This window comes from Polyangium sorediatum, from assembly GCF_029946465.1.
Classification (GTDB): domain Bacteria; phylum Myxococcota_A; class Polyangia; order Polyangiales; family Polyangiaceae; genus Polyangium; species Polyangium fumosum.
On sequence record NZ_JARZHI010000058.1, the window covers coordinates 1 to 57,671 of the forward strand.

Annotated in this window: 32 protein-coding genes (1 of these 32 running past the window's edge); 14 read left to right on the top strand and 18 right to left on the bottom strand. The window is 67.3% G+C overall.

What is annotated here, in order from left to right:
* From QHF89_RS38195 to QHF89_RS38205, 3 genes are all read left to right on the top strand, one after another.
* A partial coding sequence (locus QHF89_RS38195) for an MYXO-CTERM sorting domain-containing protein (RefSeq protein ID WP_284721459.1) occupies positions 1 to 201 on the top strand: 201 nt, incomplete at its 5' end.
* Between the two features lie 180 nt (positions 202 to 381).
* Positions 382 to 2,568, top strand: coding sequence for an MASE1 domain-containing protein (locus QHF89_RS38200; protein WP_136972958.1), 2,187 nt, complete (start codon positions 382 to 384; stop codon positions 2,566 to 2,568).
* 134 nt (positions 2,569 to 2,702) lie between these two features.
* Complete coding sequence (locus QHF89_RS38205; protein WP_136972957.1) at positions 2,703 to 8,663, top strand: AAA family ATPase; 5,961 nt, start codon at positions 2,703 to 2,705, stop codon at positions 8,661 to 8,663.
* A 42-nt stretch (positions 8,664 to 8,705) separates the two neighbouring features.
* Here the strand turns inward: QHF89_RS38205 and QHF89_RS38210 are convergent, their stop codons facing one another.
* A complete protein-coding gene (locus QHF89_RS38210) occupies positions 8,706 to 10,880 on the bottom strand; it encodes a response regulator (protein ID WP_136972956.1) in 2,175 nt (724 codons plus the stop codon).
* Between the two features lie 443 nt (positions 10,881 to 11,323).
* Between QHF89_RS38210 and QHF89_RS38215 the strand changes: the two genes are divergently transcribed.
* From QHF89_RS38215 to QHF89_RS50050, 6 genes are all read left to right on the top strand, one after another.
* Positions 11,324 to 12,628, top strand: a complete 1,305-nt coding sequence (locus QHF89_RS38215) for a sigma 54-interacting transcriptional regulator (RefSeq protein WP_342763982.1) — start codon at positions 11,324 to 11,326, stop codon at positions 12,626 to 12,628.
* Positions 12,629 to 12,638: 10 nt separating this feature from the next.
* Positions 12,639 to 17,312, top strand: coding sequence for an nSTAND1 domain-containing NTPase (locus QHF89_RS38220; RefSeq protein ID WP_284721461.1), 4,674 nt, complete (start codon positions 12,639 to 12,641; stop codon positions 17,310 to 17,312).
* A 147-nt stretch (positions 17,313 to 17,459) separates the two neighbouring features.
* Entirely contained in the window at positions 17,460 to 19,634 is a 2,175-nt protein-coding gene (locus tag QHF89_RS38225; RefSeq protein WP_136972954.1) for a DUF4139 domain-containing protein, read from the top strand.
* Positions 19,635 to 20,788: 1,154 nt separating this feature from the next.
* Positions 20,789 to 30,100, top strand: a complete 9,312-nt coding sequence (locus tag QHF89_RS38230; protein ID WP_136972953.1) for a Tc toxin subunit A-related protein — start codon at positions 20,789 to 20,791, stop codon at positions 30,098 to 30,100.
* Positions 30,101 to 30,137: 37 nt separating this feature from the next.
* On the top strand, positions 30,138 to 37,295 hold the full coding sequence (locus tag QHF89_RS38235) for a SpvB/TcaC N-terminal domain-containing protein (RefSeq protein ID WP_284721462.1): 7,158 nt from the start codon (positions 30,138 to 30,140) through the stop codon (positions 37,293 to 37,295).
* Complete coding sequence (locus tag QHF89_RS50050) at positions 37,285 to 37,506, top strand: CPCC family cysteine-rich protein (protein ID WP_136972983.1); 222 nt, start codon at positions 37,285 to 37,287, stop codon at positions 37,504 to 37,506. The genes QHF89_RS38235 and QHF89_RS50050 overlap by 11 nt, the downstream gene beginning before the upstream one ends.
* A 633-nt stretch (positions 37,507 to 38,139) precedes the next feature.
* On the opposite strand, the gene QHF89_RS38240 is transcribed toward QHF89_RS50050, so the two are convergent.
* The 4 genes from QHF89_RS38240 to QHF89_RS38255 form a co-directional block, all read right to left on the bottom strand.
* Positions 38,140 to 38,631 (bottom strand): AgmX/PglI C-terminal domain-containing protein, encoded by a 492-nt coding sequence (locus tag QHF89_RS38240; protein ID WP_136932109.1) that lies wholly within the window; start codon positions 38,629 to 38,631, stop codon positions 38,140 to 38,142.
* A gap of 67 nt (positions 38,632 to 38,698) precedes the next feature.
* Positions 38,699 to 39,748: a glycosyltransferase family 4 protein gene (locus tag QHF89_RS38245; RefSeq protein ID WP_136972982.1), complete on the bottom strand. Its 1,050-nt coding sequence runs from the start codon at positions 39,746 to 39,748 to the stop codon at positions 38,699 to 38,701.
* Between the two features lie 140 nt (positions 39,749 to 39,888).
* A complete protein-coding gene (locus QHF89_RS38250; protein ID WP_136932111.1) occupies positions 39,889 to 40,722 on the bottom strand; it encodes an SDR family NAD(P)-dependent oxidoreductase in 834 nt (277 codons plus the stop codon).
* A gap of 37 nt (positions 40,723 to 40,759) precedes the next feature.
* Entirely contained in the window at positions 40,760 to 41,941 is a 1,182-nt protein-coding gene (locus QHF89_RS38255; RefSeq protein WP_136972981.1) for a tetratricopeptide repeat protein, read from the bottom strand.
* A gap of 142 nt (positions 41,942 to 42,083) precedes the next feature.
* Here QHF89_RS38255 and QHF89_RS38260 point away from each other — a divergent pair, with 142 nt between their 5' ends.
* The gene (locus QHF89_RS38260) at positions 42,084 to 43,742 is read left to right on the top strand and encodes a tetratricopeptide repeat protein (RefSeq protein ID WP_136972980.1); all 1,659 of its coding nucleotides are present in this window, start codon (positions 42,084 to 42,086) and stop codon (positions 43,740 to 43,742) included.
* A 388-nt stretch (positions 43,743 to 44,130) separates the two neighbouring features.
* On the opposite strand, the gene QHF89_RS38265 is transcribed toward QHF89_RS38260, so the two are convergent.
* The gene (locus QHF89_RS38265; protein ID WP_136972979.1) at positions 44,131 to 44,418 is read right to left on the bottom strand and encodes an antibiotic biosynthesis monooxygenase family protein; all 288 of its coding nucleotides are present in this window, start codon (positions 44,416 to 44,418) and stop codon (positions 44,131 to 44,133) included.
* A gap of 108 nt (positions 44,419 to 44,526) precedes the next feature.
* Between QHF89_RS38265 and QHF89_RS38270 the strand changes: the two genes are divergently transcribed.
* Positions 44,527 to 45,201 carry a YdeI/OmpD-associated family protein gene (locus QHF89_RS38270; protein ID WP_136972978.1) on the top strand — a complete coding sequence of 225 codons (675 nt, stop codon included), beginning with the start codon at positions 44,527 to 44,529 and terminating at the stop codon, positions 45,199 to 45,201.
* Between the two features lie 12 nt (positions 45,202 to 45,213).
* Here the strand turns inward: QHF89_RS38270 and QHF89_RS38275 are convergent, their stop codons facing one another.
* From QHF89_RS38275 to prs, 4 genes are read right to left on the bottom strand one after another with little or no spacing between them, the layout of a single operon-like run.
* Entirely contained in the window at positions 45,214 to 45,990 is a 777-nt protein-coding gene (locus tag QHF89_RS38275; protein ID WP_136972977.1) for an ABC transporter permease, read from the bottom strand.
* Positions 45,987 to 46,793 carry an ABC transporter ATP-binding protein gene (locus QHF89_RS38280; protein ID WP_136972976.1) on the bottom strand — a complete coding sequence of 269 codons (807 nt, stop codon included), beginning with the start codon at positions 46,791 to 46,793 and terminating at the stop codon, positions 45,987 to 45,989. Before QHF89_RS38280 ends, QHF89_RS38275 begins: the two co-directional genes overlap by 4 nt.
* On the bottom strand, positions 46,790 to 48,502 hold the full coding sequence (locus tag QHF89_RS38285) for an ArnT family glycosyltransferase (RefSeq protein WP_136972975.1): 1,713 nt from the start codon (positions 48,500 to 48,502) through the stop codon (positions 46,790 to 46,792). The genes QHF89_RS38280 and QHF89_RS38285 overlap by 4 nt, the downstream gene beginning before the upstream one ends.
* Positions 48,503 to 48,558: 56 nt before the next feature.
* Complete coding sequence (gene prs / locus QHF89_RS38290; RefSeq protein WP_136972974.1) at positions 48,559 to 49,485, bottom strand: ribose-phosphate diphosphokinase; 927 nt, start codon at positions 49,483 to 49,485, stop codon at positions 48,559 to 48,561.
* Positions 49,486 to 49,580: 95 nt separating this feature from the next.
* Between prs and QHF89_RS38295 the strand changes: the two genes are divergently transcribed.
* Complete coding sequence (locus QHF89_RS38295; protein ID WP_136972973.1) at positions 49,581 to 50,621, top strand: tetratricopeptide repeat protein; 1,041 nt, start codon at positions 49,581 to 49,583, stop codon at positions 50,619 to 50,621.
* Positions 50,622 to 50,677: 56 nt separating this feature from the next.
* On the top strand, positions 50,678 to 51,145 hold the full coding sequence (locus QHF89_RS38300; protein ID WP_136972972.1) for a hypothetical protein: 468 nt from the start codon (positions 50,678 to 50,680) through the stop codon (positions 51,143 to 51,145).
* A gap of 4 nt (positions 51,146 to 51,149) precedes the next feature.
* On the opposite strand, the gene QHF89_RS38305 is transcribed toward QHF89_RS38300, so the two are convergent.
* The 5 genes from QHF89_RS38305 to QHF89_RS38325 all read right to left on the bottom strand — a co-directional run bounded on the left by QHF89_RS38305 (position 51,150) and on the right by QHF89_RS38325 (position 54,720).
* Positions 51,150 to 51,533 (bottom strand): hypothetical protein, encoded by a 384-nt coding sequence (locus tag QHF89_RS38305; RefSeq protein WP_136972971.1) that lies wholly within the window; start codon positions 51,531 to 51,533, stop codon positions 51,150 to 51,152.
* Positions 51,534 to 51,556: 23 nt separating this feature from the next.
* Entirely contained in the window at positions 51,557 to 51,937 is a 381-nt protein-coding gene (locus tag QHF89_RS38310; protein WP_136972970.1) for a hypothetical protein, read from the bottom strand.
* A 568-nt stretch (positions 51,938 to 52,505) separates the two neighbouring features.
* Positions 52,506 to 53,192, bottom strand: coding sequence for a hypothetical protein (locus tag QHF89_RS38315; RefSeq protein WP_136972969.1), 687 nt, complete (start codon positions 53,190 to 53,192; stop codon positions 52,506 to 52,508).
* 33 nt (positions 53,193 to 53,225) lie between these two features.
* Positions 53,226 to 53,654 (bottom strand): hypothetical protein, encoded by a 429-nt coding sequence (locus QHF89_RS38320; protein WP_136972968.1) that lies wholly within the window; start codon positions 53,652 to 53,654, stop codon positions 53,226 to 53,228.
* A 16-nt stretch (positions 53,655 to 53,670) separates the two neighbouring features.
* Complete coding sequence (locus QHF89_RS38325) at positions 53,671 to 54,720, bottom strand: RNA polymerase sigma factor (protein WP_136972967.1); 1,050 nt, start codon at positions 54,718 to 54,720, stop codon at positions 53,671 to 53,673.
* 86 nt (positions 54,721 to 54,806) lie between these two features.
* On the opposite strand from QHF89_RS38325, the gene QHF89_RS38330 reads away from it, so the two are divergent.
* Positions 54,807 to 55,826 (top strand): hypothetical protein, encoded by a 1,020-nt coding sequence (locus QHF89_RS38330; RefSeq protein ID WP_136972966.1) that lies wholly within the window; start codon positions 54,807 to 54,809, stop codon positions 55,824 to 55,826.
* Positions 55,827 to 55,829: 3 nt separating this feature from the next.
* On the opposite strand, the gene QHF89_RS38335 is transcribed toward QHF89_RS38330, so the two are convergent.
* The 3 genes in view from QHF89_RS38335 to QHF89_RS38345 are tightly spaced (at most 10 nt apart) and all read right to left on the bottom strand, a layout consistent with a single transcriptional unit that may run on beyond the window.
* Positions 55,830 to 57,059 carry a hypothetical protein gene (locus tag QHF89_RS38335; RefSeq protein ID WP_136972965.1) on the bottom strand — a complete coding sequence of 410 codons (1,230 nt, stop codon included), beginning with the start codon at positions 57,057 to 57,059 and terminating at the stop codon, positions 55,830 to 55,832.
* Positions 57,060 to 57,069: 10 nt separating this feature from the next.
* Positions 57,070 to 57,627, bottom strand: coding sequence for a hypothetical protein (locus QHF89_RS38340; RefSeq protein ID WP_136972964.1), 558 nt, complete (start codon positions 57,625 to 57,627; stop codon positions 57,070 to 57,072).
* A gap of 10 nt (positions 57,628 to 57,637) precedes the next feature.
* Positions 57,638 to 57,671: the 3' portion of a hypothetical protein gene (locus tag QHF89_RS38345; RefSeq protein ID WP_136972963.1), read on the bottom strand. 227 nt of this gene lie beyond the right edge of the window; only the last 34 of its 261 coding nucleotides appear in the window; its start codon lies off the right edge, out of view; the stop codon is at positions 57,638 to 57,640.

Consider the following 57,671-nt stretch of genomic DNA (forward strand, 5'->3'; position numbering starts at 1 on the left):
GGCGGTGCTGGCGGCGACGGCGGCCTCGGCGGCGCGGGTGGTGCCGGCGGCGGCGGGACCGGCGGTGGCGAGGTGGGCGGGGACGGCGGCGCCTGCGGCTGCCGGACCGTCGGCTCGACCGGCGACACGCAGAGCGGCCTCGTGCTCGTCTTCGGCGCCGCGCTGATCGCCCTGCGTCGTCGTCCGCGGCGCGCGGCCTGAAGCGCCGGCGAGCGCACACAACTCGCGTGGCTGCGCACAGACCGCGCAGCCACGCGGGCGCGTGCGGAGCGGCGGCGGATCGTGAAGGTGACGCGTAGTCGCGCGGACCTACGATCGCAGCATGGGCCAGAAGGTTTCTTCGTCCGGATGGGAACCTTTTCCCTCGTTTAGAAAAGCGGCGTGGTCGCGGTCGGGCTGCGCCGCCGGCTCGTGAGCGAGAAGCCGGCGCGGACGTTCCTCGGCTGCGTCGTGCTCTTTCTGGCCTTCCTGGGTCTCTCGGAAGCGAGCTACCTTTTCGTCTTTCCACCCGCCAGCAATGCCGTTTTCTGGCTGCCCAGCGGCCTGACCATGGCCTGGTTTCTTCGCACGACGCCGGCCCACTGGCCCGCGTGGCTCCTCGTCGTGTTTCTGGCCGAGGTGCTGGTCGTCTTGCAGCACGGGCAACCGCCCGCCCTGGCCATGGCCTGGGGCGCCGCGGGGGGTCTCTTGCCCTTCACGGGCGCCTCGCTTTTGCGCCGGCGCACGCGCGCGGGGTTCGTGTTCCGGCGCCCCTGGGACGTCGCGCGTCTGGTGTGGCTCGGCGCCGCGGTCGGGGCGATCCCCGGCACGCTCGTCGCGGCGGCTGCGAGCGTCGTGTGGCTGGGCGATCCCTCGTTTTGGCACGTGGCGATCGGGTGGTGGAGCAGCGATGCCCTCGGGGTCCTCCTGCTGTGTCCGCTGTTTTTGACCTGGACCGAGCCGGAGCCGCCGCGCTCCGGCCGCGCCGTCGAAGCCTTGAGCCTGCTCGTGATCCTGACGGGCGGGGCATGGTGGGTGTTCGGAAGCGTGCGGCCGCGGGGGATCGAATCGGCGCTCCCGGCCCTCCTGTTTCCCCTGACAGCATGGGCGGCCATTCGTTTTGGACCCCGCGGCGCGACGGCGGCCACGGTCCTCGTCGATTTCATGGCGGCATTGCACACGAGCCGTGGCCGCGGCCCCTTCGCCATGGGGAGCACGTCCGTGGCTGCGCGCGTCTTGACCGTGCAGACGTATGTCGCGGTCCTCAATGGGCTCGTCCTGCTCCTCGCCATGGTCGTCGTCGAGGAACAGAAGGCGCGCGCCGCCGCCGAGCGGGCGGAGCAGCGCATGAAGTTTCTCGCCATGGCCTCCGAGATCCTTTCGGAGTCGCTCGACTTCACGACCCGGTTCGCCGCGCTGGCGCGGCTCTGCGTGCAGTCGATGGCGGACTGGTGCGTGATCGACGTCGTGGGCGAGGGGGGCGTGGTCCAGCGCCTCGGCGGCGCACACCGTGAGCCCGGGAGCGAGGCGCTTCTCCGTCAGCTCGAGGAGCAATACGCGCCCGACGCGACCTCCCCCCACCCGGCCGCCGAGGTCCTCCGCACGGGGAAGCCCATGCTGCTGCCTCTCCTCACCGACGAGCTTCTTCAAGCGCACGCCGTCGATGCCGAGCATGCACGCCTGATCCGGGCGCTCGGCACGTGTTCGGCGATGGCCGTCCCGCTCTCCGTGCGCGGACAGACGCTCGGCGTGCTCTCCCTCGGCTGCGCGGCGCCCGGCCGGCATTACAGCCCCGCCGACCTCGAGCTCGCGACCGAGCTCGCCCGCCGCGCGGCCATCTCCATCGACAATGCGCGCCTCTATCGCGACGCGCAGGGGGCCATCCGTCTGCGGGACGAGATCTTGTCCATCGCGTCGCACGAGTTGAATACGCCGATGACGAGCCTGAAGCTCGACGTGCAGACGTTGAAGCGGGTCGCCGCGCCATCGGGCGAGCCCTTGCCGCCGTCCCTGACGCGGGTCGAGCGACAGATCCAAAAGCTCGCGCGCCTGATCGAGGAGCTCCTCGACGTCACGCGGATCACGACCGGTCGTATGCATTTGCAGATCGAGGACGTCGATCTCCCGGCCCTCGTCCGTGACGTCACGGAGCGCTTCACGGAGGACTTTTCCCGGGCGGCCTGCCCGTTGACGCTGCACGCCGAGCAACCGTTGGTCGGGCGCTGGGATCACCTCCGCCTGGAGCAGGTCGTCACGAATCTGATCTCGAATGGGATCAAGTTCGGCTCCGGTCGCCCGATCGAGATATGGGTCGGCCAGGCGGACGGGGCGGCGCGGCTCACGGTGCGTGATCATGGCATCGGCATTCCTCCCGATCGCCTGCCGTACATCTTCGAGCGCTTCGAGCGGGCCGTCTCGTCGCGCGCGTATGCCGGGCTCGGGCTCGGGCTTTATATCGTGCGATCCATCGTCGAGGCCCTCGGCGGCTCGATTCGTGTCGAGAGCACGGTGGGCAGCGGGACGATGTTCACGGTGGATCTGCCTCCGGCGGGGCCCCCGCACGCCGCCGGAAAGGAGGGCGAGCGCTGAGCTCGACGCGCCGATCCGCGGGCCTCCGTGGCCGGAGGAAAAATTCCCCCCGAGACCGATGGTCGCCTTCCGCCCGCTCGATCTAGGATCGATGCTCGGATCGCGGCGCCCTGGAACGGACGTGAGGGAGAACGATGGACCTGCGGGAGTACGCGCTGAGAGAGGTCGTCTACGACGGGAGCGAAACACGCGTATGGCGCGCGGTTCATGTCCCCTCGGGGGCGCACGTGGCCATCAAGAGCCCGGTGGCCGTGGTGCCCAATCCACGCGTGATGGGCCGGCTGGCCCACGAGCACCAGGTGCTCCTGCAGCTCGCCGAGGTGCCCGGCGTGGCGCGCGCGCAGGCGCTCTTGCAGCAGGGCGGCACGGCGGCGCTGGTCCTCGCGGATCCCGGCCTCGGCTCGCTCGATCGCCTGCTCGCCAAGCAGGGGCGCTTGCCCGTGGGGGCCGCGCTGCGGCTCGGTCGGCTCCTGTCGCGGGTGCTCGAGGGGGTGCATGCCGCGGGCGTGATGCACAAGGACGTGAAGCCGCAAAACGTGCTGGTGGACGAGGCGTGCGAGCGGGTGACGCTGCTCGACTTCGGCATCGCCTCGCTCTTGTCCCAGGAGGCGACCGAGGCGAGCATCCCCGAGGCGCTGGAGGGGACGCTCGGTTATATCTCCCCGGAGCAGACGGGGCGCACGGCGCGCGCGCTCGATACACGCACGGACCTGTATTCGCTGGGGGTGACGCTCTTCGAGGTGATGAGCGGGCGGCTGCCGTTCACGGAGCGGGATCCGCTCTCCCTGGTGCACGCGCACCTGGCCAAGGAGCCGCCTCCGCTCGATTCCGTCGCCCCGGACGTGCCGAAGCCCGTGGCGTCCATCGTGGCGAAGCTTTTGGCCAAGGATCCCGAGCGGCGTTACCAGACGGCCCGCGGCGTGGCGGAGGATCTGGAGGAGGCCCTCCGGCAATGGGACGCGCAGGGCATGGTGGAGCCGTTCGCCCTGGGAAAAAAAGATTATTCGCGGAAGCTCCGGATTCCACAGGCGCTCGTGGGGCGGGAGCGCGACGTCGAGCGGGTGGGGGAGTCCTTTGCGCGCGCCGCGCAGGGCACGACGGAGCTTTTGCTCGTCGGGGGTCCTTCGGGCATCGGCAAGACGGCGCTGGTGCGGACGGTCTACAGGGATATCGCGCAGGCAGGGCGCGGGCTCTTGATCGCGGGCAAGCACGACCAGCTCGCGCGGTCGACGCCCTTCGCGGCGATGGCGCAAGCGTTCGGGGCGCTGATGCGCCAATGGCTCGGGAGCTCGGAGGTGGTGCTCGAGGCCTGGCAGCAGCGCATTCGGCGCGAGGTCGGGGACAACGCGCGGCTCCTCGCGGACGTGGTGCCCGAGCTCGACCTGGTCATGGGCAAGCTGCCGCCGGTGCCGCCGGTGGAGGGCGAGCAGGTGCTCAACCGGCAAAAGCTGACGTGGCTGAATTTCGTGCGAGCCGTCACGGCGCCGAACCCGCCGCTCGTGATGTTCCTGGACGACATGCAATGGGCCGACAGCGCCACGCTGATCATCCTGCAAACGCTGCTGACGGACGTGGAGCGCAAATCGCTGCTCGTGATCGCGGCGTACCGCGACAACGAGACGCCGCCCGAGCACCCGTTGTGGAAGCTCGTGGAGGCGGTGGAAAAGAGCGAGGCCAAGGTCTCGCGCATGACGGTGGGCCCGCTGTCGGGAGAGCAGGTGCAAAAGTGGCTCGCGCGGACGCTGGAGAGCGAGCCCGTGCGGGTGTTGCCGCTCTCGCGCGTGCTCTCGCAGAAGACTCGCGGAAACCCGTTTTTCCTGGAGCAATTGCTGCTCTCGCTGCACCGGCAGAAGCAGGTGGTGAGGGACCCGGAGAGCGGGGCGTGGCGCTGGGAGCAATCGTCGCTGGAGACGGCGGGCGTCACCGATAACGTGGTGGCGCTCTTGACGGACAAGGTGCGCGAGATGCCCGAGCCGACGCAAAAGCTCCTGGGGCTCGCGGCCTGCGCAGGCCACACGTTCCACCTGCAGGACCTCCAGCGGCTCAGCGGGTGGGAGCGCGCCTCGGTGACGGGGGCGTTGTGGCCGGCGCTGGACGCGGAGCTCGTGGTGCCGGTCGACGGCGCGTACCGTCCCGCGCAGGCGCTCGGGAGCATGGGCGACGTGGCGCTCGACGCGGCCTACCGGTTTTTGCACGACCGCGTGCAGCAGGCGAGCTACGAGCGGATCTCGCCGGAGCAGCGGGTGCTCGCGCATCTAGAGATCGGCCGGCGGCTCCGGGCGCGTCATCGTGCCGAGGGGGGGACGGCCCAGCAATTCCTGGAGCTCGTGCGGCACCTGAACCTGGGCTCGGCGCGGCTCGCGTCCATGGAGGAGCGCAAGGAGCTCGCAGGGCTGAACCTCGAAGCCGCGCGCACCGCGAAGGCGGCGAGCTCGTATCGATTGATGGCGAACCTGCTGGACGCCGCGCAGGCGCTCCTCGGCGAGCGGGCCTGGGAGGAGGAGCACGCGCTCTCGGTGGAGATCGGGCTCGCGCGCCTGGAGGCTGCCTATCTGCTCCGGGAGTTCGACGACGTCGAGGCGCGGGCGCTCGCCTTGCTGGACCGGCCTCTGTCGGAGGTGGCGTGGCTCTCGGCGCAGGAGATCCGCACGCGCTGCTGCGTCGCCACGGGTCGATATGCGCGGGGCATCGGGATCGGGCTCGCCGCGCTCGAGAAGCAGGGCATCACGTTCCCCGATACGGATGACGCGTGCCAGACCGCGCTCCTGCAAGAGTCCACCGAGCTGGATCAATGGCTCGAACACCACCCGGACGGGTTTGATCGAATGCAGGCCGATCCGTCGCTGGAGCACCGGCTCATCGATGCCCTGATGACGCAGGCGCAGCTCTGCACGATCTACGGCGGGCGGCCGATGCTCTATTCGCTCATCATCGCCCGCATCGTGTCCGAGGCGATACGGCGGGACGCGCTGACGCCGGCGGCTGCCTTCATGATCTGCAGCTTTGCCAACGTGTGGTCGGTGGCGACGGGGATGTATCGCCGTGTCATGCGCTGGCTCACGCCCGGGGTGCGCGCCGCGGAGCGCGTGGGCTCCCCGATGCTCCCCGAGTGCCTGGCGCTCAAGGGGATTTACCTGGTCCATTCGAGGCCCATCGACGAAGCGCCCCCCGTCTACGAGCAAGGCATCACAGCCGGCCTGAAGATCGGGTCGTTTCAAGGCACGAGCTGGGGCCTCTTGGCCGAGCTGTTTTATTACCGCGTCTGGCGCGGCCTGCCGCTCGGCCAGGTCGACGCGCAGGTGGAGGCTCGCTGGGATCTCGTGCAGCGCGCGGGAGACGCCGTGGGGAGGCACCATTTCGAGGCGGTCGCGTCCTATTGCGAGGTGCTGATGCCGCCCGAAGGCGCCCCCCGGCTCCTGCAGGACGAGCCCTTGGCGCGTGGTTCGCGCTCCCTCCTCGCCGACGGGGACGGGTTCACGGGGGGGCTCGCTCGGACCTTGGAGGCCTATCTGTTCTGCGTCACCGGCCGGTGGGAGCGAGCGCTCTCGCGGGCGCGAGAGGCCGACCAATTTCGAGCCGACATCCTCGGCATGCCGCCGGTGACGGATGTCCCGCTCTTCCTCGCGCTTTCCGCGGCGAAGTGCTGGCATGACGCCGCGGGCGCCGAGGAGCAGGCGCGGCTGCGGGAGCACATCGAGCACGGGCTCGCGCGACTGCGATATTTCACCGAAGGCTGCGAGGTCAATTTCCTCCACAAGTTGCGCCTCGTCGAGGCCGAATACGCGCGCGTCCTCGGCAAGAACGAGGAGGCCGCGTCCAGATACGACGAGGCCATCGAGCTCGCCCGCGAGCACCGCTTCCTGCACATCGAGGCCCTGGCCGCGCAGCTCGCCGCCGAGTTTCGCCTTTCGACGGGCAAGAGCCACATCGGGGCGATGTACCTGCGCGAGGCGCGGGATGCCTATGCGCGCTGGGGCGCTTACGCCGTGGTCGCCCACCTGAGCGCGAGGTATCCCGCCGTGCTCAAGGGAGCCGTGCACGAGCCTTCCCCCGAGCGCACGACCGTGACGACGACGACCACGACCTCGGGCGGATCCACGGACGCGAATTTCGACGTGAAGACCGCGGTGCGCGCGGCGCAGGCGCTCTCGGGCGAGCTCGACCCGGGGCGCGTGGTGGGCCGGCTGATGGAGCTCACGCTGGAGAATGCGGGGGCGCAGCGCGGGGCTCTGGTGCTCAGCGAAGGGGAAGCGCTCTCCGTCGTGGCGCGGCTCTCGGTGGAGGGGGCCCGCATCGAGACGGGGCTGTCCGAGCCGCTCGGGCAGAGTCCCGACGTGCCGGTGGCGGTGGTGCAATATGCGGCCCGCACGGGCGAGCCGGTGGTGACGGGCGACGCGAGGTCCGAGGCGCGTTTCGCCGGTGACCCCTATCTGGCATCCCACGCGGTCCTTTCGTTGCTCGCGCTGCCCTTGACGCATCGGGGCCACGTGGTGGGCGTGCTTTATCTCGAGCACCGCGACGTGCCTTCGGCGTTCCCGCCCGCGCGCGTGGAGCTTTTGTCGGTGCTCGCCTCGCAGGCCGCGATCGCCGTCGAGAACGCCGTTTTGTACCGGGACTTGGAGGTCAAGATCCAGGAGCGCACGGCGCAGCTCCAGATCGCCAAGGAGGCGGCCGACCGCGCCAATCGCGCGAAGAGCGATTTCCTCTCCAGCATGAGCCACGAGCTGCGCACGCCGCTCAATGGCATCCTCGGGTATGCGCAGTTCCTCATCCGAGCGCCCGAGCTCTCGCCGAAGAGCCGCGAAGGCGTGCAGATCGTGAAGAAGTCGGGCGAGCACCTGCTCGCGCTCCTCAATGACCTGCTCGACCTGGCGAAGATCGAGGCCGGCAAGATGGAGCTCGTGCCCATGAGGCTCGACTTTGGATCCTTCGTGCACACCATCGCGGACCTCTGCCGTGTGCGCGCCGAACAGAGGGGCATCACCTTCGCCTACGAGGTGCGGGGCCCGGCGCCCACCGCCGTGCACGCCGACGAAAAACGATTGACGCAGGTGCTCCTGAACCTGCTCGGCAATGCCATCAAATTCACCGAGCGCGGCGCGGTCACCCTGCTCGTCGACGTGCAAGACGAGGGCGGGAAGGGGCTGCGCGAGGTGCGCTTCCGGATCGAGGACACGGGCCCCGGCATCGCCGCGGAGCACCTCACGCGTATTTTCGACCCCTTCGAGCAGGTGGGAGATCAAAAGGCGAAGAGCGAGGGGACCGGGCTCGGTCTCGCCATCAGCAAGAGGATCATCGAGCAGATGGGCGGAACCATCCACGTCGAGAGCGAGCTCGGCAAGGGGAGCGCGTTCACGGTGACGCTCACGCTGGCCGAGGCGCTCCCTTCCGTGGTCGTCGACGAGGCCCCGGGGTGGGATACGATCACCGGGTATCGCGGCGAGCGCCGCAAGATCCTCGTCGTGGACGACAACCCCGGCAACCGCGCCTTGTTTTGCGATTTGCTGGGCCCCATTGGCTTCGACGTCGTCCAGGCCGACGGCGGCGAAGCCGCGCTGCGGCTGGCCCTCACGCAAAGGCCGGCGCTGATCCTGATGGACCTGGCCATGCCAGGCCTCGACGGGTACGAGGCCACGCGCCGGCTGCGGCAGATGCCCGAGCTCGCAGGCGTGGTGATCCTGGCCTCGTCGGCGAACGTCGCCGCCGCCGAACAGCCGAAGGGGGGAAAGGCCGGCTGGGACGACTTCTTGCCCAAGCCCGTGCAGGCCAGCCTGCTCTTCGAGAAGATCGCGCGTTTCCTGGGCGTGGAATGGACGCACGAGCCGGTGAAAGGCGCGGCCCCCCTCGCGGAGGAGGAGGGCGCGCTGGTGCCGCCCTCGGCCGAACAGCTCTCGCTGCTCGCGCCGCTGGTGGCGTCGGGCCGTATTCGGAGCGTGCTGGCGGAGGCGGAGCGGATGCAGCAAAACGAGCCGCGGCTCGGCCCCTGGCTCGAGCAATTCCAGACGCTGGCGCGGACCTACCAGATCCGGAAGCTGCAAGAGTTCGTCGAGAAGTATGCCGCGGCGGGCCAGGTGGCGGCCCCGGAGAGCACCTGACGCGCCCCCGACGAAAAGGTCGGAGCGCGGGCCGCGTCGTCGCTACACGGACCGGGCGCGGCCCTCCGGGCTCATCTCGCCCCAGGCATGGTTTCGTCCAGCCAAACTCGCCACGTGCGCCACCAGCTCCGACGGCTTCACGGGTTTGGCGAGATGCATCTGGTATCCGGCCAAGAGCGCCCGCGCGCGGTCCTCTGCCCGCGCGAAGGCGGTGAGCGCCAGCGCCGGCACGCTTCCCCCGCGCTCCTGCGGCAATTGCCGTACCTTCTGGATCAGCTCATACCCGCCCTCTTTGGGCATGCCGATGTCGCTCACCAGGACTGTCGGCTGGTCCCGATCCAGCTCCGCCAGCGCCTCCACGACCGAACTCGCCGTCCGCACCTCCGCGTGGCATTCCGCGAGGATCCGCAGGAGCATCTCTCGCGTGTCCGGCTCGTCGTCCACCACCAGCACGCGCACCCCCGTCAAATTCAAGAGCTCCCCACTCCGGTGCAACAAGGGCCGGCGCGGCGGCGTCGAGGGTGGCGGCCGTTCTCCGGCCACGCCCTCGTGTTTGACCTCCAGCGGCAGCTTCACCGTGAAGCTCGCGCCCTGGTTTTTCCCGGAGCTCTTCGCCACCACCGTCCCTCCGTGCAGCTCCACCAGGTGCTGCACGATGGAAAGTCCCAAGCCGAGCCCGCCGTGCTCGCGCGTGGTCGATGCGTCGGCTTGCCGGAATTGCTCGAAGACGTACGGCAAAAACTCCGGATCGATGCCGATCCCCGTGTCGACCACCGCGAGATGCGCGTACGAATCCTCGCGACGCAGCGAGACCTTGACCTGCCCGCCCTGCGGCGTGAACTTCATCGAATTGCTCAGCAGGTTCCACACGATCTGCTGGAGCCGATTCGGGTCCCCCAGGACCTTTTCTCCCGCCGACGCGACGCTGAGCTCCAGGCGGATTCCTTTCGTCTTTGCCGCCGGCTCCGCCGATTCCAGCATCGTCTCGAGCATCTCGGCCAGATCGACCGCCTCCAGTTCGAGGCTCAGCCGCCCGCTGATGATGCGCGACATATCCAGGAGGTCGTCGATGAGCTTGGCTTGCGTCCGCGCGTTTCGCTCGATCGTCCCGAGCCCCCGGCGCAGGAACTCGTCCGAGGGACCTCGCGTGAGGAGCAACTGCGACCAGCCGAGGATCGCGGTGAGCGGCGTCCGCAGCTCGTGGCTCAAGAGCGCCAAGAATTCATCCTTCAGCCGCCCGGTGCGCTCGAGCTCTGCCCGCGCCGCCTGTTCGCGGGAGAGGAGCCGCTCCCGCTCCGCCTCCGTCCGCGTTCGCTCGGTGATGTCCGTGGAGACCCCGCAAATCGCATACGGCCGGCCCGTCTCGTCGAAGAGCGGGCCCTTGATCGCGATGTACGTGTGGAGCCCATCGTCCTGGGGCACGCGCTCTTCCGTCTCCAGCGGCCTCCCGGCCGCCATCACTTGCTGGTCGAAAGCGCGCAAGGCGTCGGCATACTCCAGGGGGAACAAGTCATAATCGGTCTTGCCGACGAGCGACCGTACGGTCCCATGAAACAACTCCTCGGCGCGGCGATTGACCATCAAATAGCGGCCTTCGAGGTCCTTGACGTAGATGACGGCCGTGGAGTTGTCGACGATGGCCTGGAGCAGATGCTTGCTCTCGCGCAAAGCATCTTCGGCGCGCCGGCGCTCGGCGTTCTCTGCTTCGAGTGCGGTGTTCGAGCTCGCCAGCTCGGCCGTGCGCGCTCGCACCCGTTGCTCCAGCTCCTGATGGGCACGCTGCAACTGCGCGTTTTTCGCTTCCAGCTCTTTTTGCGCCTCGCGCAAGCAGAGGTGCGTCTTGATCCGCGCGAGCACCTCGTCAATCTCGAATGGTTTGGTGATGTAATCGACCCCCCCCGCCTCGAACCCCTCGAGTTTGTTCGCTGCTTCTCCGAGGCAGGTCATGAAGATCACCGGGATGTCGCGGGTGCTCTCCGCCGCTTTCAGGCGCCGGCAGGTCTCGAAGCCGTCGATCCCAGGCATCACCACGTCGAGCAGGATCAGGTCGGGCTTCATGAGGCTCGCCCGCTTCAGGGCATCTTCCGCGTCCTGCGCGACGAGCGCCTGATGGCCTGCGGATTCCAGATGATCCACGAGCACGGCCAGGTTGATGGGCATGTCATCCACGATGAGGATCGTGGCCTCACGAGCACCGGGCGCAGAGGCTCGGCTCATGATCGCTGCCCGCCCCAGGCGCGCCGTGGATGAGGCTCGCTCGTACGCAACATCCTCTGCCTCTGCTGCGCCGGGAAGTCCATTCCTATGGTAACCTCACTATCCAACTGCTCGATCCTGGGACCTCCGTAACGCGGCGTCAATTCCGAACCGTGGTCCCTTCGTGGGTAGGAGCCTTCGTCGGGCCGGGCTTATGTCTGTCCGGACCTACGGCCGTGCTCCCGCGTCTGTCCCGCGCCTGTCAGCCCGAACGAGGACGGCGGCGCTTGATTCGGGTCCCCTCTCGCGCCTGCCCCCGCGCCTCCCTTCCCGCTTCCCGCGTTTGTCGTGCGATCTGCGCCTCCCGTGTGGTAGAACGGCAAGCCGTGTCGAGCCGAGGCCGCGCCGCGGGGCAAGAGCAGAGCGACCGGAACATCCCCGAGGGCGCCGCGCATTCCACGACGTTGACGCATGCCGACGGCCAGGCCGTCGCGAAAGGCACGGTCCGCCGCTTCCGCCTCACCGTCGTCGAGGGGCCCGCGCGCGGCGTCGCCTGGCAGTCCACGGGCGACCGCTGCTCGATCGGGTCCCACCACCGCAACCACCTCATCATCGACGACCCCACGGTCTCTCGGTTCCACTGCGAGATCGTGATCGACGAGGGCGGCGTGCGGGTCCGCGACCTCAAGAGCCGCAACGGCACCGTGCTCGACGGGGTCGCAGTCCTCGAGGCGTTCCTGCGCGTCGGGAGCCTCCTTCGGCTGGGGAAGACGGTGATCCGCTTCGAACTCGGCGCCGAGACGCTCAGTCTGCCGCTCTCCGAGGAGGCGCGCTTCGGCTCGCTCACGGGCGTCTCGCCGGCGATGCGCGCGACGTTCGCGATGCTCGCCCGGGCCGCCGAGAGCGACGTGACGGTGCTGCTCGAAGGCGAGACCGGCACGGGCAAGAGCCAGGCGGCGCACTCGATTCACAAGAAAAGCGCCCGCAGCGAGGGGCCGTTCGTCATCGTCGATTGCGGGGCCATCCACGGAAATCTCCTGGAGAGCGAGCTCTTCGGGCACGAAAAAGGCGCGTTCACCGGGGCCACGGATCGACGGGTCGGCGCGTTCGAGGAGGCGTCGGGAGGGACGTTGTTCCTCGACGAGGTCGGCGAGCTGCCCGTCGACCTGCAACCGAAGCTCCTCCGCGCGCTGGAGGCGCGCGAGGTGCGCCGCGTCGGGTCGAATGCGTACCGGCCTGTCGACGTGCGCGTGATTGCCGCGACGAACCGCGATCTCCGCACGGACGTGAACATCGGCCGGTTCCGCGCGGATCTTTATTTCCGCCTCGCGGTGGTCACGATTGGAATGCCGCCGCTGCGCCGGCGGCCCGAGGACATCCCGCCGCTCGCCGAGGAGATCCTCACGTCGCTCCGCGCGCCCCGGGACGCGGCCGAGCAGCTCCGTTCGCCCGAGTTCATGGCGCAGCTCCGGAACGGCGCGTGGCCCGGCAATGTGCGCGAGCTGCGCAATTACGTCGAGCGTTGCTTGATCCTCCGCACGATCGAGCCGGCGAGCACGGGCCCCGGCGCGACGGAGGAGGGGTTCGCCGTGGACCCCACGGCGCCGTATGCCTCGGAGCGTGAGCGCGCCATGACCGATTTCGAGCGCCGGTATTTCAAGGCGCTCCTCCGGCTGCACGACGGCAAGGTCGCGCGCGCCGCGGGCGCGGCCGGGATGGATCGCACGTATCTGTATCGGCTCCTGCGACGCCACGGTATCGAGCCCTAGGGCGGATCGCATGGAGCGCCATCCGGAGAGCCAGCGCGGTCGCTCGGAGGAGGCTTCGGCGAAGGAGCCGGAGCCGGATCCCGCGTTCGCCCGGACCGCGCGGGTCATGACCGAGCCAAACCCGGAGCCGCCTTCCCGCGCGACGGTCTCCGCGACGTCGCCGCCGATCGCATTCGGCGCGCCCGCGATCCCGGTGGAGTCGCTCTCGCTCCAGCCGGGGCGCGTCATCAAGCAGTACGAGATCATCCGCGAGCTCGGCCAGGGCGGCATGGGGCGCGTGTTTTTGGCCCGGGACACGCGGCTCGCGCGGCTCTGCGCGATCAAGCTCCTCGTCGGGTACACGGGGAGGCGCGCCGGGCGGTTTCTGGCGGAGGCGCGGGCCACGGCGCGCTGCAAGCACGAGAGCATCGTGGTCGTGTACGAGGTCGACGAGCTGCAGGGGTATCCCTACATGGTGCTCGAATACCTCGAAGGCCGCACCCTCCGGGCGTGGATGACCGAGCGCGAGCGCGTGGGCGGCGTATCGCCGAGCGTCGCGGCGGAGATCATGATCCCCGTCCTGCGCGCGCTCGTCTGCGCGCATGAAATGGGCATCGTGCACCGGGATCTCAAGCCGGAGAACATCCTCCTGACCGACGGCGGGCAGGTGAAGGTGCTCGATTTCGGGATCGCCAAGCGCTTCACGCTCGACAACACCGGGACGATGACGATCGCCGCGCCGCGCCCGGGCGACGATCTCACGACGACCGAGGACGGGACGGTCGTCGGCACGCCGCCGTACATGTCGCCCGAGCAATGGCTGGGGCTCGACGTCGATCCGCAATGCGACGTCTGGGCCGCCGGGATCATCCTGCACGAGCTCGTCACGGGCGCGCACCCGCTCGCGCCCGTGAGCATGGCGCGGCTCGTCGGCGTCCAGGTCCTCGAATTGCCCATGCCGAGCGCGCTCGAATCACGCCCGGATCTCGGGGCCCTCGGCGCGCTCATCGATCGTTGCCTGAAAAAAAGCAAAACGGAGCGTATTGGCTCGGCGCGGGAGCTGCTCACGGCGCTCGAAGCGCTCGTGGACGAGCCGACCACGGTGGCGCTCTCCGACGACGACAACCCCTTCGCCGGCCTCTCGGCATTCCAGGAGTCGGACGCAGCGCGGTTTTTCGGCCGCGAGCGCGATATCGCCGGCGCGCTCGGGCGCCTGCGCAACCAGCAGCTCGTGGTCGTGGCCGGCCCGTCCGGCGCGGGCAAATCGTCGTTCGTGCGCGCGGGGCTGCTCCCGGCCTTGAAGCGCTCGGGCGGACCCTGGGAGGTCTTCCTCCTGCGGCCGGGGCGCAAGCCGCTCGCGGCGCTCGCCGACGTGCTCGCGCAAATTGCCGACGCGCCCGCCGACCTCCGGGGGAGCGTGCCGCCCACGATCGACATCGAGGAGCTCGCGGCGACGTTGCGCAGCCGCCCCGGATATCTCGGCGCCCGCCTCCGCGCGCGGTGCCGCCGCGCGGGGCCGGACCATCACATTCTTTTGATCGTCGACCAGTTCGAGGAGCTTTATACCCTCGGCGCGAGCCAGGACGAAGGGAAGGCGTTCCTGGCCTGCCTCGAAGGCGCGGCCGACGACGCGTCCTCGCCGCTGCGCGTGGTGCTCGCCATGCGCTCGGATTACCTGGACCGGCTCGTCGACAACCGCCATTTCATGACCGAGGTGACCCGCGGGCTCGTCTTCTTGCCGCCGCTCGGCCGCGAGGGGCTGCGCGCGGCGTTGACGAAGCCCATCGAGGCGGCGGGCTATCGATTCGAGGGCGACGAGCTCGTCGAGCAGATGCTCGATACCCTGGAGAACACGCGGAGCGCCTTGCCGCTCTTGCAATTCACGGCGACCAAGCTGTGGGAGGCGCGGGATCGCGAGCACAAGCTCCTCTCCCGCGAGAGTTATCGCGCGCTCGGCGGGGTCGCGGGGGCGCTCTCGACGCACGCGGACGCGGTGCTCGCCACGCTTTCGGGGCCGGAGCAGGCGCTCGCCCGGTCGATTCTGTTGCGGCTCGTCACGCCCGAGCGCACGCGGGCGCTCGTGAGTTTGTCGGAGCTCCGCGAGCTCGCCGAGGGCGGCGACGCGACGGAACAGGTCGTGCAGCACCTCGCCGCCGCGCGGCTCCTCGTCATCGAGACGGGCGGCGATTGGGAGGGGTCGACGGTCGAGATCGTCCACGAATCGCTGGTCGAGCGGTGGGCGAAGCTCCGGCACTGGCTCGACGAGAACGAGAAGGACGCGCAATTCTTGGCGCGGCTCCGCGCCGCCGCGCAGCAATGGGACGCGAGCGCGGAGGCCGAGGGGCTCGTCTGGCGGGATCGCGCGGCCGAGGAAGCACGGCAATGGCTCGCGCGCCGCCGCGCCGCGCAGGGAGCGGGCGCGCCTTTCCGGCTCGGCCGGCGCGAGGAGCGATATCTCCTCGCCGTCGTGGGGCTGGCCGATCGCGAGCGGAGCCTGCGCCGTCGTGTGGCCATGGGGGTCATCGTGGCGCTCGGCGCCATTACGGTGGTCGTGTCGTACCTGGCTTTGCGCGCCGGGGAGCAGGCGCGGCGCGCCGATCAGCAGGCTTCGCACGCGGACGCGGAGGCGGGGCGCGCACAGGCCGAGGCGAGGCAAGCGCGCAATGCGACGCGCATCGCCGCGGCGCGCGAGCTGCAAGGGGATCCGACGACCGTGCTCGCGCTCCTGCGCGAGGTCGAGCCGCCCGAGGTGCCCCGCGGCTGGTCGGAGCTCGCGCGCTCGGCGCTTCAGAGCGGGCCGGCCCGCGTGGTGCTCGGGCATCCGGCTTTGGTGATGTCCGCGGCCTACAGCCCCGACGGCAAACGGATTGCCACCGCGTCGGAGGACGGCATCGTGCGAGTATGGAACGCCGACGGCCGCGGCGAGCCTTTGCTCCTCCGGGGGCAGGAAACCGTGCAATCGGTCGCGTGGAGCCCCGACGGCCGCCGCATTGCGGGGGCGTCATGGGACAAGACCGTACGGCTCTGGAATGCGGACGGCACGGGCCGCCCGATGGTCCTTTCCGGTCACGAGGACGCGGTCCGGACCGTGACATGGAGCTTCGACGGCGCCCGGCTCGTCTCGGCGTCGCGGGACAAAACAGCGCGCATCTGGCGGAGCGACGGCACGGGCGAGCCCGTGATCCTCCGCGGGCACGAGCAGGGCTTGCGCTCGGCGGCCTTCAGCCCCGACGGCGCGCGTGTCGTCACGGCCTCCGAGGACAAGACCGCGCGTGTCTGGAATGCGGACGGCTCGGGCGAGCCCGTGGTGTTTCGGGGCCATCTCGCGGCGGTCAACCTGGCGACGTTCCGGCCCGACGGCGAGCATATCGTCACGGCCTCGTGGGACAAGACCGTGCGTGTCTGGAATGCGGACGGCTCGGGCGAGCCCCAGATCCTCACGCGCCACCAGGATGGCGTGTATTCGCTCGCATTCACCTCCGAGGGCGAACGGATCCTCACGGCCTTCCAGAGCGAGGGCATGCGCCTCTGGACCGCGGAGAACTCGGGCGATCCCTTGGTCTTCCGTGGCCACGAGGACGCCATTCAAAGGGCCTCGTACAGCCCCGACGGGCAGTCCGTCGTGACCGTCTCCTCGGACAAGACGGCGCGGGTCTGGAGCGCGGAGGGCATGGGCAGGCCCTTGCTGCTCAAAGGGCATCAGCGCTTGGTCTATCGGGCGTCCTTCAGCCCCGACGGCCAGCGGATCGCGACAGCCTCCTGGGACAACACGGCCCGCGTGTGGAATGCGGACGGCGCGGGCAAACCCGTGGTCCTCCGGGGCCATGAAAATGTGGTTCATTGGGCCGAATGGAGCCCCGACGGGAAACGGATCGTGACGGCGTCCGAGGACAAGACGGCGCGAATCTGGAATGCCGACGGCAGCGGCGAGCCGCTCGTGCTTCGTGGGCACCTCGCCACGGTCAAATCGGCGTCGTGGAGCCCCGACGGGAAACGGATCGTGACGGCGTCCGAGGACAAGACGGCGCGAATCTGGAATGCCGATGGCAGCGGCGAGCCGCTCGTCCTGCAAGGCCATCAGGCCGCGGTCAATGTGGCGTCGTGGAGCCCCGACGGCCTGCGCATCGTCACCGCGTCCCGCGACAAGGTCGTCCGCGTGTTTCATGCCGATGGAACCGGCGAGCCGCTGCTCCTGCTGGATCACCAGGGCAATGTGCGCAGCGCGATGTTCAGCCCGGAGGGCAAGCGTATCGTGACCGCGTCGCATGATCGAACGGCGCGGATCTGGAACGCCGATGGCAGCGGTGAGCCGCTCGTCCTCGAAGGGCATCAGCATTGGGTCAATTCGGCCGAGTGGAGCCCGGATGGAAAGCGCATCGTGACGGCCTCGCAGGACAAGACGGTGCGGATCTGGAACGCGGACGGGAGCGGCGAGCCGCTCGTCCTGCGCGGCTCCGATTTCGTGCTGAACGCGGCGGCGTATAGCCCGGATGGCAAGCGGCTCGTCACGGCGTCGGACGACAAGGCCGCGTGGGTATGGTCCGACCTCGAGCCGCTCACCGGCGTCCAGGATCCCAAGTTGTGGTCGGCGACGACGTATTGCATGTCGGTCGAGCGGCGGATCGCGCTCCTGAACGTGCCTGAAGCCACGGCGCGGGCCGAGCAAGAGGCCTGCGAGCGCCGCGTCTCGGCCTCGCCCCGCTGATCTGTCGACGGGCCGTCCACACCTGTCGCCCCCGGGTCCACGTCGCCGCCGGTGCGTGGCGAGAGAGCGCGGCGATGGCGCGGGAAAACGGCGTGGCACGATCGCTGCTGAGGGGCCTCGCATCGGTTTCGAACGAGGTGTGTCCCCATGCGCAAGGTTCTCGCCCCCCTTTCTCTCCTTTGGCTTCTCGGCTGTAGCAACGCCACGAGCTTCGTCCGGAGCGACACGACGCTCGGGCGTGTCGTCGTGTACCGCAATGGCGTCGCGTACTTCGAACGGTATGCGGAGATCGACGGGGATACGCTCCGCCTCAGCGTACCCGACGACAAGGTCGACGATTTCTTGAAGTCGCTCACCGTGGTCGACGCGACGACGGGCAAACCCGCGCCGATCGCGTATCCGACCGTGGGCTCGGGGTACGACGCGCAGGGGGGAAACCTCGTCAACATGGAGATCCAGCTCCAGGGGGCGAAGCCGCACAAGCTCCGGCTCTCGTACGTGACCGAGGCGCCCTCGTGGAAGCCGAGTTATCGCATCTCCATCGGCAAGGACGGGAAAACGAACGTCGATGCGTGGGCCGTCGTGGACAACACGTCGGGGGAGGACTGGAACCAGGTCAAGCTCGGGGTGGGGTCGAGCTCGGCGCTCTCGTTCCGCTTCGATTTGCGCACGATCCGGGTGGTCGAGCGGGAGACGTTGCAATCGGACGGCCTCTTCGCGCAGGCGCCTCCGATGGGCGGGGCGACGCACGGCGGGCAGCCGGGGAAGCCGGGGAAGCGTATCCTCGCGAATCTCGACGATACGAAACTCGCGAATGTGTCGAGGAGTACGGGGGGGACGACGAGTCCTGAGAGTGGCTTCGTCGTCGATGGGCTGGCCGCGGGCGAGGTCACGGTCGCCTCGACCAGCGTGGAGCACACGAGGCGCGTCCCCACGCGCTCCTTCGAATCCCTCACCGCCGTCATGCCCGGAGTTGGGGTTCAAGACAATGTGCCTGCGAGGGAGCCCGCGCCGCCGCCTCCGCCGCCTCCTCCTCCTCCCAAGACGCAGGAGCAGATTCAGATCGAGCAGCTCGCGGCCAAGTATCGGAGCAACCGCAAGCAGATCGTCGTGGAGGGGTATGCCGACGCAAAGGACGGCGACAAGAATGCCGCCTCGCTCGACCGGGCGAACCGCGCGCGTTTGCAGCTCATCCAAGCGGGGCTGCCGGCCTCGCAGATCGTCGCCGTGGGCAATGGCATGCAGGAAGGTCGCAAGGGCGGCGTGAGCATCGTGGAGTCGGTCGACGCCGAATCGCAGATGCAGAAAACGGCGGCCCTCTCGCCCGCCGAGGAGGCGAGCGCGGAGCCGATCGGCACCGCGCACTTCGAATCGACCGTGCCGATGACCGTGCCTCGCACGACGAGCGCGATGGTCTCGATCTTGAGCACGCAGACCGACGGCGGTTTCGTGTATTTCTATGACCCGGAGAGCACGCGGGGCAATGCGACGTTCCCGTTCAAGGCGGTGCGCCTGAAGAACCCGACGGATTCGGTGCTGGAGAGCGGGCCGGTGACGGTGTTCGGCGAGGGCCGGTTCATCGGCGAGGGCATGAGTGATCCGATCCCGGCGCGCTCGTTCGCGTTCATTCCTTTCGCGCTCGACCGGCAGATCGTGGTGGAGCGCAAGGACGACGAGGTCGACGCGATTGCGCGGATCCTTTCGGTGCAACGGGGCGTGTTCTCGACGGAGGTGAAGCACACGCGGAGAAAGACGCTCGTCATGACGAACCGGTCGCAGGACAAGGCGACGGTGTACGTGCGGCATACGGTGGCAAAGGGGTATACGCTGGCGAAAGCGCCGGCGTCGCAGGAGCGAATGGGCGAGTCGTATCTGTTCCGCGTGGAGATCGGCCCGGGCGAGAAGGTGGACGTCGTCATCGACGAGGAGACGCCGGTCTTCCGGTCGACGGATCTCCGCAACGACGCGGGGATGGAGATGGTGCGGGTGTATCTGTCGGGCCCGGCGGCGAGCGGGAAGCTGAAGGAGAGCGTGGGGGGGCTCCTGGATCTGCACAAGGAAATGGCGAACCTGGAGCAGCGGATCACGGTGACCCGCGAGCAGCTCGCCGAGTATCGGCAGCGATTGGACGAGCTGCACGCGCAGATCGTGACGCTGAAGATGGTGAAGAGCGGGGGACCGCTGATGCAGAACCTGGAGAAGAAGATGCAGGAGGTGAGTGATCGGATCTCGAAGGCGACGATCGAGCTGGTGGCGCAGCAGGAGAAGCTGATGCTGGCGAGGATCCGGTTCCAGGATGGGGTGGCGGAGCTCTCGCTTTAAAGAAAGCGGTGAGAAGCCGTGATGGCGTGGCGACGTGAAGCCCCTCGGGGGTTGACAGCGGCTCAGGCTTGGGAGTCGACCCGACGACGGAAACCGCGTTGGGAGGCGCCATCGCCGCTGCGGACGCCGCGGAGCAACAAGCTCTGCGTTGAAGAGCGGCAAGCAAAAAACGACACGCCCTGCGTCGTCATGCCGCAACGCGCACAACAGTGCGGTTCGTAACGCTCCTGCGTTTGCATCACCTGTCACACGGGACGCGCAATGCGCCGTGATGAAGCTCGCGCGTGGGGCATTGCGCGGTCGCCCTGGCGCCGCGCGAGACGCGCGTTGGCAACGAGGCGCTCACGATGTGCGAGTCGCACGGCCTACTTTCCCCCTCCTTGGCGCCGTTCATGACTTGACTTTCAACAATTTCGACCGACGACTCACCACATAGGACATTCTGCGTCCTGCGCCATCCGAGCATCGACCCCCGCAGTCGGATGGGCGCTCGAAAGCGGCCCTTTCTGCATCGGCTGGCATTCCGCCAGGGTGGCAAAAGGACCACACCGTACCCACATATCCTCCAGAACTGTACGGACCCCAATCATTCCTCTGGACGGAACTCCGGCCGTCTGCCAATTACATCTTGGAGCAAATACTGGCGCCTGCTGATCGGGTGCCTGGCCGACGTGTGGCGTACGAACGTTGCCGCCGGCCCGCATTCGCACCTCGATAGGAATGGGACAGGGGATCTGACCCTTCCGATTCGTGAGGTTCGGTGGCGGGTCGCTGTGCATCGCATCGCCGCGCGATGGGTGCCCATCTCGTGATGCGCGGAGTTTTTCTCGGCGCTCGTCGAGGGCGGGAGTGGTCCATTTTGCAAAAGGTGAGAACATGAATACACGGGGCGCCATTTCACCCCGGGAGACGCATCGATAGGTCTAGAAGAGGCGTGCGCATCGCCACCACGAGGCAGGACCTGCCGTAGGGGTTCGTGTGTCTCGCGGCGTGCAACTGTGTATGTCGATGCCCGATTTTGTTGCATTTCTATGCGACGAAGGGGCCGTGGTGTGCTCGTGGGGCGCCTTGCCTGATGGCCTCAGCCTCGGGCTGGCATGGCTTTGCTCGCCTCTGTGAAGGCGACTTACTCGATCAAGGAGTGCGGTGAGATCATGAATGAGGAGATCGAACTCGAGAACGCCACGGGAAGCTTCTATCGGCTCGAGGGCCGGATCTTCGACCTTGCGAATGGCCACGGGGTCGATGGCGTGTACGTCGAAGTGTGGGACCAGGAAGGTCTCTGCCCGGACCTCGTGAGCACTGCCAAGACGGATGCGCTTGGCAACTTTACCATCACGCTCGACGACGACTATCTCGACACGGTTCTCGCGGATCGCAGGCCGCCGCTCAAGTTCCGCCTTTTCAAACCGGATCTGTTCACGCCTCCCCCCACCGTGACCTGGCAGCTTTCACCGGGGATTCAGTACCTCCGCATCGGAGTCGGCACCACGCACACGAACGAGCTCCCTTCCAACCTGGTCGTGCGTGGGCGCCTTACCGATGCGGAAGGGTCGCCTCTCGTGGAAAAGGAGGTCTTCGCATACAATGAGACCTACAATAGGGAAGCGGTGGCCCCAACAAATCCAGATACGCCGTTGGTACTCGGGTCCGCGCGCACGGATTCACGGGGGTATTACCGTATCTCGTACGCGTACAATTCGACCAAGCTGGTTGGCCAACTGCGCGCCAACCTCGTGGTCAAAGCGCCGGACGCGGATGCAACATCGACGAGGATCTGCCACGCTCCTACCACATCAATCGTGGACCTCGTGCAGAAGAGCGTCTTTCGCGGTCGCTCCGAGTTCCACCGGGTACGCGGCAACATCGTATCCGTCATGGGTACAACCGCGCTGACGGCGATGACGGAGAACCACATTTCGATCGTGGCTTGCACGACCGGCGAAGACCGAGATCTCGTCTCGCTTCTGGTCAAGGCGGCCAAGATCGAAAACGAGATAGACCTCGAATACAGCACTGATCTCGATGTAGGGATTGTCTACGCGCTCCTGCGGCAAGACCTGCCTCAGACCCGTCGTGAGCTCCTTTCGCAGCGCCGAAGCACCCTTCGGCGTGCACTCGAGCAGGCCATGGGCAAGAACATCATTCCTCCTCAATCGACCGCGAACGTCATTGCCATCATGGATAATTTGGTGGGCAGAATGGCCGCGTTCGCTGCCGGACCGCGGGAGGGGGGTGGAAGCTCGCTTGCCCAGATCTTCAATGGGGTCGAGCTCACGGGACTGGAGGTGGGTTTCGCGCGCGCGGTCATCGAACACCAAGGGACAGCGGCCCAGTTTTGGACGTATCTCTCGACGCGTGCGGGTTTCGGGGCTCCCGCGACCATCGACAAGCTCAAGTACGTGATGCAGCTCGGCGCGCTCACGCGCTACCACGCGCCGCTCATCGAGAGTCTTGCCGCCGACCTCCACGACGCCCGGGCCTTGGTGACAGTGGACGAGGACAAGTGGCGAGAGATGCTCGACGAGACGACGGGCACCGGGCAGATCGGCTGCCCCCCGGATACGCCTGGAGCGGATGAACTCCAGCGCCGCAACAATTACGCCAAGATCCTCAAGCGCACGGTAGAGGCTGCCTTTCCCACCGCGGCCATCGCGTATCGGGTCATCGAAGAGGAGGAGGCAGGGTCTGATATCCGCGTGTTCTTCGAGAGCAACTCGAATTTCGAGTTTGGGACGGTGCGCGTATCGAAGTACGTCGCAGAAAGCGGCACGATGTCGGGCGTGAGCAATGTCGCCGCGACGACCGAGCGGCTGAAGAAGATGGAGCGGATCTTCCACATCACGCCGCGCTACCGCGAGATGAAGCCGCTTCTCGAGGCCGATCTCCACTCGGCGCAGCGCATCCACCGCATAGGCAAACGGCGTTTCGTCGCCAGGTTCGGCTCCGAGATGGGAATCGAACGAGCCGAGGCGATCTTCGGCAGGGCTTGCTGGATTGCGTCCGCGTCCACCGCGCTGCTCGCCAAGTACGGGAGCAGCTTCCACGGGCCGAAGATCGCGACCCTCCCGGACCTGGTGACACTCGACGGCGAGCAGCAGAACATCGCGGACTGGACCTCCCTTTTCGGCTCCCTGGACGGCTGCGCGTGCGAGCATTGCAGGTCCGTGTACGGCCCCGCGGCCTACCTCGTGGATCTGCTCGAGTTCCTCGACCGCCACGACTCGGAGATCGAGACGCCCGAGAGTACCGAGGAGAATCGAGTCTACTGGTCAGCCCGGGACGTCCTCATTGGTGCTCTTCCGGTGGACACGGATGCTCCTCCTGCACGAAGGCCGGACATCGCGCGGCTTCTCCTCTCCTGCAAGAATACGGACACGACCCTGCCCTATATCGATCTCGTCAACGAGGTTCTCGAGGCCGTCGTTGCCAACGAGCCGGATGGGCTGGACTACCTCGGGACGAAGGACATCACGAGCGAGGGGACGCCGCAGGAGCTCCTGGCCGAGCCCGAGGTAAAATACCTCGCGGCGCACAATGCGGCCTACACCCAGCTCGCCGCTGCGGTCCATCCCTTCGATTTGCCGTTCCACCTATGGGATGAAGAGGCACGGGTCTACCTGGAACATCTCGGCGTTCCCCGGCACGAGCTCGTCGAAGCAATGAAGCTTCCCTCTGGCGATGTCGACGACCAGGTCGCGCGCGAGCGCCTGCGCATGTCGAAGCGGGAGTGGGAGATCGTCACGAAACAACCCTCGGGGGCCCCCACGGCGTATGCGTGCTGGGGCATGCCGGAGACCGACTGGGTCGAGGAACTCGCGTCCGTCCCGCTGTTCCTCCGGCAGGCAGGGCTTTCCTTCGACGAACTTCGGGAGCTGCTGGCGACGAAATACGTGAATCCGGGCGCATCGCCGACGGTCGAGCTCGACCCTGCGACGGGTTGCGATATCGATACGAAGGTGCTGGATGGGCTCGATGAGGCGCTCCTCGGGCGGATCCATCGTTTCCTGCGCCTGCGCAAGCGGCTCGGCTTCCGCATCACCGAGCTCGACTGGACGCTCACGTCGCTCGGGGTGACGGACATCGACGAGGCGGTCGTGCGCCACGTCGCTGATGTCGTGGCATTGCGGAAGGAGCTCGATCTGCAGCTGCCCGTGCTCCTCTCGTTCTGGGGGGACATCGGGACGCGTTCGAGCGAGGAGTGGGGCAAGTCGCTCTACGAGGAGCTCTTTCTGAACAAGGCCCTCAAGGTCGATCCGGCTTTCGAGGCGGCTCTTGGTGTGCCGCCTCCGGAGGGGCGCCCGCTGCTCCTCAACCATGCCACAGGCATTCTCGCGGGGTTGCGCATCAGCGCCGTGGAATTGGCGTTGCTCACCATACCCGAGGTCGCCGAGAAGCACATTGGCGTCGCGAGCCCGCTCGCCGCAAACGCGGTCCTGACCGTGGAGAACCTCTCACGGCTCCACCGCATCGTCGCGCTGGCGAGGGGTCTGCGTCTTCGCATTCCGGACCTCCTCGTGCTCCTTTCGATCTCCGGCCTCGAAGCGCTCAAGGTGAACTCCGAATCCCCAGCCGTGCCGGCCACCACGCGGGCGTTCGTCGAGCTCGCGGCGAAGGTGCGGCGGTCGAGGTTCAGCATGGCGGAGCTGCATTTCCTGGTTCGGCACGCCGTACCGCCGGGTACGCAGGTGGGGCTCTCGGATGCTGTCGTCGAGCGGCTCTTGAAGGACATCGATGCGGCCGTCGAGAAGGTCGTGTCCGAAACGGGGGTCGTTTCGGATCCCGAGGGCGATTCTACCCGGGGACGCCTGGAGGAGCTCCTCGCAGGAGAAACCCGAGCCGAGCGCGCCGCGAAGGCCGAAGCGCTCGTGTCCGCGATCCTCGGAGATTCGGCACTTACGCGAACGGAGCAGCGTGACCTCATCGGCGGGCATCTGGCCCCCTTCTTCGGGGATGATATCGAAAAAGCAAAGGACCATCTCATCGGTCCGGCGACCGTGGAGGGCGTGCCGGAGATCGAGGCGGTGGACGAGCGGTTCGGGTATGTCCTTGCGTACCTGCTCAACCATCAACGCAGGGCGCGGGTGGAGAGCGTCGTCAAGCAGAAGCTCGCGACCGAGATGAAGCTCGACGCCGAGATGGTCGAACACCTGCTTACGGAGACGCTCGGGTCCTTTGCCATTGAAGGCGCCTCTGCGATTGCTGATTTCATGCCTGTCATGAACGCGGCTCTCGAATACGTTCCGCCCGCCATCGCGGCGGAGGGGCAGCGCCAAAACGCCGTCCGACTCCTTCACAAGGCTGCGCTCGTCATCCAACGGCTGAGGCTCCACGCCTCGGAGCTGGCCTCGCCGTACCCGACGGGCGCAACGCCGGGATGGCTCGATCTGAATACCTTGCTGCTCCGGGGGGAGGACGCAGACACGGATCGGCAGGGGCGTTTCGCGAAGTTGATGCGTCTCGTCGACCTGGCCTCCTTCCGCGATACGCTGCGGAATGGCCGCGAGGATTTGCTGGCCATCTTCGCGAAGGCAAGCAATGCGGGGCCGGCCGCGTCGTTCTACGACGAGCTCTCGACGCGCACGGGGTGGCCGCGTGACGGCGTCGAGTACCTCATGACGGAGACCTTTGATTTCGAGTTGCCGGATCTCCGCGATGAGAAGGGGCTTCTCCGCCTCCACCGCGCCTTCCAACTTCTCGACCGCCTCGGCGCGTCCGCTGCACAAGGCACGCTTTGGGCCGACGTCGACGACGCTACCAATGTTGCCATCGCGCTCGACATCAAGCGCGTGGCGCGTGCCAAACACGACGACGCGCGCTGGAGCGAGGTGGCCCGTCCGCTGCGGGACGTGCTGCGCGAGAAGCAGCGCAACGCGCTCGTCGGGTATCTCGTCGCGAAGCGGGACTATGCGGGGCCGAACGAGCTTTTCGAGGACCTGCTCGTCGATGTGGAGATGAGCCCGTGCCAGCTCACCTCCCGCATCAAGCAGGCCATCGGCTCCGTCCAGACCTTCGTTCAGCGCGCGTTCCTCCTGCTGGAGAAGGAGAAGGTCGAGCTCGACGAGGAGGCGGCCCGTGAGTGGCAATGGCTGAAGAGCTATCGCGTTTGGGAGGCCAACCGCAAGGTCTTCCTCTATCCGGAGAACTGGATCGAACCGGAGCTCCGTGACGACAAGACGCCGTTCTTCAAGACGCTGGAGAGCCGGCTGCTTCAGGGCGAGATCAACGCGGAGACGGCCGAGTCTGCGTACCTCGAGTATCTCGATAGCCTACACGAGGTGGGGCGGCTCGACGTGGCGGCGATGTGCCACGAGCGCGAAGAGGATGTGGATGTCCTTCACGTGATCGCGAGGACGGCCGCGCCGCCGCACCGCTACTATCATCGCAAGCGGATCGATTCAGAGTACTGGACGGCGTGGGAGAAGGTCGACCTCGACATTCCGGGCGATCACTTGCTCGCCACGATCTGGAATCGCAGGCTGCATCTGCTTTGGCCCGTCTTCGAGGAGCGGGCCGACGATACCAAAAAAGACGACCCGTCGCCGCGCAAGCACTGGAGGATCTCGCTCGCGTGGAGCGAGCTCCGAGACGGCGCTTGGGGGTCGATCAAGACCACCGCGAACCTGGGCATCACCGTGCGCCCCGCGCTCGACCGCAAGTGGATCTCCTTCATGGTCGAGAGCAACAGCACGGCGTTGACGGTGACCTGCCTCGTCAACTGGTACGGGATCAAGAAGAGCGACTACATGCGGGTTTACGCAGTGGCGGGGACGTTCAAGATCGGGCCGTGCTCGGGCGCGCTCGAGGCTGTTACGGAGGCACGCACCTTCACCCAGGACGACGCCTGGAGCGATGGTCCGTCTCGCGTTGGCTGGGCTCCGGAGAATGCAACGTCGGTGTTCATGGGCTTGAAAGAGATCCCAGATTGGGAGAAGACACCCATCACCGTCTACAACGAGGAAGAGGAGGAAGAGCAGCAGGTGATTCCGCAGGCCGTCATGCTTCCGATGCACAAATCGGGCTCGGCATCGGCGGACACGTGGTCGATCGGCGCTCCGGTGCTCGGGAGGACCGCGGGGGACCGGTATTGGATTCTCCAGGACAAGAATCGCGAATTCGTCGAGTTGGGCCAGCAGCGATCGCAGGAGTCGCTGTTTCTCAACGATTTCGGACGAGTGTTCTTCATGGATCTTCAGCGCCGCACCACGACCGCGTGGAAGGATCTCGCGAAGGTCATCCCCAATGGGCAGGCGCCGATCGTCGGCGATGCAGGAAGCGACCTCGATGAAGTGGTCCTCGAGTGGGCCAACGAGCCCAAGCTCGCTCTCGAGGTCGACTACGAGATCGAGCGGTTCTACAGGTTCCATGCCTTCTACCATCCGTACACCTGCGAGTTCACGCGTCTCGTCGCGAAGGGAGGGGTGGACGGGCTGCTGCGCTGGTCCGAGCAGGAGTCGCCGATCCAGCTCCGCTCGGCGCCCATGGCGGGGTCCTACAGCCCGCAGGCTCATGCGGGCCAGCCCTTCCCGAAGGCGACGGTCGATTTCTCTTATGGCGGCGCATACTCGCAATACAACTGGGAGCTGTTTTTCCACGCGCCCTTCCTCGTCGCCACGCGTCTGTCCAAGAACACCCGCTTCGAGGAGGCGGACCGCTGGTTCCGCTACATCTTCGATCCGACGGGTGGGGCGCCTGGAAAGGGGCCCGAGCGCTACTGGAACGTGCGTCCCTTCCGCGAGAACGTCGACCTCGCCTCGATTCAGGCACAGCTCGAGCTTCTCTCGACCGAGAACCAGAGCGTCGAGAACCCGAATGCCCAGCTCATCGCAGAGCTCTTCGGGCTCTCTTCCGAATCGGGAGCCACGCAGGACATGGTCGCGCAAATCGCGCGCTGGCGGGAAACACCGTTCAATCCACACATGATCGCGCGTATGCGACCGCTCGCCTACCAGAAGGCGGTGGTGATGAAGTACGTCGAGAACCTCCTGGCGTGGGGTGATAGCCTGTTCCAGCGCGATACGCTCGAGTCGATCAACGAGGCAACGCAGCTCTACATCCTGGCCGCGCAGATTCTCGGTGAGCGCCCGCGTCTCGTGAAGGAGCAGGCCGTACCGAATAGTACGTATGCGGCGCTCGAGCCGACCATCGACGCCTTCTCGAACGCGCTCGTCGAGGTCGAGGCCATCATGCCGGCGCCGGCGTTGAACGCTCGATGTACGCGACGCGAGCCGCCGCCTGCCCTCCGGACGCTCTACTTCTGCGTGCCGCAAAACGACAAGATGCTCGCGCTATGGGACACCGTGGCGGATCGGCTTTTCAAGATCCGCCATTGCATGAACATCGACGGCACGGTGCGGCAGCTCCCGCTGTTCGAGCCGCCGATCGATCCGGCGTTGCTCGTGAAGGCGACGGCGGCCGGGGTGGACATTGGTTCCCTTCTGTCGGATGTCAATGTCCCGCTGCCCCTCTACCGCTTTTCGGTGCTCCAGCCCAAGGCACTGGAGTTCTCGAGCAGCGTGATTGGAATGGGGGGCGCGCTTCTCGCGACGCTCGAAAAACGGGACGGCGAGTCGCTCTCGCTCTTGCGTTCGAGGCACGAACTCGACGTGCTCACGGCCGTGCGCGAGACCAGGAAGCGTCAGGTCGACGAGGCCAAGGAGGCGCTCGAGGCAATTCGACGCTCGCGGGCCGTGATTGATGAGCGTCTGTCGTTCTATAGCAGGATCGAGTACACGATTGCCGAAGAAGAGATGCAGGCCACGCTCACGGGGCTCGCCAATCTGGAGACTACGAATGCGGGGTACGCACAGACGCTCGCCTCCGTGCTGAAGCTGTTCCCGCAAATCTCGATTGGAGGCCCGTTCCCCCCGGACATCAAGAGCGAGTTTGGCGGCGTCCAGCTTGGTGGCGTCCTGGACGCCGGTGCACAGTTCCACTCCCTGCTTGCAAGCATTCACCATGCGGGAGCGGCGCAGAGTGCGACGGCGGCCAGCTACAAGCGCCGCTGGGAGGAGTGGAAGCTCCAGGAGCGAATTGCACAGAGGGAGCTCGAGCAAATCGATCGTCAGATCGTCGCCGCGGAGATCCGCCTCGAAATCGCAAAGAAGGAGCTCCAAAACCACGAGCTCTCCGTGAAAAACGCGGAGGAGGTCGAGGACTACCTGCGAACCAAGTACACGAACGAGGAGCTTTACGACTGGATGGTCTCGCAGGTCTCGGCCGTGTACTTCCAGGGCTACAAGCTCGCTTATGAACTCGCGAAGCGGGCCGAGCGCGCGTTCCAGTTCGAACTCGCGCAGCCCGAGGCGAGCTACGTCCAGTTCGGCTATTGGGACAGCCTGAAGAAGGGATTGCTCGCGGGCGAGAAGCTCCAGCACGACCTCCGGCGCATGGAGGCCGCGTACCTGGAGCAGAACAGGCGCGAGTACGAGATCACGAAGCACGTATCCCTGGCCGAGATCAATCCGCAGGCGCTCCTGAAATTGCGGGAAACGGGCAAGTGCGTGGTCGAACTGCCCGAATCGCTCTTCGATCAGGACTGGCCGGGGCATTACTTGCGGCGCATCAAGTCCGTCAGCATGACGATTCCGGTCGTGAACGGGCCCTACGTCAGCGTGAACTGCAAGCTCACGATGCTGAGGAGCAGCGTGCGCATGAACAGCACACTCCTGCCTGGGGATGAAGGCGGTTATTCACGCAAGAGCGCCGACGACCGGTGGCTGGATCACTACGGCGCGATCCAGGCCATCGTCACGAGCAGCGGCCAGAGCGACTCCGGGCTCTTCGAACTGGTCTTCCGCGACGAACGTTATCTGCCCTTCGAGGGGAGCGGCGCCGATAGCACGTGGCGAATCGAGCTCGATGGGAAGACCAACCGATTCGACCCGACGGCCGTTCACGACGTGGTCCTTCACGTGCGCTACACGGCGCGGGACGGTGGGGAATCGCTCAAGGATGGGGCGCTCGACGCGCTGGGGGCTCTGGATTCGTCGGATGCAGGCCCGACCGGGTTGCGGCTCTTCAGCGCAAAGACGGACTTCCCCGACGCTTGGCACGTGTTTCTCACGGGGGAAGGCGAGCCGGCGACGCATCCCCTCTCCCTGCCGTTCGCGCTGCGGCATTTCCAGCCGCTCGTCGGGAATCGCCAGCTCGAGATCAAGAGGGTACACCTTTTCGCCAAACGGTCTGACGGCACGGACGGGTCGCTGACGGTCGCTCTCGACGCTGCGGGGGACTCGCTCACGGGCATCTCCTTGATCGCTGGGGAGTATGGAAAGCTCCTCGTTGCCAGCATCGACGAGGTCGAACCCGAGACGCCCCCCGAGCCCAAGGCGTACCTCGACGCGCCGGTTCCGATTTTGGCGGAGACGTCGACCGAATTCGCCCCGTGGACGCTGACCGTCAGCGACGCGACCCCCAGCGAACTCGAAGACCTCTGGATCGTCTGCGAGTACCAGAAGCAATAGGCTCGAAGCGACGCGGAAACAGGAGAGAGGGCACGCCATGGAGCACAAAGGTTTTGCACCGAAGCCCAAGACGACCGCGCCCGAGGCGGTCAAGGCCCCGAGCCCGTCGCTTCCGAAGGGGGGCGGCGCGGTTCGTGGGCTCGGCGAGAAGTTCGCCGCGAGCCTGGTGAGCGGCACGGGATCCCTGACGGTCCCGATTGCGGTGTCGCCAGGCCGTGGCGGGTTCGGACCCGAGCTCGCCGTCGCGTACGATTCCGGCGGTGGCAATGGGCCCTTTGGTGTGGGCTTTCGGCTCTCCGTGCCCTCGATCTCCCGCAAGACCGAGCGTGGTTTGCCCGAGTACGAGGACTTCCGCGAATCCGACGTGTTCATCCTGTCGGGCGCGGAAGACCTCGTACCGAAGCTCGATGAGGAGGGGGAAGGCAACTGGGTGCGCGATGTCCCGAAGGACGACGCCGTCGAGCGCATCGAGCGGTATCGACCCCGGGTGGAGGGCCTCTTCGCGCGCATCGAGCGCGTCACCGAGAAGGGGGACGGCAACGTTTACTGGCGCGCCACGACCAAGGACAACGTTACGAGCATCTATGGTCAGTCCGCGGGGGCTCGTATCGCGAGCCCTGCGGCTTCGACCAAGGTCTATTCCTGGCTGCTCGAGCGCACCGAGGACGCGCTCGGGAATGTCATCGTCTATGACTACAAGGCCGAAGACTTTGCGAACGTGCCGAAGGTCGTCTACGAGAGGCAGCGGCTCTCGGGCGACGCGCCGGTCGTGAACCGCTACCTGAAGCGGATCCGGTATGGGAATGCAGTGCCCTTCCAGGCGCAGGACTTCCTGTTCGAGGTCGTCTTCGATTACGGCGAGCACGGTGCAGCAGCATCGACGCCGGCGGAGGAGAACACCTGGCCCTGCCGGCAGGATCCGTTCTCGAGCTACCGCTCGACGTTCGAGATCCGTACGTACCGCCTTTGCCGGCGAGCGCTGATGTTCCACCACTTCCCCGAGCTCGGCGAGGATCCCGTGCTCGTGCGATCGACCGACTTCACGTATGCCGAAGGGCCGGCGCTCACCCGGCTCATTTCGGCTACGCAGTCGGGGTACATCAAGACGGAGAGCGGTTACTCCAAGAAATCCCTGCCGCCGCTGGAGCTCGGGTATTCGCTCCCCGAGCTCCAGACCGCCGTCAAGCTGCTCGACCCACGAAGCCTCGAAGACCTCCCCGGCGGTGTGGATGGGCAAACCGCACGATGGGTCGACCTCGACGGTGAGGGCATTCCCGGCGTGCTCTGCGAACAGCAGGGGGCATTTTACTACAAGCAAAACCTCGGGGATGGGCACCTCGCCCCGGCGCGCCTGCTCGCGAGCCGGCCGACGATGGCGTCGGGTGGCGGGGCGCAGCTCCTCGACGTCGGAAGCGAGGGACGACAATGCCTCGTGGAGCTCACGCCGGAAGGGACTTCGGGTTATCACGAGCGCACGCTGGAGGGGGGCTGGGGGCCCTTCGTGCCGTTTCCTTCGCAGCCGAACGTCAACTGGAATGACCCGCGGGTCCGTTTCATCGACCTTTCCGGCGATGGGCTCGATGACATTCTGGTCACGACCGATCACGTGCAGCTCTGGTACCCGTCGCTTGGCAAGGGCGGGTGGGGGCCGCCGCGGGTTCTGCCGAAGATCTACGACGAGGACAAGAGCCCGACGCTCGTGTTCGCGGACATGACGCAGGCGATCTTCGTGGCGGACATGAGCGGGGATGGTTTGCCCGATATCGTGCGCGTACGCAATGGCAGCATCTGCTATTGGCCGAACCTCGGGCGAGGGCGGTTCGGCGCCAAGGTGCAGATGAGCAAGGCGCCGCTGTTCGATGATTCTCACACGTTCGACCCGCGCCGGATTCGGCTCGGGGATATCGACGGGACGGGGACCACGGACATCGTGTACGTGGCCGGCGAAGGGGCGGTCCTCGTGTTCAACCAGGCGGGGAATGGCTGGAGCGAGCCAGTGCGAATGCCGGGGTTCCCGACGGCCGATTCTATGTCCACCGTGGGCGTGGTCGATGTGCTCGGGTCCGGGACGGCGTGCCTCGTGTGGTCGTCGCCGTGGCGGGGCGTGGCGAAGCCGCCGATGCGGTACATCGATCTCTTGGGCAGCAAGAAGCCGTATCTGCTCACGTCGGTCAAGAATAACCTCGGGGCAGAGACGAAGCTCGAGTATGCGCCCTCGACGAAGTTTTACCTGGAGGACCTGAAGGCTGGAAAGCCGTGGGTGACGCGGCTATCGTTCCCCGTGCACGTGCTCACGCGCGTGGAGACGTTCGACGCGGTCAGCAAGGCGCGGTTCGTCAGTACGTACAAGTATCATCACGGGTACTACGACGGGGCGGAGCGCGAGTTCCGGGGGTTTGGCCTCGTCGAGCAATTCGACGCGGAGTCCTTTTCGGCCGAGCGCGGGAAAGGGCTCTTCGCGGAGGCTCCGCCGACGGAGGAGGAGTTCCATCTCCCGCCGGTGCTCACGAAGATGTGGTTCCACACGGGCGCGTTCATCGACAGGAATCGGATCACGAAGCAGTTCGAGAAGGAGTATTACGCGGGCGACGAGCAGAGACCGGAATTTCCCGATGCTGTGCTGAAGACGGGATTGTCGCCGCGAGACTCGCGTGAGGCGTGCCGGGCGCTCAAGGGGCAGATCCTCCGCACGGAGGTCTACGCGCTCGATGGCTCCGAGGCGGAGTCGCATCCCTATGTCGTGACGGAGGTTTGCCCCGCAATTGTTCGGGTACAGCCTTCGACGGCGAAGGCGTATGGGTCGTTCTTCGCGTACGCTCGTGAGTCTGTGGAGGTTCATTACGAGCGTAATCATGACGATCCGCGCGTGGTGCATACGCTGGCGCTCGAGGTCGACCCGTTCGGTCACGTGGCGCGCTCGGCGAGCATCGCGTATGCGCGGCGGTGCATCCCGCTGGACATACCCGAGCAGGGGCTCTTGGCCACGCTAACCGAGACCGACGTGGTCAACGAGGATCAGCAGGCGAGCTGGTACCGCCTCGGTGTGCCCAAGGAGAAGCGAACGTACGAGCTCACGGGGCTTTCTACGGAACGGAGCACGCTGTTTTCGTTCGGTGACGTGTTCAGCGCTGTGAACGCCGCTGTTGCTATCCCCTATGAGGCGACGCCCAACGGCACCACGATGCAAAAGCGTCTGGTCGAGCAGGTTCGACAGGTTTATTACAACAGCACGACGCTGTCCGGGTCTTCCCCCGCGGCGCTGCCCTTCGGTACCATCGACGCGCTCGCGCTGTCTTACGAGACATACGCGCTTGCCTTCACTCCTGGGCTCTTGACCGCGGCTTATGGCACGCGCGTGATCTCGACCATGCTCACCGAGGGCGGGTACATCGAGGAGAACGACGATTATTGGGTGCGAACCGGCCGCCAGGTGTTCGACCCGGACAAGTTCTACTTGCCGGTCGAGATCCTGGATCCGCTCAGCAATTCCACGACCATCACGTACGACACTTACAATTTGCTCGTGACATCTGCCGAGGACGCGCTCGGCAATACTGTCACCGCGACGAACGACTACCGCGTCCTCGGGCCCACGCTTGTCACCGACCCGAACGGCAATCGTAGCGCCGTGAAGCTCGACGAGCTCGGGATGGTCGTGGCGACGGCCGTGATGGGCAAGGTCGGCTCGAATGACGGAGACACACTGGAGGAGCCAACCACGACGTTCGAGCACGATCTCGACGTTTGGCGCACGACGGGCAAACCCAACGTCGTGCATGCGGCCGCGCGCGAGCGGCACGGGGATGCGCTGACGCCGTGGCAACATAGCTACACGTATCTCGACGGGCTCGGGCGTGAGATCCTGAAGAAGGTGCAGGCCGAGCCCGGTCCGGCGCCGGTGCGGGACGAGAACGGGGGGCTTGTCAAGGACGAGAACGGCGCGGTAGTGTTGGCCACCGCCTCGCCGCGATGGGTGGGCACGGGGCGCGTGGTCATTGACAACAAGGGCAATCCCGTCAAGCAGTACGAGCCGTTCTTCACGGCCACCCACGAATACGAGGACGAACAGGAGCTGGTCGAATGGGGCGTGACGCCGGTCTTGCGTTACGACCCGCTCGGCCGGCTCATCCGAACGGACCTGCCGAACGGGACGCATTCGCGGGTGACGTTCACGCCCTGGCAGCAGGCGAGCTGGGATGGGAACGATACGGTGCTCGAAACGGGCAACCCCTGGTATGCCGCGAGGCAGCCGAGCGCGACGCCGACGCCTTCCGCGCAGGAGCAGCGTGCGGCGGAGCTGACCGAGGAGCATGCGGAGACGCCGGCGCTGGTGCATTTCGACGTGCTGGGCAGGTCGGTGCGCGGGGTCGAGGACAACAAGACCGCAGGGGTGTACACGACGAAGGCGGTGCTCGATATTGAGGGGAATCCGCGGGCAATCATCGATGCCCGTGGGAATACCGCGATGGAGTATGTCTTCGACATGCTCGGGCGGACGCTGTACCAGAAGAGCTGCGATTCTGGGGAGCGGTGGACGCTGGCGAATGTGCTCGGGAACCCGATTCGGGGGTGGGATGGCCGGGGGCATGTGGTGCGCTCGGTGTACGATGCGCTGAATCGTCGGACAGGGCTGTGGGTGCAGAAGGGGGCGGATCCGGAGGTGCTCGCCGAGGTGACGGTGTATGGCGAGGGGCAGACGGATCCGGAGGACGCGAATCTGCGTGGGAAGGTGGTTCAGGTGAAGGATGGGGCCGGGGTGGTGACCTCGGTCGAGTACGACTTCAAGGGGAATTTGCTGGAGAGCCAGCGGCAGCTTGCGCAGAACTATTCGACGCAGCTCGATTGGTCGGGGTCGGTGGCGCTCGAGGCGGAGGTGTTCACGCAGACGACGGTGTACGATGCGCAGAATCGGCCGACGAGTATGACGACGCCGGACCAGAGCGAGATCAAGCCGACGTACAACGAGGCGAGTCTGCTAGAGAAGGTGGAGGCGCGGATTCGAGGTGCGAGTAGCTGGACTACATTTGTCGACGACATCGATTACGATGCGAAGGGGCAGCGGGAGAAGATCGCTTACGGGAACGGGGTGGTCACGGAGTACAGTTATGACCCGCTGACCTACCGGCTGACGCGGCTCAAGACCACACGGACCTCCGATAATTCGCTCCTCCAGGACCTGCGTTACACGTACGATCCGGTAGGCAACATCGTCGAGATTGCCGACTTGGCGCAGGAGGCACTCTACCACAACAGCGAGCTGGTCGAGCCGGTCTGGAAGTACGAGTACGATGCGATCTATCGGCTGATCGAGGCGACGGGGCGGGAGCATTCGGGGCAGAACTCAGATATCCAGCAGGATGCGGATGGGTTTCCGCTGGTGAGTGCGGCGAACCCCAATGATCCGCAGGCGATGCGTAACTACGCCGAGAGCTTCGAGTACGATGCGGTCGGCAACATCTTGAAGATGATCCACGTTGCGCAGGGCAGCACGGGGAGCTGGGCGCGGCGATACGATATCGCGCAAACGAGCAATCGGCTGCTTGGGACGAGCTTACCGGGGGATGATGAGACCGAGTTCTCGGCGACGTATACGTACGACGAGCACGGGAGCATGACGTCGATGCCGCATCTGGATGGCATCGAGTGGGATTTCAAGGACCAGAAGCGCGAGGTCGACAAGGGCGGCGGGGGGACGGTCTACTTCACGTATGACGCTGGTGGGCAGCGGGTGCGGAAGGTTTGGGAGCATAGCGGGATCGTCGAGGAGCGAATTTACCTCGGCGGCTTTGAGGTGTACCGGCGGCATGAGCTAGGGGCGGTGGTGCTGGAGCGGGAGACGTTCCACGTGATGGATGATGCGCGGCGGACTGCGATGGTGGAGACCAAGACGGTCGATGCGTCGGATCCGAACCTCGTGGTGACGTCGCGGGTCCGGTATCAGCTTGGGAATCATCTGGGGTCTGCGGCGCTGGAACTGGATGAGGATGGGCTCGTCATCAGCTACGAGGAGTACCATCCATATGGGACGAGCGCCTACCACGCTGTGGCGAGCGGGGTGGAGGTCAGCGCGAAGAGGTACAGGTATACGGGGAAGGAGCGGGATGAGGAGACCGGGCTGTACTATCACGGGGCGAGGTACTACGCGCCCTGGCTTGCGAGGTGGACGAGTGCGGATCCGGCGGGGTTGATAGATGGGCCGGGGTTGTATACCTATGTGCGTGGGAACCCAGTTCAACTAATTGATCCTAACGGCACGGACGCCCAAAAACCTACACATCGGTTCACGCAGGAGGAGCTCAATAGACTGCCTCCGGCGCGTATTCCCAAAGGTGCGAGGGTGGGTTATCTCAATCAACCCGGACATAAAGCGGGTACCTACGTTAAAGGTGGCAAGGGAGCCGGGCAGCCACCGAAGCCGCCGCTCCCGCCTTCGCCCCCAAGCCCTCCTCCAGCTCCGCCAGGCTCCGGACAACCGGGTGATGCGAATGTCCCGAAGGGGCCAGGCGAGCACCATGGCCCGGGCGGCAAGGGGACGGGCAACGCCGAAGGAAAAGGTACGAGCGCAGAATCAGGTGCATCCTATAGAACTAGCATTGAAAAGCTGGCTGAGAAGCTAGCATTGCTCGCCGGCATTGTTGAGTCAGAATTTGATCACGATTTTGCACAGGAAGGAGCTAGTTCTCACGGGATCGTGGGAGGGAAAAGCACGAATGGTCCCGATAGTTCCGTGCTGCAAATGGTCGCCAGCGGTATTCAAATGGGTGCGACCGTCGTTGTTCAAGGTCTCGTCAAGGCCTTTAATACAGCGAGGTCGTTGGCGAGCCGTCTTCGGATGCTTCCGGGCCCCAAACCAACGAAGTTGCTGCCCACGCCTAAATGGAAAGCGAGCGGGTTTGCATCGCAGGAGCACCTCGACCACCATTTTAATAAGCATGCCAGGCGTAAGAATGAATGGGGCACAGGAAACATCACTAAAGAGGGGTACGCCAAACGTGCACGCAATCTGCTCAACACGGAGCCTGTACCGGGAGGAGATGTTTTGGGTTTTACGTCAGAGGGAGGTTTTCGGTTTCGGTATAATGTGCGGACTAACGAGTTTGCAACAGCGAAAGCAGATGGGACGATTGAGACGCTATTTCGTCCTACAACTGGCATGGCATATTGGATGGAACAGGTGGAGAAGCATGGGCCATGAGAACCGTTGCGCATGCCCTTGTTGTGGCCTACTCACACTGCCAGATCGAGGGCATTACGAAATCTGTCGCGTATGCGACTGGGAGGATGACCCAATTCAGAGTCAAAAGCCGGATTTTGAAGGCGGCGCAAATGCTGTGAGCTTGAACCAGGCGAGAAGAAACTACGCCGAATTTGGGACGAGCGATCCGATACAGCGTCGCGAAAGCTAGCACTACTCTGACACCCTCACCCACACGTTCATATCGGCACGAGCGCCCGCACCGTCGCTCCGCACCGCGCGCATCTTAAAAGGGCAACTGCACGTGCTCGACGGCAGGTGATTCCGCCTCCACAGGCATGGAGGCCGTCACCCTTCCCACGGCCGGAACCCTCCTCGCCCTCGCGCCCCGCCGTCACCACACGCAACGCTGACCACGCGATCCAGCCGGACCACGGCCTCCCCATGGAAAACCGCCCCCCCGTCCGCAGCGGTTTCAGCCTCTCCGACCGTCCCAACCCCCTCGCGTCACCGTGACGCGCGCCCGTTCGAGCCTTCGAACCCCCCCGCGCCACCGTCTCCTGCGGGTCTCCAAACGTTCGAACCCCCTCACGTCACCGTGACGCGCGCCCGTTCGACCGTTCGACCCCCCCCCGCGTCACCGTCTCCCGCGGGTCTCCGACCGTCCCAACCCCTCCGCGTCACCGTGACGCGCGCCCGTTCGACCGTTCGAACACCCACGCGTCACGTTCTCCGACGACCCTTCGACCGTTCGAACCCCCTCGCGTGCCCACGACGACCTCCTCGGCAGCTGCGCCGAGGAGGTCCTGCCCGCGCTGCTCCGCACTCCTCCGCGCGGCCCTCGTCACTTCTTGATCACGACCTCGCCACCAAACGTCATCGGGTACGTGATCATCACCGTCCCGCCACCTGCCGGCCTTGGAAACTTGATCGTCTTGAACGCCTTGCGCACGCAGTCGTCGACCTTCGGGTTTCCCACCGTCGACTTCTTCACGCTCGCCTCGTTCACCACGCCGAGCGGACCGACCGTCGCTTGCAACGTCACCGTGCCCGCGAGCTTGCCGTCCTTGTCCGCGCCGAGCGTGTAACAACTGTCGAACGCCTTCACGTTCTCGTTGACCGCCGCCTGGATCTGCTCGTCGGTGAGCGTGCCCGAGAGCGGCAACGTGTCCGGGTCCTTGGGGGTGCCCTCGGCAGGCGTTCCCTCGGGGGAGGACCCTTGCTCGCCTGTCGCGGTAGGCCCAACGGGCTCCTTGGGTCCCGAGCCGCCCGCAGGTGGCGTCGCCCCGCAGCCCGCGAGGACGACGCAAACGATGGGAGTGACAAACCAACGCATGGCGTGCGACTTCAGTCGAGATGCGGCGCGTTGTCCACCGGGAACGTTACCGTTGGAACCTTACCGCTCACGCGACACGCGCGCGGGCCGCGTGCCCGAGCGCGACGGCGCGGCGGTAGACCGACTCGTACGCGGTCGCCATGACCGACGTGCTGAAGCGATCACGGGCGCGGTGCGCGCACTGGAGCCGGTCGAAGTGCGCGAGCTCGGGCGAGCAGGCGACGCGGGCGAGGGCGTCGAGGTCGTCCGGGGGGACCAGGAAGCCGGTCACGCCCTCGTCGACGATCTCCGGGAACGAGCCACGCGCGAAGCCGATCACGGGCGTGCCACAGAGCATGGCCTCGACGGCGACGAGGCCAAACGGCTCCTCCCACAGGAGGGGACACACGAGCGCGCGTGCGCCCGAGAGGATGCGGACCTTCTGCTCGTGGTCGACCTCGCCGTGGTCGAGGACGCCCGGCAGATCGAGCCGCGGTGCGATGTACTCCTCGTAAAACGCTCGATCCTGCGGGTGCGTGCGGCCGCCGAGGTGGATGGGCATGCCCACGAGGCGCGCGAGGTCGAGCGCGAGGTGCGTGCCCTTCTCCTCGCAGTAACGCCCGATGTGCGCGAGGTAGCCGTCGTCGTGGAGGCTCGGCGGGTATCGGTTCGGCGAGAGGCCGTGATGGATGACGCGCGCGCGCGCGAGCGGGACCTCGAGGTCGAGCTGACGTTGGCTGATCGCCACGTGGTAGACCTGCGGGTGCGACGCGTAGATCCGCGAGAACGATTCCTCGCGGTGGTGGTGCAACGTGTACACGATCGGCACACGCAAAAAGGCGGAGACCGGGAGGCCGAGCGGGCTGTTCAGGTGGACCACGTCGAAGGTGCCGCGCGCGATCTCCGCGAGCGCCCACGCGACGTGGTTGACCTCGTCGGCGGCCGTGGGAGGCCAGACGGGGCGATGGTAGAGCGCGCGTTTGCGGCAGCTCGTGATGGAGTCGCCCGTCGTGAACACCGTCACGGCGTGGCCGCGCGTGTCGAGCTCCTCGGCGAGCTCGTAACAGAAGAGCTCGGTCCCGCCGTAGCCGATGGGCGGCATGCGGATGAATGGGGTCGAGATCATCGCGATGCGCATGGCTCACCGTGCCTCCCGCGCGCGTCCGCCCCCTTTGCGCGCAGAGCAGAGGAGCTACACGTGGCGTGCCATCGCGGGAGGAACGAATCCCTCACCCCCAACCCCTCTCCCGCGCGGGAGAGGGGAGACGAGAGGAAACGTCACAGCTCGGGTGCCTGCCAGGCTTCGAGGCGACGCCAGATCGTGGCGAGCAGATCCGGCGCCGAACGTTTGAGCGCATAGATCAGGTGCGCCTCGGCCGTCACGGGGACGAGGCCCTGATCGTGCTCGACGGCGTTCATGATCTTCTCGGCCACGAGATCCGGCGAGGCGCCGCGCTCCATGAGGCGGCGCGAGCGCTCCAGCGCCGCGGGCTCGGCAAAACGGCCGTGGCGGCGGCTCGCCTCGTTGATGTTCGTCCGAATGAACCCGGGGCAGATGGCCGTGACGCCGATGCGGTGGCGGCGCAGGTCCGCGCGCAGCGCTTCGGAGAAGCCGACGACGGCAAACTTCGTCGTCGAGTACGCGAGGAGCAAGCGGCTGCCCGCGAAGCCCGCGGCCGAGGCGATGTTGACGACGTGGCCGCCGCGGCCTCGATCGATCATGCGCGGCACGAAGAAGTGACAGCCGTGCACGACGCCCATCACGTTGATGCCCATCACCCAGTTCCAGTCCTCGAGCGTGGTGTCGCGCAGGCCGCCCGTGACCGCGACGCCGGCGTTGTTGACGAGCACGTCGATCGCAGGAAACGCGGCGTGCACCTCGTCCGCGAAGCTCTGCATGGCCGCAGCGCTCGACACGTCGACCTTGCGCGCGAGCACGCGCCGGCCCTGCGCGCGCGCCGCGGAGGACACGTCGTCGAGCTTCGCCTCGTCGACGTCGCAGACGACGAGATCCGCGCCCTCCTTGGCGAACGCGAGCGCCGTCGCCCGCCCGATGCCGCTACCCGCCCCCGTTACGAGGACAACCTTGCCCGCAAAACGCCCGCTGCTCATGGAAGCGACGGAAGCGCCCCGCCGGGCGGGCGTCAAGTCAGGTGCCGAGCGTGACGAGGAGCGCTTCGACCGCCGGAGGCCAGATCGCCTGCGGCTCCGTGAGCATGCCGCGCTCTTCGAGGACCCGGTAAATCGCGAGCGCGCGGCGCAAGAGAGAGCGCGCCTCCAGCCGCTCGGACGACGTCCCCTCCGCGAGCACCGTGGCCGCGCGGAAGCAAAAGAGCGCGTGATCCCCCTGAATCTCAGGCACGTCCGGCTGCTCCGACGCGAGCCGCGCCGCGAGCGCGAGGCCCGTCCGGAACGCTTCGAGCGCGCCGCGCGGATCCGCCATCGCGCGGAGGACGTGGCCGATGCGGCCGTACGTGCCGTAAAGGTCACGCCGCGCCTCGTCGTCGTACGTGGACTCGGCGAGGTCCTCGCGGAGCACGAGGCAAGCGCGGTAGGCCGCGAGCGCCTCGGGTTTCTCGCCCATCGCGCGCAGCACCTCGCCGATGCTCTCGTGGCAACGCGCGAGCGCGCGGCGGCGGTAGACGTCGTCCGGCGCGTCACGCGCGAGCCGATCCCGCACGACGAGCGCCTCCCTGTACGCCGCGAGCGCACCCGGGCCGTCTCCGGCGGCGAGGAGCGCGTCGGCGTACCGGTCGCGCGTGAGCGCGACGAGGGAGCGATGATCCTGATCGTCGGGCGCGCCCTCGGCGAGGCGCTCGGCGAGCGTCATGCCGCGCTGGAAAGCGGCCGCCGCCGCGGCCTCGCGCTCGTCTTCGAGCAAGTAGTCGCCGACCATGACGTGGCAAAGGGTGACGCCCGTGAGCACGCCGGCGATGGCCTCGCGGAAGAGCTCCTCTTGGTGTTCGGCGTCGTCGAGGGAACGACCATCCCGCGGGTAGAGGGTGCGATCCGAAAGCAGGCCGGCTTGCTCCGGCGCGCCGGCGCGGGCGCGGAGCGGGATCACCACGGCCCGCTTGTCACGCTCCATCGCGAGGCCCTCGCGCAGCGTCGTCTCCACGGCCGAGCCGGACGCGAGGGCCTCGGGGCTCGCGAGCACCACGATCACGTCGGCGGTGCGGAGGCGGGAGCGCGTGTCCTGCGGGGGGGCCGCCTGCACGGATTCCCGTACGATCCCGGCTTCGACGAAGGCCGCGAGCCGCGCGCAGAGCTCCTCGCGGATCACCTGATCCCCGGGGGCGGAGGACACGAAGAGCTCGACGGCGTGGTGCATGACGGGGACTCGCGTCCCATCTTACCAGCCTCGCGCCTCCCGAGGCTGCCGTTCCCGTGCTCTCTTTGAAATCGAGAGATCCGAGCCGATCCCTGGTAAATTCGCCCCTTGATAGGGACCAACCCCTGAGGACACGGGCCTGATGCGACTCTTGATCACCGCGATTTCAGCGCAGGACGGCGTCACGAGCGCGCCCCTTGCGGCCACGGGCGCAGGGCAGCTCAAGAGCCGCCTCGGTCGCGAAGACGCCGCGTTCCAGGTCGCGGAGGCCGATCCCGGCCGCGACCTGGCCGAGCAGATCGAGGCTCTGCTCGCCGAGCGCGGGCCGAGCTTCCGCGACCCCGTGATGCTCTACGTGGCGTGCCCCGCGCTCCTGTCGATCGACGGCGAGCTCTTCCTGTCCCTCGATCCAAGGAACCCCACCGTCGGCGACGCGCTCGCAGACGTCGCGGCCGTGCTCCGTGACGGCGCGCCCGGGCCAAAGCTCATCGTGCTCGAGCTCGCGGACGCGAAGCTCGGGCTCGATCCGACGCGCGCCGAGGTGCTCGTGCGCGCAGCAGAAGCAGCGACCGATCCGGCCACGAGCGGCATCGAGCTGATCCTCGGCGCGCGCCCGCGCACGGCCGACGCCGCAGGCTTGCCGCTCGCGCAAGCGATGGTCGCCGAGCTCGACGCGCTGCCGAGCGGGCGGACCTTGACCTCACGAGGCCTCTTCGATCGGCTCATGAGCAAGCTGCGCGAGTCCGTGCCCTGCCTCCACCACGCACGCGCGAAGGTGAGCTTCGAACTCGTCGTAGGCAAGCCAGGGCGGCGCGACTCGACCTCCACGATGCCCGCGCCACGCCTCGACGTGCTGCCGCGAAGCGCGACGCCGTCGCCACCCGCAGTGCAGGTCGCGCTGCCGCCGCCGCCACCCGCAGTGCAGGTCGCGCTGCCGCCGCCGCCACCCGCAGTGCAGGTCGTGCTGCCGCCGCCGCCACCCGCAGCGCAGCTCGTGCCTCCGCCTGCCGAGGAGCCGCGCCCGGCGCCGCGCGAGCCCGAAGTCTCGTTCGCATTGCCACGCCCGCCGCGCACGTTCCATCCGCCGCCGCCGCCGGACGACGTGGATCTCACGTGGGCCGAGGAAAACGAAGACTGGGGCAGCATGCCGCGCGTGATCCCCCTGGCACGCCCACTCGCCGCGCCACCCGGTGCCTCGCTCCCACCACCGCCGATGGCGACGAGCAGCGGAGGCACCTCGATCCTCGGGACGGACGGGCCGATCTCGAGCCCCATCTCCGGCCGCGAGATCTCTCCCTTCGCGCGGTACACCGTCGAAGGCGAGCTGCTCGCATCCCAAGGCGATCCCAACGGCGCAATCGCCGCCTTCCGCAAGGCGCTCTCCGTGCTCGGCCCCAGCGGCGATCCCCACGCGCGCGCCGAGATGTACGTGCGCATCGGCGAGCTCCGGTCACGACACGGCGAACCAGACGACGCGATCTCGGACTTCGAGAAGGCACTCGCGCTGCGCCCCGGCCACATCCCCGCGCTCGAATCGCTCCTCCTGCTCTGCGTGTCCACGCGCGACTGGCGCGGCGTGATGAGCGCCGAAGAGCGTCTGCTCGCAGCGCTGCCAAGCGACACGCTCCGCTTCGAGCGGCTCATCGAGTTCGCCGCACGCTGGGAAGGCGAAGCAGAAAAACCCGCACGCGCACGTCTGCTCTTCGAACGAGCACGCGAGGTGCGCCCGCAAGATCCGATCGTGGTCGAACAAATCCGTCGACTCGCGCTGAAGTCGCTGCCGCCAGCACCGCGGGAGTGAGCTGGGGGCGGCGCTGCGCCGGGGTTTCACCCCGGGCCCCGACCAGGGGTTGTCCACCCCTGGACCCGGACCAGCGAGGCGCTGGACCCGGGGTCGATGAACTGCGCGATGCGCAGTTCATCGAACACGCCAGGTCAAGACCAGCGACGATCCTGCCAACGCAAAGCGTGGCGCTGCTGGTTCAACGGGCAACGTACACCTCGCCGGCTTGACACCCACCTTCGCGGTCTTGCCACCGGCCCGTTTGAAAAACTGCGCGGAGCGCAGTTTTTCAACCCTCGGTCCAGGCCGTGCCTGGTCCGGGGTCGAGGGGGCGGACAGCCCCCCGCGGGGACCGGGGCAGCGCCCCGGCGCGGCGGCGTCTCCACCACCGGCGTCTCTACCGGTGTCAGGCGATCGACTCGGCCTCGTACATTTTGATCTGCGCCTTTGTCATCGCTTCTTCGCCGCGGAGGCTTTTGTGGTGTTTGCGGAACACCTCGGAGCGTGGGTAGGCGAGGAAGGCTTCGCGTGTGGACCAGCGGGAGACGGCGAGCAATGCGCCTTCGTCTTGCCAGAGCTCGATGCCTAGGAATCCTTCGAACTGGTCGAGGTCGTGCGCCGTGTCGCGGAAGGCCCGCCTGATCCGTGCAAGCTCGGGCTCGGGGGCCTGGATGGTGTTGACCACGACGTACATGCGTGACTCCTTCGAGACAGAGCGCGCGTGGCGCGTGCACGTTCGGGGCAAACCGTGTTCCACCCCCGACGTGGAAAAGCCTGTAGCATGGGGGCCTGAGCGTTTGCCATGACCACCGCCCCGAGCCCTCTCTCCAAAAAGCTCCAGATCAAGCCGAATGCGCGTGTCCTTGTCCTCGGCGCTCCGGAAGGACGTGCGGCGCTGCTCGATCCTTTGCCCGAGGGGGCGAGCGTGGGGAGGGCGGCGCGGGGTGCGTTTGACGTCGTGCTCCTCTTTGTCGAGAAGGCGAAGGAGCTCGAGAAGGGCGGACCGAAGGCGATCTCTGCGGTGCGTGAGGGCGGCGTCCTCTGGGTTGCCTACCCGAAGAAGAGCTCGAAGGTGGAGACGGATCTCACGCGGGATGTCGGCTGGAAGGTGATCGAGGAGGCGGGCTGGGGTGGGGTCGCGCAGGTCGCGATGGATGAGACCTGGTCGGCGCTGCGGTTCAAGCCTGAGGCGACGGTCGCGCGCAAGGAGAACTCGGCTGCGGCGCCGGGCGCGAGGAAGATGGGCGCGGCGAAGAAGGGCTTGGTCGTCGCGGCGCCTTCGGACCTTGCGGCGGCGCTCGCGGAGGATGCTGCGGCGAGCCGCACCTGGGAGGCGTTGGCTCCTTCGCACCGCAAGGAGTACGTCGGCTGGATCGAGGAGGCGAAGAAGCCTGAGACGCGCGCGCGTCGGATCGCGTCGTCGGTCGAGATGATGGCGGCTGGCGTCAAGGACCGGAACGCGAAGTACGCGCGCTGAGCGCTCGTGGGATCAGCTCTTCTCGGAGGGATGCCACCGCCGGAGCAGGAGCCAGCCGCCGAGGTTCGTCGCGCCGAACAAGCCGAGGCCGAGCGCCGAGGCGCAGAGCACGGCGGCGAAGAGCAGGTCTGTTCGGAGCTGCCGTGGCGCGCTCATGATGAGGATGCCGAGCCCGGGCGTGCCCTCGGCGAAGCCTGCCACGAATTCTCCGACGATGGCCCCGATCACTGCGAGCCCGCCTGCGATGCGCAGGCCCGTCACGATGCTCGGCAGGGACGAAGGCAGGCTCAGGAGCAGCAGCGTGCGCAGCTTGCCCGCGCCGTACAGGCGGAAGAGGTCGCGTAGCGCGGGCTCCACGGATCGCAGCCCCGTGAGCGCGTTCGCCACGACCGGGAACACGCTCACGATGAAGGCCGACACGCTCACGGCGCGCTCGCCTGGCCCGAACCAGAGCACGAGCAGCGGCGCGATGGCCACGATCGGCACGGTCTGCAGGAAGACGGCGTAGGGGTAAAACGCGCGCTCGAGCAGGCGTGAGGCCGAGAGCGCCACGGCCACGAGCACGCCGATCACCCCGGAGAGCGCGAAGCCGAGCAGCGCGCTTTTGGCCGTCGTCCAGGTCGCGAGCCCGAGCGTGGTCGCGTCCGCGGCGAACGCGGCGGCGATCTGGCTCGGCGGAGGCAGGAGATACGTGGGCACCACGAGCACGCGCACGAGCGCCTCCCAGGCGCCGAGCAAGAGCACGAGCGAGAGCAGGGGCGGGGCCGCGGCGGCGAGGGACGTCTTCACGGCGCCTCCCCCGCGAGGAGCGCGTCCTGCAGCGGACCGAGCGCGCGCGCGAAGTGAGGATCGCTGCGCAGCGAGGCGGCGCGCTCGCGCGGGAGATCGATCGGCGTATCGAGCAGGATCCGCGCCGGGCGCCGGGAGAACACGATGCATCGCTCGGCGAGGTAGGCGGCCTCGGCGTTCGAATGCGTGACGAAGAGGACGGTCATGCCGAGGTCGAGCCAGAGCGCGCGGAGCTGATCGTCGAGCCTTTGGCGTGTGAGCTCGTCGAGGGCGGCGAAGGGCTCGTCGAGCAGGAGGATGCTCGGGCGCGTGACGAGGGCGCGGGCCAAGGAGACGCGCATCTTCATGCCGCCCGAGAGTTCTGCCGGATGCCGCGCCGCCGCGTCGCCGAGGCCGACCTGCTGGAGCGCGGCGTGGGCCTGCGCGCGCCGCTCGGCCCGGGCGACGCCCGCGAGCTCGAGCGGCAAGGCGGCGTTGTCGAGCACGTTGCGCCAGGGCAAGAGGTGGGCGTCCTGGAACACGTAGGCGATGCGGGGCCGCTCGGCGCCGGCGGGGGCGAGGAGCTTGACGGAGCCGCCGTCGGCCTGGTCGAGCCCGGCGACGAGCCGGAGGAGCGTGGATTTGCCGCAGCCGGAGGGGCCGAGCAGGGCGACGAAGGTGCCGGCGGCGACGTCGAGGTCGAGGCCGTCGAGCACGACGCCGCTGCCGGCAAAGACACGCCGCGCGCGCTCGACGAGGACCCGCACCCCGCCCGGGCGAGGCGCGTCCGCTGCGAGGCCGGGTGCGAGGACCAGGGAGGTCATGGCGTCCCTTGGGTCGCCTCCAGGTACACGTCCATCTGGCCGATCGACGTGTGGTGCACGTATTTCTCGTCGAGCAGCCGCTGCATCTCCGGGAAATCGCGCATCGAGTCCGCCGAGTCGAAGGCGTCGCCCGTCACGTGCGGGAAGACGTCGTAATGCTCGACCACGATCGCCGCGGGGGGCGCCTTTTCGAGATCGGCGAGCAGGACCTTCCGGTGCTCCTCCTTGGCCCACGAGACGCGCTGCGGGACGTTGTAGATGTACCGGGTCGCCGCGGCGCGCTCGGCCATGTCGTAGATCGACGGCTCGAAGCCCCACACGAAAATGGGGCGGTTCGCGGGGACCACGCTCCGGAGCAGATCGGCCACGGCGCGGTTCGTCACGGTATTCACGTCGGCCACGCTGGCGAGCTCGTCGAGGCCCCGCTGATTGCCGAGCCCGTCGGCCACGAGGGCCAGGCGTTTTTGCGTGCGCACGAGGAACGAGCCCGGGACGTCCTTCGTGGCCGTCCGGCCGAAGGGCACGATCAGGAGCACCAGGAAAAAACCGGCCATGCCGAGCGCCCCGCGCGCCCGCGCCCGCTGGGAGAGGGCGTGATACCCGAGCGCGGCGACGAGACCCGTGAGCGGCCAGGTCGCGCCGTAATGGTAGGGGAAAAACTTCCCCTGCATGGCCACGCCGACGAGGTGGATGAATGCAATGCCGAGCGCGAGCAAGGCGAGCGGCCGCTCGCGCGCGCCCAGGCCGAGGCCGAGCGCGAGGAGCAGGCCCACCGTGGGGACACTCCCGTATTGCTGGAACCACTCGGTGAAGGCCCAATAAAACATCGCCGTCGGGGCCGCGCCGTGCCAGCCGAGCGCCGTGTAATAGGGCGTGAAGACGAACAGGACGCGGTGCAGGTCCCCGAGCGCGCCGCGCGCGGCGAACCAGGCCGCGCACAGGAAAATGGGAATCGCCCCGCCCGCCGCGAGGAGGAGCGAGGGGCGAAGGAGGCCACGGGCGGCGGCGCGCAGGCGCTCGATCGTCGGGCGCGTGGGATCCGTATCCCACCACGCGGGCAAGAGCGCGACGAACGCGGCGCCGCCCACGAGCGGCGGCTTGAGGAGGCCGGCGAATCCGAAGAGGAAGCCCGCGACGAGCCAATCCCGCGCCTTCGTCGCCGCGGCGGAGGGCAGGCCGGACGGGCCTCTCCGTGGAGCGCAGAGCAGGGCGGCGATCGTGATCATGCCGCCGAAGGACTCGGGCTGGGACGTGTGCCAGAAGTCGAGCTGCGCGTGGACGAGGACGCTGATCGTGGCGGCGAGCAGCCCGAGCGTGCGGCTGCCCCAGAAGCGCAACGTGAGGCGCGTCATGCCGAGCGTCATGAGCGCGAGGCCAAAGACCTCGAGGACGCGGATGCCCACCTGCGCGGAGCCGAAGAGGAGCCGGGCGAGGGCGTAGATCAGGAAAATCCCGGGGGGCTTGAAGTCCCAGGCGTCGCGATAGGGCATCCCGCCTTCGAGCACGGTGCGCGCGACGACCGTGTAGATGCCCTGGTCGCGGCCGTGGCCGAACAGGAGGATCTGGCCGAACAGGAAGACGAGCGCGGCGAGGCACGTGGCGACGAGCGCGCGTTCGGCGAGGAGGTCGAGCTGGCCCGGGATCACGGGCGCCGGGGGCGGCGTTTCACGCTCGGGGGCGGAGGACGGGTCGTCGGCGGCGAGAGTCACCGGGGCGACGTTCTAGTCGGGATCGGCGGAGGCTCCAACCAATTTGGGCCCGTCCGTCAGATGCGGTACGTCCGTTCGATCGCGGCCACGAAGAGCGGCGCTGCGGACTCGATGGCGCTCGGCGCGAGCTGCTGGCTGCCGGGGTGCGAGTCGGTGCCGAGGATGTGCTCGAACATGCCGCTCGCGCGGAGTTTTTCGAGGGCGCCGGGGGGCAGGACGAGGTGGCTCGCGACGGCGTGGCAGCGCGTCGCGCCCGCGGCGAGGTAGGCCGCGGCGGCCTGGATGAGCGAAGATCCCGTGCGGATCATGTCGTCGTAGATGACGACCTCGCGGCCGCGGACGTCGGCGTTGACGCCGGTGACGGCGAGCTTGCCCGTGTCGGGATCGCGGCGCTTGTAGACGAACGCGGGTTCGACATCGAGGTCACGCGCGAGGCTCTGGACCCACTTGGCGCGGCCGGCGTCGGTGGCGCCGAGCAGGTACGAGCGGCCGTCCATCGTGCGCTGGATGAGCTTCGTGACGAGCGACGCGCCGTAGAGGTGGTGGGTGACGTGGCTGTCGCCGAAGTAGTAGGGGATGCCGTCGGTGTGGAGGTCGAAGAGGTAGACGCGCGTGCCGCCCTCGCAGGGCGGGATGGCCGAGACGAGGCGCGCGCGGGTCTTCGCGGTGACGACCTCGCCGGGCAGGACGGCGCGCTCCATGGTGGCGTAGCCGAAATACGGCATGACGATGGAGAGGGAGCGGGCGCCGCCGGTGCTGATGGCGCAGCCGAGGTCGTAGAGCTCGAGCCAGTCGAGGTCGGTGGGGGTGCCGCCGAGCAGGACGACGTCGCGGCCCCACGGGTCCTCGGCGACGCGGAGATACCGCTCGCCGTCGGGGAAGGTCTTGTGCACGATCTCGCCGCGATCGAGTTCGCCGGCCGCGAGGAAACGGGGCTCGAGGTAGGCGTACGAGGAGATCGTGAAGAGGAGCTTCCGGGCCATCGTGGGGTCCTTACTGGTCCATCTGTGCGCGGGTGTCACGCGCCAAGGCGTGTCCGGGCTTTGCACAGGGGGGTGGTCGGTGTAGACGGGAAGGGATGGCAGACACGTCAGCTCGCGAACGTGGCAGCGCTGCGCTGGGCGTCGGGTGGCTCCTCGTGGTGGGGCTCTTCGCCTCCTCCGGGGGGGCCCAGCCTGCCCAGGAGAGCGAGGAGCAGAAGAAGAACATCGCTCGCGGGTACGTGATCTCGGGCGACGAGGCCTTCGAGCAGGGGGACATGGCACGCGCGCTCGATCGGTACGAGCGGGCCGAGCGGCTGATCCCGGCGCCCACGGTGCGCCTGCGCATCGCGCGTGTGCTGGCCAAGCAGGGCAAACTTGTCGAGGCGCGCGTGAAGTACAAGGCGGCTGCGACGGCGGATGTCGCGTCGGACGCGCCGGACGTATTCTTCAAGGCGGTGGTCGAGGCGCAGAAGGAGCTCGCGGCGCTCGAGCCGAGGATCCCGTCGGTGCAGATTGACGCACCTTCCGGCGCGGGCGGGGCCACGATCGACAAAACGGTCCTCGAGGACAGCGCGCTCGGCGCGCCGATCCCGGTGAACCCGGGGCCCCACACGATTGAGCTCCCTTGCTGCGGGATCCAGACGACATCGCCGAAGGAGGGGGAGCGCGTGCGGCTCACGTTCACGGTGCGGCCGACCGAGGCGCCCGCGCCGTCGGCCACCGGCCCCAATGTCCGGCTGATTGCGGGCGTGTCGACGCTGGGGGTGGGCGTCGTGTCGCTGGGGGTGGGATTCGTGGGGGTGGGGATGGTCCAGGCGGCGAATTCGGACCCGATCTTCCTGGAGGCTCGGTCTATGTATGGCGTGCAAGACAACGTCTGCGAGCTCGTCGCGGGCAGCGAGCCGCTGATGCACGGCGTGGACAGGAAGGGGGTTCTCTACGCCTGCAATCGAGGCGACACGGGCAGGCTCCTGCAGCTCGTGTTTTTCCCGGTCGCCGGGCTTATGACCGGCGTCGGCATCTACCTCCTGGCGACGAGCGGCCGGGGCGACAAGAAGCCTGCGTCGAGCCGGGTCGAGGTGCTTCCGACCGCGGGGAAGGGGTACGGCGGGCTTCTCGTGCAAGGGTCTTTTTGAGGACCGCGATGGGGAGCACGCGCCGTCGTGACACGCGTGCCGGCGTTTTCGCGTCGATGGTGGCGTTCTCCGCGATGATGGTGCCCGGCCATGCGCGTGCGGACGAGCCGGGGGCCGGATGGGATGGACGGTTCGTCGCGGGGATGAGCGCGTTCGGGGTGTCGGCGGTGTCGCTGGGGCTCGGGATTCTGTCGACGTATCAGGTGTCCGAGGCGAACGAGGCCATCCGAACGAGCGTGTTCGCGTCGCAGTTCACGCACCAGCAAGACGTGTGCATCGCGGCGGAGACGTCCGCAGAGCCGGGGGCGGGGGTCCTTCGGGAGACGTGCGCGCGGGGGAATACGTACAACACGCTTCAATACGTGATGTACGGGCTGCACGTGGGGGCGGCATTCGCGGGGACGTACCTGGTCGTGACGAGTATTCTCGCGGGGGAGAAGAAGGCGGCGGCGGGGAGCGGGGTCGCGGTGGTGCCGGTGGTTTCGGCAGGGTATGGGGGGGTGGTGGTGAGCGGGGGGTTTTGAGGGGTCAGCGGATGGGGCGGAGATGGTCGAACCGGCGGTCGTGGAGGTTCTCGTAGGTCGCCTTGAGGGTGACCGATTTGCCGGGGTCCATTTCTTCCATGCAGTAGACCTTCTTACCGAAGCGCAGGCAGTCTCCCACCGATATGCCGGTGCAGAGGGGGCGCTGGCCTTCACCCCACCAGTTCTTCTCCTTCGTGAACGATTCGGGCACGTCACACACATGCCCCACGAGCGCCAGGACGGGCTCCCCTCCCAGCGCCTCATGCAGGAATACGTTGCAGCCGTCCACGTGCGATACTTTGCCCACTTCGAGCGTGACCTCGGAGGGGTCGCCGCGTGCGCAGGAAGCGAGCGCGAGGGCCGCGAATATGCATAGGAAACTTCGCATGACTCCTCGACGGCGGCAGGACGTCAGCGGATCGGCCGGAGATGATCGACTCTCCGGTGCGTGACCTCGTAGGTCGCCTTGAGCGTAACCGACTCCCCCGGTTCCATTTCGACCAGACAGTAGAACCGGTCACCCAGGCGCATGCAATCTCCCATAAGCATCGTGGTGGCTGGCCTTTGGATTCCCTCTCCCCACCAGTTTTTTTCATTCACGAACGATTCCGGCACGTCGCAGGCGGACGTCATGAAGGAAGCGGGAGGATCCCCAGGAGTCGCATCGTGCACGAAGACGTTACAGCCGTGCACGCGCGTCGCTTTGCCGACTTCGAGTGTGACCTCGGAGGGCTCACCACGTGCGCACGAGGCGAGGGCCACGGAGACAATCATGAGGAGTGCAGTTCGCATACTTGATTCCTTGGAAACGTAATCAGTCACAGCGGTCGAACTTGATCTCTTCCCTGGGCGCGCAGTCGAGGCATTTCTGACGTGTCTGTTCGCAACACTTGCCGCAGCTAGGGGCGGCCCCCGGGTTGCCGCAACTGTTCCAGCAAAGATTGGTCTGCTCCTCACACCACTCCGGGGCCTTGCACTGGGTCGCCGTCACGTTGGACCCACCACAGGCCGTGATCAAGCTCGCCAGAAAGAACAACACCGGACCCACACGCATGACCTTCGCCCCTCACCCGGCAGCCTGCCGGCCCTCTCCCAACGCGTCAACCTCTTTCCCCGCCTGGATCGCCCCTCGCACCCCGTAGAACCATGCGGATCGCGACCTCGATCCGCCCCGTCGCTCCACGCAACCGCTTCCCTCGCGACCTCGATCGCCCCCCGCGCCTCGCACGACAGCCTCCCTCGCGACCTCGATCACCCCCCACACCCCGCGCAACCTGCGCGCTCCCCCCCTCGAACCACCCCCGCGCGTCACGCAACCGGGTCGATCAAGACCTCGATCCACCCAGTTGCGCAGTCTACCTCACGAATCCTCGCCCTCCGGACCCTCGTCCGTGGAACCCACCTCACGCTTCCGCTTCGGCCGCGTCGGCTCCAGGAAGGCCGCGACGCGCTTCGGTTGCCCCGGGAAGAGCTTCTTCAGGTCCCCTTCGAGCCGGTCGAGCTCCAGGTTGATGTCCTCCACGTAAAGCTCCTCCGACGTGCCCTGCAAGGCCAGCGCGCGCAGCCCGTCCGCGCGCTGCATCGCGCTCCCGTCGAGCTTGTTCGTCACCGACCCGAGCCGCAGCGTCCATTTCAATGCGAGCGGCTCGTCCGGGTTCCGCCCGAGCTCGTCGAGCCACGCGCGCCCCTGCTTTACCTCCCGCTCGATTCCGAATGCCTGCGCCGCCGACGGCGAGACGTCCTTGAAAAATCGCGTATAGGGAGGCGCATCCCGGCGGCCATCCGTCCGGTCGACGACGTCCCTGCCAAACGCCGCGACCTCCGGATCCCATTGCGCATCCGCCACCGCGAGCCGCGCCCGCGCGCGGCCGAGCGCGCGCTCCAGCTTGCGGCGCTCCGCCGAAAGCGCGTCCCCCGTGGCCGTGAGCGATTCCCACAAGGACGCGAGGTGCTTCGTGGCGTCGTCGCTGGACAAGCCGTCGGCGATGGAGGCGCAAATGTCGGCCGCGAGCTGGGCAGAGGTGTTCGTGCGTAGATGGGTAGCCATGTGCGGAAGGTAACTGGTGCGGCGGGGGAGGTGTCAAGAGGAAAGGGGGCCCACTCGTCTCGGCCGCTTCGCGCGTGGCATGGAAGCGCGTAGCTCGATCAACGCCAGGGTGACGATTTCGGCCGCGTGCTTGTGGGCTTCCGCGATGAGGATCGCCGTGAGCGGCTCGCCGGCCGGCACGCCGTGGAAGGCCCTTCGGCCGTGCGTGCTCTTGATCTTGTCCGCGGTGACATAAAGGCGATGGTCGCTCCCGACGAGGGAAAGCCCGATCCTCTCCCGCATCGCAGGATCGGCGTGGAATCGCTCGGTTTCACGAGGCGTCAAGGCAAACCAGGGGGTCGCGTTCGCCCCGCTCTCCGCTTCGGTCCAGAAAGACGAGCCCACATAGAAGACGCCGTCGCTCCGTCGGGCGTACGCCGCGGTGCACCGGGGATCCGGTCTCGCAATTCGCTCGTTGCTCATGGTGTTTTGATCCCCCTCACTTGGGCGACGATCCCGGGCGTGAGAGCGTCGCCCCCGGCGCCGCCGGCGTCGCCGGTTTCGTGGCGTTCTCCGCATAAAGAGCCAGCGCCGAGCGCCCCTTGCGCGGCGCCGGCATTTCGTGGTTCTCGTGGACCTCGGGCACCCTCGGCGGAACGGGGCGCGCCGAAGGGACGAGCGCCGGGACACGCGCGATTTCGACGGCCTCGCCATCGTGCACCGGCGGAAGGGGACTTGCCGCGGGACCACATGCGCGCGCGCCGGGCGATCCGGGCATCGCATGGGGATGGGGGGAGGGCGTGGACGAGAGCACGAGAGCCGCCGCACCCATGCCGAGGAGCGCCCGCATCGGCGCGCGGTGGGCCGATCGGGTGAGCCGTCGCCACGCGGCCCCGAGCCTCGCGCGCGCCTCACGTGCGAACAGGGCGACGAGCAGGAAGGGCACGAGAGCAAAGGTCCGGCGGCCGGGCCGCACCTCGTCGAGCTGCGCGAGCCGTTTGCGCATGAGCCGCCGCGTCGCCGAGATACGCGAAAAGATTGTGCTCGGGGCCATGGCCTGCTCGGCTGCGAGATCGCGAATGCCTCGATCGTGGATCAGGTGCTCGACGAGCAGGTGACGTTGCATGTCGTCGAGCCCTCCGAACGCAATCGCGAGCCTCGTTTGTTCCTCCAGGACGAAGGTCGTGTCCGACGCGTCGGGCGTGTTCTCCAGGGCCTCCTGCTCGAAGACGATATCGGGCGCGTTTTGCTGTTTGCGCAGGTGGCGGAGCGTGATGTTTTTCGCGATGGAACAAAGCCATTGGCTCATCCCCTCGCGATCGGCTGGATCCGGGCGCTTCGATTTGGGCTTGCGACAGGCGACCACGAATGCATCATTGACGAGGTCGGCGACATGATCACGATTCGCGCCCAATCGACGCACCACACGCCGCATCTGCGTGATGTGGTGCGCGAGGTCCGCCGCCGAGATGCGGAGCGCCTCCCCGGACGCAGGGGCGGCGTCGGCCGAGGTCGTCGGGGAAGCGGGGGGGCTGGGCGCTGCCTGCATGTTTGTAAATCCCAGGAGAAGGGCTTTTGTCCGAAAAAATTCGACGAGGGGTCCAGATCGTTTCTCCGGACCACCGGTTTCGGGACGTGGTTCACAAGATCGGGCGGCGTGTTGCGTGCGGGGCGATGGGGGTCGTTTTATGGCTCACCACGTCTCCCGCCCGGGCCGACGAGCTGCTCCACCACCGCCTGGTGTTCGAGGGGGATCGGTCGCTGCCGCTGTGCAACCAGGCGCTCAAGTTCAAGGCGCTCCTCGTCGAGCGGGTGCCGTTCACGGTCTTCGATCCGCCGACGCCCCGCACGCTCGTCGTGCGGGTGCGGCGCGCGCCGAACGGCGACAAGACGGCGGAGGTCTCGGTCAAGGACGAGGCCGGGCAGGTGCTCGGCACGGACCACCACGTGTACGATCCCGCGTTCGAGTGCTTCGAGATGCTCTACTGGACGGCGATCGACGCGGCGAAGCTCATGCGCGCGATCGGGACGGTGGCGGCGCCGGAGGAACCCCCGGCCCCGCCGGAGCCGCCAGCGCCTCCCCCGCGTCCGCCGCCCCCGCCGGAGCCGCCACCCAAGCCTGCCCGCGAGCCCGAGAAATCGACTCCGGTGCCGAGCGTCGCCCCGCGGCGGTACTTCCTGGGGGGCGGGGCCTCGGTTGTGTACAACCTCGCGCCGGAGATCGTGGTGGGGCCACGGTTGCTGTTCGGGATCGAGCGCGGGGCGTTCGTCGGGGAGGTGGACGCGAGGTGGTTGCCGCTGCTGGAGACGCGGACGGCTGGCTACACCGTGCTCGACGTTCACACGATGTCCCTCTCGGTCGCGGGGTGCCTGAAGCGGGACTGGCTGCTCGGCTGCGGCATCCTGATGGGCGGTGCCGCGCGCGTCCAGGTGTGGCACCGCGAAGACTACGCGCCGGTGTACAGCGGGTTTTTCGGCGTGGGCGTCCGCGGAGCTGTCGAGGCGCCACTGACGACGTCGATCACAGTTCGCATCGATGCGGAGGGCGTGTGGACACCACGCCCCATCCGCCTCGATCCAAGCTGGTACGGCACCCCGGCGTTGCTACCGCTCCACGTGAGTGGCGGAGCATCTCTCGTGTACGCGATCAAGTGATCATCATGTCGTGGCTGCCGGGCAGCATACCGTGATAGGTTTGTCAAGGGACAGTTCACCGATAAACTCCCCCCCGCTCGGGGGGCACGCGCCCTTCGTGTAGTTGAGGAGTTCGGCCGTCTTTCCGCTGAGGGGGGCCCCGGGCATGACGTCGTTGCACGGCGCCGTCATCCCTGCGGTGACCTGACCGCCTGTCTGATAGTCGGTGCAGGCAGGTGCGCCGAAGGCGGACCACAACACCTCACACGTTCCGCCGGTCGGCGCTCCGCACGTACAAGCCGAGCACGCGCGTTCGTCCTTGATCACGCCGTAGAGGACGTGGCGTTCCCCGGTCCACCCCTCGGGGCAGAGGTGCTCCCCCTCCTGGAAGATACAAGAGGCGTAGTCGTCCCCGGCCGGCCCGCAGAACTTCCCGCTCTGTCCCGAACAAGCCGGCCAGGGCTCGGCGCTCGTACACACCCGACCGAAGGGTGTTTCCGGTCCGCCGTTCCAGAGTTTGGCGGGGGGCTCGATGGGATCCCCCTTCACGTGCGCCTGGCACGGCTGCTCCTCGATCACCGGAGGGGAGATCGTGATGGACCGGACGCACGGCACGCCGCCGCAGAGGGCAGAGGAGAGGATTGCTTTGTCCTGGTTGCAGGTGCCATCCCAGCCTGAGGAAGGATCGAAGTTTGTCTTGACACCACCGCCGGGATCTGCGCACGCCGCCGAGCTGACCGTCCACGTCTGCGGCAGCGTGCACGTCCCTTCGGGCTCGTCGCACGAGCACGCGCCACATAGAGGAGGAGGCGGCGCGGCCGTGCCCTCAAACGCGACGATTGGCATGTTGTCTGGGCACGACGGCGGTTCGCGCCAGTCGGAGAAAAAGGCCCCATGCCTCCAGTCGTCGGGGGACTCTGGAACGCAGACGCCGTCCGCGCAGAGGGACATGCCGCCGTCCTCTTCACCTCCGTCCGCGCCTCCGTCCGAGCACCTCGGCGGCAGGGGTGGCGGGCCGTCGCACGCGTTCGGGCACTCCCACGGGATCGGCTTGGGCTTGCCGTACCCCGGGTTGTCCGGGTCCTGGCACGCCTCGGGGATAGGGCACGGGCAGCAATATGGGTCGAAGGCCAACTCCTGGGGGCAGCCATCCACACGCTCCTCCCACGGCGGGCCCCCGCAGCCGAGGAAGCCGATCTCCGCGATCGTCCCCCCAAGCGCAAGGAGCAAGCTGAAACGAAAAATAGATCGCATGTGCGTTCTCCTATTGTGTTGACTCTGCTGGAGGTTTTCCCCCGAGATCCCGGACCACCTGGAGCTCCGACGGCCCCACGCGCGGAGCTGCCGATGCGGCAGGAGCCGACGGAATCCGGATGATGATGGGCTTGCCGGATCGAGGTGGGGTCTTCACCGGCAAGGCGGAAGGCGCGGAGCTCGCGCTCGCGCTCGCACTCACGCTCGGCACGACAGGCTCCGGCAACGCGTTCAGCGCGTCACACGACCACGCGCCGAGGAGCACATGCGCGCGGCTGCAACGGACGTTGATGGTGCCGCCGGTCGTGTTGACCTGGAGCGTGTGTGCCCATGGCACACGCTCCCACTTCATCGGCATCGCCTCGCACCCGCGAGGTTGCCCCATGCAGGCGGTTTCGCTGGCCAAACGGTCGACCTCGATGGTCGAGGCGAACACGTTCACGATCCCGAGGATGCTCGCCGTGAAGAAGAGCCCTCCGAGGAAGAACTCGACCCAGAAGACGAACCAGGAACGTCCGGTGACCTGCACGTGTACATGCGGTTGTCGCTGCTGTTGCTGCTCTTTCATCACGACCCCCTCAGCGCGTGCAGGCGTTCCGCCTGTCCGCCTCG

Coding starts and splice junctions, on each gene's coding strand:
- QHF89_RS38205 (WP_136972957.1), top strand. CDS start 2,703: ATGGACCTGCGGGAGTACGCGCTGAGAGAGGTCGTCTACGACGGGAGC.
- QHF89_RS38210 (WP_136972956.1), bottom strand. CDS start 10,880: ATGAGCCGAGCCTCTGCGCCCGGTGCTCGTGAGGCCACGATCCTCATC.
- QHF89_RS38220 (WP_284721461.1), top strand. CDS start 12,639: ATGGAGCGCCATCCGGAGAGCCAGCGCGGTCGCTCGGAGGAGGCTTCG.
- QHF89_RS38225 (WP_136972954.1), top strand. CDS start 17,460: ATGCGCAAGGTTCTCGCCCCCCTTTCTCTCCTTTGGCTTCTCGGCTGT.
- QHF89_RS38230 (WP_136972953.1), top strand. CDS start 20,789: ATGAATGAGGAGATCGAACTCGAGAACGCCACGGGAAGCTTCTATCGG.
- QHF89_RS38235 (WP_284721462.1), top strand. CDS start 30,138: ATGGAGCACAAAGGTTTTGCACCGAAGCCCAAGACGACCGCGCCCGAG.
- QHF89_RS50050 (WP_136972983.1), top strand. CDS start 37,285: ATGGGCCATGAGAACCGTTGCGCATGCCCTTGTTGTGGCCTACTCACA.
- QHF89_RS38240 (WP_136932109.1), bottom strand. CDS start 38,631: ATGCGTTGGTTTGTCACTCCCATCGTTTGCGTCGTCCTCGCGGGCTGC.
- QHF89_RS38245 (WP_136972982.1), bottom strand. CDS start 39,748: ATGCGCATCGCGATGATCTCGACCCCATTCATCCGCATGCCGCCCATC.
- QHF89_RS38250 (WP_136932111.1), bottom strand. CDS start 40,722: ATGAGCAGCGGGCGTTTTGCGGGCAAGGTTGTCCTCGTAACGGGGGCG.
- QHF89_RS38255 (WP_136972981.1), bottom strand. CDS start 41,941: ATGCACCACGCCGTCGAGCTCTTCGTGTCCTCCGCCCCCGGGGATCAG.
- QHF89_RS38260 (WP_136972980.1), top strand. CDS start 42,084: ATGCGACTCTTGATCACCGCGATTTCAGCGCAGGACGGCGTCACGAGC.
- QHF89_RS38265 (WP_136972979.1), bottom strand. CDS start 44,418: ATGTACGTCGTGGTCAACACCATCCAGGCCCCCGAGCCCGAGCTTGCA.
- QHF89_RS38270 (WP_136972978.1), top strand. CDS start 44,527: ATGACCACCGCCCCGAGCCCTCTCTCCAAAAAGCTCCAGATCAAGCCG.
- QHF89_RS38280 (WP_136972976.1), bottom strand. CDS start 46,793: ATGACCTCCCTGGTCCTCGCACCCGGCCTCGCAGCGGACGCGCCTCGC.
- prs (WP_136972974.1), bottom strand. CDS start 49,485: ATGGCCCGGAAGCTCCTCTTCACGATCTCCTCGTACGCCTACCTCGAG.
- QHF89_RS38295 (WP_136972973.1), top strand. CDS start 49,581: ATGGCAGACACGTCAGCTCGCGAACGTGGCAGCGCTGCGCTGGGCGTC.
- QHF89_RS38300 (WP_136972972.1), top strand. CDS start 50,678: ATGGTGGCGTTCTCCGCGATGATGGTGCCCGGCCATGCGCGTGCGGAC.
- QHF89_RS38305 (WP_136972971.1), bottom strand. CDS start 51,533: ATGCGAAGTTTCCTATGCATATTCGCGGCCCTCGCGCTCGCTTCCTGC.
- QHF89_RS38310 (WP_136972970.1), bottom strand. CDS start 51,937: ATGCGAACTGCACTCCTCATGATTGTCTCCGTGGCCCTCGCCTCGTGC.
- QHF89_RS38315 (WP_136972969.1), bottom strand. CDS start 53,192: ATGGCTACCCATCTACGCACGAACACCTCTGCCCAGCTCGCGGCCGAC.
- QHF89_RS38320 (WP_136972968.1), bottom strand. CDS start 53,654: ATGAGCAACGAGCGAATTGCGAGACCGGATCCCCGGTGCACCGCGGCG.
- QHF89_RS38325 (WP_136972967.1), bottom strand. CDS start 54,720: ATGCAGGCAGCGCCCAGCCCCCCCGCTTCCCCGACGACCTCGGCCGAC.
- QHF89_RS38335 (WP_136972965.1), bottom strand. CDS start 57,059: ATGCGATCTATTTTTCGTTTCAGCTTGCTCCTTGCGCTTGGGGGGACG.
- QHF89_RS38340 (WP_136972964.1), bottom strand. CDS start 57,627: ATGAAAGAGCAGCAACAGCAGCGACAACCGCATGTACACGTGCAGGTC.